The organism is Indolivaga capnocytophagoides DSM 22835, assembly GCF_000426485.1.
Lineage (GTDB): Bacteria > Bacteroidota > Bacteroidia > Bacteroidales > Dysgonomonadaceae > Dysgonomonas_A > Dysgonomonas_A capnocytophagoides.
This window is the reverse complement of sequence record NZ_KE384529.1, coordinates 230,686-288,356: the sequence shown is the minus strand read 5'-3', so window position 1 is coordinate 288,356 and position 57,671 is coordinate 230,686. Positions and strand designations below refer to the sequence as shown.

Annotated in this window: 32 protein-coding genes (2 of these 32 only partly in view); 27 read left to right on the top strand and 5 right to left on the bottom strand. The window is 37.8% G+C overall.

Annotation, left to right across the window (positions count from 1 at the left end; all coding sequences use genetic code 11):
* The 3 genes in view from K322_RS0114520 to cysK are tightly spaced (at most 20 nt apart) and all read right to left on the bottom strand, a layout consistent with a single transcriptional unit that may run on beyond the window.
* Positions 1–164: the 5' portion of a sulfurtransferase TusA family protein gene (locus K322_RS0114520; RefSeq protein WP_026627530.1), read on the bottom strand. 61 nt of this gene lie to the left of the window's left edge; the window shows 164 of its 225 coding nt (coding positions 1–164); the start codon lies at positions 162–164; its stop codon lies beyond the left edge, outside the window.
* 20 nt (positions 165–184) lie between these two features.
* Entirely contained in the window at positions 185–658 is a 474-nt protein-coding gene (locus tag K322_RS0114515; RefSeq protein ID WP_026627529.1) for a DsrE/DsrF/DrsH-like family protein, read from the bottom strand.
* 6 nt (positions 659–664) lie between these two features.
* On the bottom strand, positions 665–1,603 hold the full coding sequence (gene cysK, locus K322_RS0114510; RefSeq protein ID WP_026627528.1) for a cysteine synthase A: 939 nt from the start codon (positions 1,601–1,603) through the stop codon (positions 665–667).
* 717 nt (positions 1,604–2,320) lie between these two features.
* Between cysK and K322_RS0114505 the strand changes: the two genes are divergently transcribed.
* From K322_RS0114505 to K322_RS0114460, 10 genes are all read left to right on the top strand, one after another.
* Positions 2,321–5,455 carry a SusC/RagA family TonB-linked outer membrane protein gene (locus K322_RS0114505; RefSeq protein WP_026627527.1) on the top strand — a complete coding sequence of 1,045 codons (3,135 nt, stop codon included), beginning with the start codon at positions 2,321–2,323 and terminating at the stop codon, positions 5,453–5,455.
* An 18-nt stretch (positions 5,456–5,473) separates the two neighbouring features.
* Positions 5,474–7,159 carry a RagB/SusD family nutrient uptake outer membrane protein gene (locus tag K322_RS0114500; protein WP_026627526.1) on the top strand — a complete coding sequence of 562 codons (1,686 nt, stop codon included), beginning with the start codon at positions 5,474–5,476 and terminating at the stop codon, positions 7,157–7,159.
* 31 nt (positions 7,160–7,190) lie between these two features.
* Positions 7,191–8,573 (top strand): DUF4960 domain-containing protein, encoded by a 1,383-nt coding sequence (locus tag K322_RS19585; protein ID WP_157279473.1) that lies wholly within the window; start codon positions 7,191–7,193, stop codon positions 8,571–8,573.
* Positions 8,574–8,640: 67 nt separating this feature from the next.
* Positions 8,641–10,173, top strand: a complete 1,533-nt coding sequence (locus tag K322_RS19580) for a glycoside hydrolase family 32 protein (RefSeq protein WP_051290825.1) — start codon at positions 8,641–8,643, stop codon at positions 10,171–10,173.
* A 12-nt stretch (positions 10,174–10,185) separates the two neighbouring features.
* Positions 10,186–12,402 carry a GH32 C-terminal domain-containing protein gene (locus K322_RS0114485; protein WP_026627525.1) on the top strand — a complete coding sequence of 739 codons (2,217 nt, stop codon included), beginning with the start codon at positions 10,186–10,188 and terminating at the stop codon, positions 12,400–12,402.
* Between the two features lie 8 nt (positions 12,403–12,410).
* A complete protein-coding gene (locus K322_RS0114480) occupies positions 12,411–13,595 on the top strand; it encodes an MFS transporter (protein WP_035332195.1) in 1,185 nt (394 codons plus the stop codon).
* A 245-nt stretch (positions 13,596–13,840) separates the two neighbouring features.
* Positions 13,841–14,728, top strand: coding sequence for a carbohydrate kinase family protein (locus K322_RS0114475; protein ID WP_026627523.1), 888 nt, complete (start codon positions 13,841–13,843; stop codon positions 14,726–14,728).
* A gap of 78 nt (positions 14,729–14,806) precedes the next feature.
* On the top strand, positions 14,807–17,563 hold the full coding sequence (locus tag K322_RS0114470) for a substrate-binding domain-containing protein (RefSeq protein ID WP_026627522.1): 2,757 nt from the start codon (positions 14,807–14,809) through the stop codon (positions 17,561–17,563).
* Between the two features lie 402 nt (positions 17,564–17,965).
* On the top strand, positions 17,966–21,085 hold the full coding sequence (locus K322_RS0114465) for a SusC/RagA family TonB-linked outer membrane protein (protein ID WP_051290824.1): 3,120 nt from the start codon (positions 17,966–17,968) through the stop codon (positions 21,083–21,085).
* Positions 21,086–21,151: 66 nt separating this feature from the next.
* Positions 21,152–22,807 (top strand): RagB/SusD family nutrient uptake outer membrane protein, encoded by a 1,656-nt coding sequence (locus K322_RS0114460; protein ID WP_026627520.1) that lies wholly within the window; start codon positions 21,152–21,154, stop codon positions 22,805–22,807.
* A gap of 323 nt (positions 22,808–23,130) precedes the next feature.
* Here the strand turns inward: K322_RS0114460 and K322_RS0114455 are convergent, their stop codons facing one another.
* Positions 23,131–23,994: an AraC family transcriptional regulator gene (locus tag K322_RS0114455; protein ID WP_026627519.1), complete on the bottom strand. Its 864-nt coding sequence runs from the start codon at positions 23,992–23,994 to the stop codon at positions 23,131–23,133.
* A gap of 132 nt (positions 23,995–24,126) precedes the next feature.
* Between K322_RS0114455 and K322_RS0114450 the strand changes: the two genes are divergently transcribed.
* The 10 genes from K322_RS0114450 (at position 24,127) to K322_RS19570 (ending at position 38,958) form a co-directional block, all read left to right on the top strand.
* Positions 24,127–25,158 (top strand): aldo/keto reductase, encoded by a 1,032-nt coding sequence (locus K322_RS0114450; protein WP_026627518.1) that lies wholly within the window; start codon positions 24,127–24,129, stop codon positions 25,156–25,158.
* 14 nt (positions 25,159–25,172) lie between these two features.
* Positions 25,173–26,339, top strand: coding sequence for an L-dopachrome tautomerase-related protein (locus K322_RS0114445; RefSeq protein ID WP_035332194.1), 1,167 nt, complete (start codon positions 25,173–25,175; stop codon positions 26,337–26,339).
* A gap of 214 nt (positions 26,340–26,553) precedes the next feature.
* Complete coding sequence (locus K322_RS0114440; protein WP_026627516.1) at positions 26,554–28,158, top strand: DUF6377 domain-containing protein; 1,605 nt, start codon at positions 26,554–26,556, stop codon at positions 28,156–28,158.
* Between the two features lie 356 nt (positions 28,159–28,514).
* Positions 28,515–29,048 carry a DUF5004 domain-containing protein gene (locus tag K322_RS0114435; protein ID WP_026627515.1) on the top strand — a complete coding sequence of 178 codons (534 nt, stop codon included), beginning with the start codon at positions 28,515–28,517 and terminating at the stop codon, positions 29,046–29,048.
* A gap of 16 nt (positions 29,049–29,064) precedes the next feature.
* The gene (locus K322_RS19575) at positions 29,065–30,207 is read left to right on the top strand and encodes a DUF4961 domain-containing protein (RefSeq protein WP_051290823.1); all 1,143 of its coding nucleotides are present in this window, start codon (positions 29,065–29,067) and stop codon (positions 30,205–30,207) included.
* A gap of 18 nt (positions 30,208–30,225) precedes the next feature.
* Positions 30,226–33,162 (top strand): SusC/RagA family TonB-linked outer membrane protein, encoded by a 2,937-nt coding sequence (locus K322_RS0114425; RefSeq protein WP_051290822.1) that lies wholly within the window; start codon positions 30,226–30,228, stop codon positions 33,160–33,162.
* A 56-nt stretch (positions 33,163–33,218) separates the two neighbouring features.
* Positions 33,219–34,748 (top strand): RagB/SusD family nutrient uptake outer membrane protein, encoded by a 1,530-nt coding sequence (locus K322_RS0114420; RefSeq protein WP_026627513.1) that lies wholly within the window; start codon positions 33,219–33,221, stop codon positions 34,746–34,748.
* Positions 34,749–35,014: 266 nt separating this feature from the next.
* Positions 35,015–36,256 carry a glycoside hydrolase family 71/99-like protein gene (locus tag K322_RS0114415; protein WP_026627512.1) on the top strand — a complete coding sequence of 414 codons (1,242 nt, stop codon included), beginning with the start codon at positions 35,015–35,017 and terminating at the stop codon, positions 36,254–36,256.
* A gap of 10 nt (positions 36,257–36,266) precedes the next feature.
* A complete protein-coding gene (locus K322_RS0114410; protein ID WP_026627511.1) occupies positions 36,267–38,264 on the top strand; it encodes a glycoside hydrolase family 97 protein in 1,998 nt (665 codons plus the stop codon).
* Between the two features lie 193 nt (positions 38,265–38,457).
* Entirely contained in the window at positions 38,458–38,958 is a 501-nt protein-coding gene (locus tag K322_RS19570; RefSeq protein ID WP_035332193.1) for a hypothetical protein, read from the top strand.
* Positions 38,959–39,009: 51 nt separating this feature from the next.
* Here K322_RS19570 and K322_RS0114400 read toward each other — a convergent pair whose 3' ends face one another.
* Positions 39,010–42,987: a hybrid sensor histidine kinase/response regulator transcription factor gene (locus K322_RS0114400; RefSeq protein WP_026627510.1), complete on the bottom strand. Its 3,978-nt coding sequence runs from the start codon at positions 42,985–42,987 to the stop codon at positions 39,010–39,012.
* A gap of 348 nt (positions 42,988–43,335) precedes the next feature.
* On the opposite strand from K322_RS0114400, the gene K322_RS0114395 reads away from it, so the two are divergent.
* The 7 genes from K322_RS0114395 to K322_RS0114365 all read left to right on the top strand — a co-directional run.
* Positions 43,336–46,410, top strand: a complete 3,075-nt coding sequence (locus tag K322_RS0114395) for a SusC/RagA family TonB-linked outer membrane protein (RefSeq protein ID WP_084158586.1) — start codon at positions 43,336–43,338, stop codon at positions 46,408–46,410.
* Positions 46,411–46,450: 40 nt separating this feature from the next.
* The gene (locus K322_RS0114390; RefSeq protein ID WP_026627508.1) at positions 46,451–48,079 is read left to right on the top strand and encodes a RagB/SusD family nutrient uptake outer membrane protein; all 1,629 of its coding nucleotides are present in this window, start codon (positions 46,451–46,453) and stop codon (positions 48,077–48,079) included.
* A gap of 72 nt (positions 48,080–48,151) precedes the next feature.
* On the top strand, positions 48,152–50,527 hold the full coding sequence (locus K322_RS0114385) for a T9SS type A sorting domain-containing protein (RefSeq protein WP_026627507.1): 2,376 nt from the start codon (positions 48,152–48,154) through the stop codon (positions 50,525–50,527).
* A 75-nt stretch (positions 50,528–50,602) separates the two neighbouring features.
* The gene (locus K322_RS0114380) at positions 50,603–52,807 is read left to right on the top strand and encodes an alpha-galactosidase (RefSeq protein WP_035332192.1); all 2,205 of its coding nucleotides are present in this window, start codon (positions 50,603–50,605) and stop codon (positions 52,805–52,807) included.
* Between the two features lie 72 nt (positions 52,808–52,879).
* On the top strand, positions 52,880–55,186 hold the full coding sequence (locus K322_RS0114375; RefSeq protein WP_035332191.1) for a GH92 family glycosyl hydrolase: 2,307 nt from the start codon (positions 52,880–52,882) through the stop codon (positions 55,184–55,186).
* A 53-nt stretch (positions 55,187–55,239) separates the two neighbouring features.
* Complete coding sequence (locus K322_RS0114370) at positions 55,240–57,234, top strand: alpha-galactosidase (protein ID WP_026627504.1); 1,995 nt, start codon at positions 55,240–55,242, stop codon at positions 57,232–57,234.
* 29 nt (positions 57,235–57,263) lie between these two features.
* Positions 57,264–57,671 carry the 5' portion of a glycoside hydrolase family 95 protein gene (locus K322_RS0114365; protein WP_035332190.1) on the top strand. It continues 2,007 nt past the right edge of the window, so only the first 408 of its 2,415 coding nucleotides appear in the window; the start codon lies at positions 57,264–57,266; its stop codon lies beyond the right edge, outside the window.

The window sequence follows — 57,671 nt, the reverse complement described above, 5'->3', positions numbered from 1 at the left end:
TACCCTTGTTCGGTTGTAGTTCGGGGCACGTTTTCGAGAGGTTCTCCTTCAACTAAAAATACTTCGAGTAGATCACCTTGTTTTAGTTTTGCTAATTCTATTTTTGTTTTTACAAAAGTCATCGGACAATGTTCTTTTGTTATGTCTAATTGATATGTAGCCATTATGATAATGTTTATTGTATTTAAATAAATAAGGTTTGTCCGTCATCTGCCATTTTCAGAAATGTCGCAACACCTAATACATCTTTAACTTCGGGAATAAAATCTTCTTTGTTCAGACCTAGTATGTGCATAGCCATTTCGCAGGCATACAGATTCACTTCGAGTATTTTAGCCGAGTCAACCAATTCTTCGAGTGTGGCTACATTATTCTTTTTCATGAGAGAACGGAATATTTTAGGACTGATTCCTCCGAAGTTAAGACGGCTTACAGGAGCAGCTTTTAATCCACCCATAAAAAATCCGAAAAGTTTAGTCAGAGGAGACTTTCCCAGAAAACTGCGTCCCTGTTTTTTCTTGATAGCATTAAGCCCCCAAAATGTAAAAAAAATGTTGACCTCATATCCTACAGCCGCTGCCCCTGTTGCCAGAGTAAAAACAGCAGTTAATTTGTCGAAGTCGCCGCTAAAGCTGATGATTGATAATTTTTTTTGCATAGTAAATTATTCAGGTTGATGAAATAAAAGAGTCGACAGGTATCTCTCTCCTGTGTCTGGTAATACTACAACAATTTGTTTTCCTTTATTTTCGACTCGCTTAGCGATCTGAATAGCAGCGTATACTGCCGCTCCTGAAGAAATGCCGATTATCAGACCTTCATTGACAGCCAGTTGTCTACCTGTTTCAAAAGCATCTTCGTTTTTTACTTTAAATATCTCATCAACAACTGTCGGATCGTATATCTCCGGAACAAAACCTGCTCCTATCCCTTGTATCTTATGTGGTCCAGATTTGCCTCCGGATAATACAGGCGAGTCGAACGGTTCCACTGCTATGATCTTTATCCGTGGATTGAGCTTTTTCAGAGCCTGACCAACGCCCGAAACTGTACCTCCGGTTCCTACACCTCCTACGAATATATCCACTTTTCCATAAGTATCGTTCCATATTTCTTTGGCGGTTGTTTCGCGGTGCATCTTCGGATTGGAAGGGTTAAGAAATTGCTGTAAAACTACGGCTCCAGATGTAACAGATTTTAATTCTTCAGCTTTGCGTATAGCTCCCCCCATACCTTCATGTCCCGGTGTTAAAACGAGTTCAGCACCGAGGGCTTTTAATAAGCTGCGGCGTTCTACACTCATGGTATCCGGCATTGTAAGTATAATTTTATAACCTTTGGATGCTGCAACAAGAGCTAAAGCAATACCGGTATTTCCACTGGTCGGTTCTATTATTACGCTGTTTTTTTTGAGAATTCCTTTCTGTTCGGCATCTTCAATCAGAGCCAAACCGATGCGGTCTTTCACACTGCGCCCGGGATTGAGATATTCTAACTTTGCTATAATCTGTGCATTTAATTTAAATTTGTGTTCAATTGCGGTTAATTCCAATAGGGGAGTATTACCTATTAATTCTGTTATTGCTTTTGCGATCTTAGCCATAATGATGTAATATTTATATTGCAAATAAATAGAATTTTGTATGTTCGGAAAATACCATCTTTAAGGTATATTAAAAAGCTATAAGATCCCTTTTTGAGGTGCTTATAGCTTTTAATATAAGCTTATTACCTATCTTTGAAACAAAGCGATATCAAACTACAGATCAACTTTTCTTACATTCAATAATGCTTGTTATTTCAGTGCTTATAGGGATAAGCCGTCTGAAAGTTAATTAGGTCTTTGTCAGTGGTTCTTTTGTTTCATTCAGGGTTCTCTTTAATTCGGGCATCAGTACGCTATTGCTGCTTTCTTGCTATATTATCTCCCGATATTCAGATGAATATGATATATATTGATTTAATCTGAATTATGGCAAAAATTTATTTTGTATTAAATGGATTCTTAGAGGAATTACGCGCTTTTTATATATTAATATCTTTCTTACACTTTTGGAGTTGTTAGTAATTACAACGAAAGATGTACTTCATATGATTACGATTTGATTGTAAAGCATCAATTAAATATAGAAAGGCCAGTAGATATATCTATTGGCCTTTTTTATGTTAAAGTATTGTCATATAGTATTCAAAGAGCTGTATTACACATTCGTGTTACAAATCTACCTGCTTTTGATACGATTCGGCTAGAGAGCTTTGGTGTTCTCAGATACCTTTGTTCTCGTTAAAATATTAATAAACCTAAATCTTTGCCAAATTGATGGATCAGAAATTATTTTTGAGAAAAAGTAGACTGAAGTTTTTCACTTTACTTTTCCTTCTGTGCTTTATTCCACATTTATCAGCACAGAATAAGACTGTACAGGGTACTATTATCTCAGCAACGGATAAAGAACCTGTTATCGGAGTTTCGGTTGTGGAAACCGGTACAACGAATGGAACCATAACCGATATAGATGGAAAATATTCTTTGCAAGTAGGTTCAAATGCAACCATAACAATTTCTTATATCGGATTCAAAACTCAGAATATTTCAGTCAACAACCGGAGTACAATAGATGTGGTTCTGGAAGAAAATGCATTATTGCTTAATGAGGTGGTTGCAGTAGGCTATCGTACTGAAAGAAAGGCTGACTTAACAGGCGCTGTATCTGTCGTAGATGTAAAAGATATGATGTCTGCTTCGGAAAATAACCCGATGAAAGCCTTACAAGGACGTATACCTGGTATGCAGGTTACAGCCGATGGTAATCCGAGTGGGTCGGCAACAATAAAGATCAGAGGTGTTGGTACCTGGAATAATACCGATCCTCTTTATATAATAGACGGTGTTGCTTCTACTTCAGGAATGCACGAACTCAATTCAAATGACATTGAAAGTATACAGGTTCTTAGAGATGCTTCTTCTGCAAGTATTTACGGATCGAGGGCGGCCAATGGTGTCATCATTGTGACAACTAAAAAAGGAAAGAAAGGGGCCCTTAAAGTGAATTTTGATGCTTATGTTACTGCATCTATGTATAATAATAAAATAGATGTATTGAGCTCTAAAGAGTATGCTCAGGTATTAGGACAGGCATACATTAATAGTGGCGAAAATCCGAATTCTAATAATCTCGGTATAGTATATGACTTAGGAACCGCATCGGATGGCCGCTCAACTATTAAAAATGTTTATTTCCCCGAATATTTAGATAAAGCCAAAACAATGAAACCTGCTAATACCGACTGGTTTGACGAAATTACCAGAACCGGAGTTATGCAGTCTTATAATTTATCGATAAGTAATGGTAATGAAAAAGGCTCGTCTTATTTTTCTTTGGGGTACTTAGACAATAATGGTTTGGTTAAATATACAGACTTCTCGCGAATTTCGGCGAGAATGAATACAGACTATAAATTACTTGACGGACTTATTACCATAGGAGAAAATTTTACTTTAAACAGAACTACCGAAGTTACACAACCTTATCAGATTGTTGAAGCTGCTTTGATTGCAGTTCCGTTTATACCTGTGAAGACAGACGATGGATCAAATTGGGGTGGACCTATTACCGGATTACCAGACAGGCAAAACCCTGCTCGCTTGGTTTATGATAACAGAGATAATTCATACCGGTATTGGAGAGCTTTAGGTAATGCTTATATAAATGTAAATCCGTTGAAAGGATTAAATGTTCGTTCTAGTTTTGGTCTTGATTATGGTAATTACTATAAACGAACTTTAACTTATTCTTATCAGGACGGATATGTGACCAATACAACTAATAAGTCAACAATGGAACAGGCTCATTGGACAAAATGGTCTTGGACAAATACCGCGACATACGATTTTCAGATAGGGAAAAACCGGGTTGAAACTTTGTTAGGACACGAGATGTTCAGGCAGGAAGACATTAATATGTCAGCTTCGCGCGAAGATTATATAACTCAGAACCCTGATTATATGTGGCCTGATGCCGGAACCGGAACCAGTGAAGGGACTGGTAAGTCTGACGGATATTCGTTAATGTCATTTTTCGGAAAAGTAAACTATGCCTACGATGATAAATATCTGGCTTCGGTTACCTTACGTCGTGATGGTTCTTCTCGATTCGGAAAGAATAACAGATGGGGTACATTTCCGGCATTTAATCTAGGATGGAGGTTGTCTCAGGAGAAATTCATGGAGAATTACAAAGATATATTCACTGATCTCAAATTCCGTTTCGGATGGGGACAGAATGGTAATCAGGAAATGAATACAATGGCTATATATCGCTATTACGTAACAGATTATGGTAAAAGTGATCCGACTTGGAATGCGGTTTGGGGTACAGCATATGATTTTTCAGGTACGGGATCGGGGTTACTGGCTTCGGGCATAAAGAGAGTACAGATCGAAAATCCTGATTTGAAGTGGGAAACTACAACCCAGACAAACTGGGGATTTGATTTTGCTTTGCTTGATAATAGGTTGTACGGTACTTTAGAATATTATATCAAAAACACGAAAGATATATTATACAGTCCAGGATATTCGGCTATAAAAGGAGAAGGAGCCGCCAAATGGTATAATGGGGCCAACACCGAAAATAAAGGGGTAGAGTTTTCTCTGGGTTATAGAGGTAAAACATCTTTCGGTTTGGAATATGATATAGCAGGGAATATTTCGACAAATAAAAATAAAGTGACCAAAGTACCCGATGCAGTATTAAATGATTTCGGAGGAAACGGAACTTATGATAATATAATAGGCCGTCCGTATGGTTCGTATTATGGTTATGTTGCTGATGGTATTTTCAAAACACAGGAAGAGTTGAATCAGCATGCAAAGCAAGACGGAAAAAATATAGGACGTATCCGTTATCGTGATGTTAATAATGACGGAGTTATAAATGAAAAGGATCAGACATGGTTGGGCGACCCATATCCTGATTTCTCATATGGATTGAATATTAATCTGGCTTATAAAAACTTTGATTTGGTGATGTATTTTCAAGGAATACATAATGTTGATGTAGTGAATCAGTTGAAGTATGTGACCGATTTCTGGAGTGTTTCGGATACCCGCTCCAATAAAGGACGGCGTTTGTTGAATGCTTATGATCCCGTAACAAACCCCGACTCTAATATTCCGATGATAACAAACTCTGATTCAAACAACGAAGCCCGTTTTTCAACTTATTATCTTGAAAATGGCTCTTTCTTGAAATTAAGGAATGTTCAGCTTGGTTATAATATACCATCTCATATTTTGAGTAAAATAAAATTGAGCAGTTTGAGAACCTATGTAAGTGCTCAAAATCTATTTACTATAAAAAGTAGAAGCTTTAATGGTGTTGATCCTGAAAACCCTTCATGGGGGTATCCTATACCTATGACTTTTACTTTTGGGTTAAACCTTTCTTTCTAACCATATAAGATTCTGAAAATGAAAAAAATATATAGATATCTATTAGTTGGTACAGCATTTATGCTTACTTATACATCGTGTAATTTTCTCGATCATGATCCGCAGGGTACTCTCGATGGAGACTTAGCCGAAAATCAGGTTGAGGCATTAGTTACATCTGCCTATTCTGCTTTAGGTAATGATCATTACGATAAACCTTTCAGTTTATGGCCATATGGAAATGTACGCTCAGACGATGCTTATAAAGGAGGAAATGATATCAATGACATTGCTACATTTCATTATTATGAGACATCACAAAATATTCAGACTACGTTTTCTGAGCCTAATGATTTGTGGTATTATTGTTATGTAGCTATATCCAGAACTAATCAGGCTCTTGCTGCATTGGAGAACACAACAACAGAAAAATTTCCGAATAAAGATATTCGGATGGGAGAAATGTATTTTATCAGAGGTCATTTTTATTTTATGTTGAAAGAGTTGTTCGGACATATTCCGTTTGTGGATGAAACTGTACTTCTCGATAACTATGACAATATTGATAATAAACTATCGAACGATGATCAGTGGGCATGGATATGCAACGATTTTGAAAAAGCATACTCTTTACTGCCTGAGACGAAGAAAGAAGTAGGAAGAGCCGATAAATATGCTGCTGCTGCATATCTGGCTAAGGCCCGTTTGTACAAAGCATACCGTCAGGATGAAAAGAACAGTGTAACAGAAATCAATGCCGATGATTTAAAAGAGGTTGTAAAATATGCTGACATTGTGCTTAACTCGGGTATTTACGGATTAGAATATGATATTGCTTACAATTTCTTGCCGGGAAGTTATGAAAACGGTAAAGAATCTGTTTTTGCTATACAGTATTCAAAAGATGATGGGACAATGTTTGGCCGTCTCAATTGGGGTGATGTATTATCAGTGCCGATGGGGCTTGGATGCTGTGATTTTCATAAACCAAGTCAGAATTTGGTTAATGCCTTTAAAACGGATGCTTCGAGCGGACTTCCTCAATTCGATACATATAATGATAAAGATTATGATGTAAGTACAAGCGCCGCAGATCCCCGATTATTCCATACTGTTGCTATTCCGGGATTGCCGTATAAGTATAATCAGGAGCTGATTTATGAAGAAGGATGGAACCGCAATCCTACAGTATATGGATATTATGCATCTCTAAAAGAAAATGTAGATCCTACGTGTGATTGTTTTGTGAATGTTTCTCCATTTTATGGAAATACAAAGAATCGGATTGTATTGCGTTATGCTGATGTTATTTTAATGAAAGCCGAGGCTCTTATTGAACTGAATAGGGCAGGGGAAGCACTTCCTTTGATCAACCAGATCAGAGAACGAGCTAAAAGAAGTACAACCTTCACTAATTATGCTCCTAATATGAAAATCTCTGTTTATGAGCCTGGTAAGAATTGTACATGGACAACAGATTTTGCCCGTCAGGCTTTACGTTGGGAGCGTCGTTTAGAGTTTGCAATGGAGGGTAGCCGTTTCTTTGATCTTGTACGTTGGGGAATTGTTTCTGATGTCATAAATAATTATTATTCGACAGAAGCAAGTAAGCGTTCTTATTATTCTTCCGCACGGTTTACCAAGAATAAAAATGAGTATCTCCCTATACCTAACCAACAGATTGTATTTGTTAATGGAATATACAAGCAAAATTATGGTTGGTAATACATCCTTTCACATAACAAAATATAATACAATGAAAAAGTATATATCTTATATATTAACGATCTGCACATCAATATTTCTTCTTGCAATTTTCACATCTTGTGACGACGACAAAAGAGATGAACTGGACTTGTCGGGCAGTGTAAATATCACTTCATTCAAAGCTAATGGAGTAGAGGGTGTAATTGATGAAAGTTCGAAGCCCTCGACAATACAGATATACTTACCTTGGTCATATGATCTTACAAATCTGAAAATAGACGCTCAGGTTTCAGAGGGAGCTGTTGTGTCTCCGGGTATTACAAATAATACCGATTTGTCTGCATCAAAAACATATCGAGTGATCAACGGTAATCTCTACAACGATTATTCAGTTAGTGCATCATATAGTAAAATACTGACATTCACCATTGATACTTATTCTGGAACAATAGATAATGATGCTAAGACGATAGTTGTAAAATATCCTGTAGGAGAAGATCTTACTGCATTGAAACCTAAATATACAGCGACACCCGGAGCAACTGTTTCTCCGAGTTCAGGTAGTGCTGAGGATTTTACAAATCCCGTAAAATATAGTATATCTTATATGGGTGAATCTGTAGTATATACTGTTACAGTAGTACCGACAAATTTTAGTCCTGTCGGTTTTTTGGGAACAGCGGCATCTTCGTCCGATATCGAAAATGAAGACGAAAAAGCAGCTTATGACTGGTTCGTGAAGAATGTTCCTAATGCTGAGTATATATCTTTTTCAGATATTAAAAGTGGAACTGCATCATTATCCAAATACAGTGTGTTGTGGTGGCATTTAGATGGAACAACCAGAGATTTACCTGCGATAACAACATCATCGGATGTATTGACTCCGTTGAAAAGCTATTTAGAAAATGGAGGTTCATTTTTCCTTTCATCTTGGGCTGTCAAATATGCAGCATCGATAGGTGCTACTAAAGACGGAAAAGAAGCAAACAATCTGTGGGGAGAGACTAATGGAGCCGAAGCTGTTACATTGAGTGAAGATTGGGGTATTTGTTTTACCGGTCACGAATCGCATGCCGTATTTACAGGTTTGTCTAAACCTGCCGGTGTGAATAATAAAGTATATCTGTTAAGTTCCGGATTGAAGGTAAGAGCTCATAATGCGTTATGGAATTTTGCCGAAGATTGGGTTGATTATAAATCGAAATCAGCTTGGGAAGCAGGTAACGGTGGTGTTGGATTGGCTAGTTTCCAGTGGGATGATGCGAATAGCAGCAGGGCTGTTATGTTTGAATATCCGAAGTCAGAAAGTAAAGGCGGCGTCATTTGTTTCGGAGGAGAGGCTTATGATTGGGCTGTAGTTGGTACGAATAAATACCAAAGTAATCTTGAAAAAATAACCTCTAATATTATAGATTATTTACAACAATAAATCTAAGAATAACAGCGATTCCGGATTCCGGAATATTGGATTCGGGATCGCCTAATTTTATAATAATATGAAAATCAAGAATTCCCTATTATATATATCATTCAGCATCTTATCATTGAGTGCATGTAATGATGACCATAATTATGTAAGTAATGATCCGGATGCAGCTCCATCGGGAACATTGAGTTATTATGATGTGAATGATCTGTCACAGAATTATTCAATGTTCTATAAACCTTCTCACGGTTGGGTGGGAGATCCAATGCCTTTTTATGAAAATGGAACATTCCATGTTTTTTATCTTCAGGATACTCGTCCGGCTCCGGCTACGTTTCACCCTTGGTATAAAGCAACGACAGCCGATTTTCTGTCTTACACAGATGATGGTGAAATGATTCCTTGCGGAGCAGATAATTCGCAGGAAGATGCTTTAGGAACAGGAGCTGTATTCAAAAATGGTAATATTTATTATGCTTTTTATACAGCACATAATGGAGATTTAGATCCAAAAGAATTTATCTATCTGGCTACTTCTTCAGATCTTAAAACTTGGACAAAACAACCTTCTTTTTCATTCAGAGCCCCTGACGGGTATGATCGTAATGAATTTAGAGATCCTTTCATTCTAAAGGAAGGTAATGAGTTCAAAATGTTAGTTAGTACTAGAGCTGATGTTGGTGGCGCATGGAAGGGAGTGATAGCTCAATTCAAGTCGAATGATTTATTGAATTGGGAAATCGACACTGCAACCCCTTTCTTTTATATAGATGATAATGAGTTCATGGTCGAATGTGCAGATGTGTTTATTGAAAACGGTTATCAGTATATTGTATATTCGGGAATAGATTCACGCTTGGTACACTATAAATACAGAAAACAAGGAGCCCTGACTTGGACTACTCCTGCTAACAATGCTTTAGATGGAATTACATTTTATGCAGCAAAAACGGCAAGCGACGGTACATCCCGCTATCTTTTTGGTTGGGCACCTACCCGTACAGGAAACAATGATTCGTCGGATTTTAGCTGGGGAGGTTCTTTAGTTGTACATCAGCTGAATCAAAATTCGAATGGAACATTGTCTGTGATAATGAATAATTTGATTGATCAAAAGCTTGTAAATGGTGTAGAATTGAAAATAACAGGAAGCTATTCTTCTCAGGCTGTGTCCGATTCTTATACATTAAAGGGAACAGAAACGGCTCAGGACTATATTACATTCGATAGATTAACAGGTATCAACAAAATTAAAACAACGATAAAACCTTCAACGGCAACGAAATTTGGCTTTGAATTCGGAGCATCGGGTAATAGACGCGAAGTCTTTGCCTTGCAATTTGATACAGAAGCTAAGAAAATTGAATTAAATAAGGTATTAAGACTTGATGGTACGAGTGAAACCATTACATCTGTAGAGTTACCAATTAGCAGTAATGGCGAATATAATGTGACCTTACTGATAGAAAATTCGGTATGTGTGTTATATGTAAATGATAAGATTGCTTTTACAAACCGTATTTATGCGATGAACCAGAATGCTTGGGGAATTGTGTCTAATAACGGAGAGGTTACGTTCTCTAATGTAAAGATTTATAAATAAGAAATATTATATATGAAGATAAATAAATTAAATACCGGAATTGTCGTATCTGCTATGTTGTTGATGAGTTGCTCATCTCAAGATATTATGATAGATGATTTTGAATCGGGTACATTTGATAAATGGAAAGTTGAAGGAGATGCTTTTAGCAGTACCCCGGCAAAAGGAAGTTTTCCCGGCCAACAGGATGTAAAAGATTTCCAAGGAACTTATCTCGCTAATAGTTTCAATGGAGGAGATGATTCGAGAGGAACATTGTTGTCGAAGGATTTTACAATAGAGCGTAACTATATCAATTTTTTATTAGGAGGAGGTATGCACTCTGATACGTACATAGAATTGATAGTAGACGGAAAGAGTACATATATAACCCGCTCAATAGTAGAGAGCGAAAGTTTGTTGCAAATGACATGGGATGTGACAAAATATAAGGGTAAAACTGCAGCCATAAAAATAGTAGATAATCAGCGTGGTGGCTGGGGACATATATTGGTCGATAATATCGAAATGAGTAATACATCTAAAAGTAATATTATGCCTGATTATACTCTGTCTTTTGATGCTTCGATGAATTATTTGTTAGTGCCTGTTGAAGATCAGGGACCTGAATCATCTGTACAGTTGAGCGTTGACGGGCAGAAAGTTGGCGTTCCGATGAATATACGGGTTTCTCAAACTAAAGTTGATCATTGGGTACCGATTAATATTGAGGCATATAAAGGAAAACCAGTGTCTCTGACTTTTGGACATGTGAAGAAAACGGATATTGGCTTTGCGCAGATTAAACAATCTGAAACCTTTGATTATGACTATAATGAAAAATATCGTCCGGCTTACCATTTTTCACCGCAATATGGATGGATGAACGATCCGAACGGGATGGTTTATTATAATGGAGAATATCATTTGTTCTTTCAAAGTAATCCTTATGGTTCCAGATGGGCAAATATGCATTGGGGACATGCTATAAGTTCGAATCTTGTGAAATGGGAATATAAGCCTACTTCACTCGCACCTGACTCTATTGGTTCTATTTTTTCGGGTAGTGCTGTTGTAGATAAAAACAATACAGCAGGATTCGGCAAGGATGCCATTGTTGCAATATATACCTCAGCAGGAGCTTTACAGACTCAATCGTTAGCATATAGTCTCGATAAGGGACGTACATTTACCAAATACGAACATAATCCGGTATTATCGGATCCAAAGATTGCCGATTTCAGAGATCCTAAAGTATTCTGGCATCAAAAGACTAATCAATGGATAATGTCTTTGGCTACTTCTCAGACCATCACTTTTTATGGATCTAAGAATTTAAAACAGTGGAACAAGTTGAGCGAATTTGGCGAAGGTATAGGTAATCATGATGGAGTCTGGGAATGTCCTGATCTGTTTCCTTTGAAATATAATGGGCAGCTTAAATGGGTTTTATTGGTGAGTATCAATCCCGGAGGACCTAATGGCGGTAGCGCCACTCAGTATTTTATAGGAGATTTTGATGGAAAGTCTTTTAATCCGGACATGACTATTCCATATCCTGTTTGGCTTGACTATGGACGTGACAATTATGCTGGAGTAACATGGAATAATATTCCAGATGCTGATGGAAGAAGGTTATTTATTGGTTGGATGAATAACTGGGATTATGCAAACTTTGTACCGACACTCAACTTCAGAAGTGCAATGACATTGCCTCGAGAGTTGAAATTAGCAAATAACGGCAAACATGTGGTTCTGGCTAATTATCCGGTACATGAATTGGAATCATTGAGGAGTGAAACAGTTCTGTTGGAGAATATCAGTACAGACAAAGAGTTTGTGATAGAAAAACTCCTGAATGTAAACAATGGAGCCTATGAGTTGGAAATGGAAGTAGATGTTTTGGAATCAGAGGAATTTGTATTGGAGTTACAGAATAAATCGAAAGAACATCTTGATTTCATTTTCGATTTGAAGAATGAAACTCTCAATGTAGATCGTTCTAAAAGCGGGATAGTAGATATCAACGAAAAATTTGCATCGGTGGTAAGTAAAGCTCCTTTAACAAAGAAGGATAAATATAAAATCCGTTTGTTTATTGATAGTGCTTCATCCGAACTGTTTATAGATGAGGGAGCTGTAACACAAACCAATATAATGTTTCCCGGCGAACCTTATAATTCTTTATTGATAAAAAATAAAGGTAAAGTTTTGAAAATTAATAATATAAAAATTCATAAATTGAAATAACTGAAAGTATGAACACGATAAACAGTAAAGGATTTTACGGTAAGGTATTACCTATAATGCTGGCATTCTTCTGTATGGGCTTTGTTGATATGGTAGGAACAGCAACTAATTATGTTCAGAAAGATTTGTCGCTGGATGATGCTACAGCAAATATATTTCCATCCATGGTATTTTTCTGGTTTCTCATATTTTCAGTTCCTACAGGAATGCTGATGGGGCGTATCGGTCGGCGTAAGACTGTTGTACTCAGTCTTGTTATTACTGCTATATCGATGATTGTTCCTTTGGTATGGTATGATAAGACTTCCATGATTATAACATTTTCTCTTTTAGGTATTGGAAATACATTGATGCAGGTATCCATAAATCCGCTTTTATCTAATATTGTCCAAGGCGAAAAACTGGCAAGTTCTTTAACATTCGGTCAGTTTGTAAAGGCTATAGCATCATTTAGTGCCCCACTTATAGCAACACGGGCTGCACTGATGTTCGACGATTGGAAAATGATCTATCCTTTGTTTTTGGGTATTTCCGTTATTTCTACTATTTGGTTGTGGGCGACTCATATAGATGAAGAAAAAGAAAGTGTAAACGGAGCTGGATTTGTGCAGTGCTTCAAACTCTTGGGTAATGGTTTCATCTTTCTTTGTTTCTTGGGGATAATGTGTCATGTGGGAATTGATGTGGGTACTAATGTTACTGCACCCCGTATATTGATGGAGCGTTTAAATTTAACTGAACTGAACGATGCTAATTATGCTACCAGTGTTTATTTCGCTTTCCGCACAGCCGGATGTTTTATCGGAGCCTTTGTATTAGCTCGTTTCTCAGCAAAGAAATTTTTTGCGGTGAGTGTTGTTTTAATGGCACTAGGTATGGCCGGACTGTACTTTATGCAAAGTGAGTTTGTTTTGTGCTTATGTATCGGACTTATCGGTTTTGGAAATTCCAATGTGTTCTCAGTTATATTGTCTCAGGCTATGTTATACATGCCCGGTAAAAAGAACGAAATATCAGGTCTTATGATTATGGGATTATTTGGTGGAACTGTTTTTCCATTCTTTATGGGACAAGCTACTAAAGTTCTCGACAGTTCTCAGATCGGAGCATTGATAGTGATGAGTATCGGGGTTGTTTACTTACTTGCTATGACAATGAGGATAAAAGACAAAGTGGAGCCACTGAATAAGTAAAGAAATCTTTCAGATATTATTGTTTTAATTTTATCTATATGAAGGATGTATTCTAATTTATGAAATTGAAAATAGGTAACAGATGTAAAAGTGTAATTGCTGTGTAACCTTTGTTACCTTTTTTCAAAATCTCTCTTTATAGGATAACCGAGAAAGAAGGGTAACAATCGAAAACATACAATTTCCATGTAACTTTTGTCACCTTTTTAATAATCAGGATTAATTTACACGAAAATATTATATAAATGAATAATGCAGTTGTTGGGTTAGGTGAAATACTCTGGGATGTATTTCCTGACAGAAAAGTATTAGGAGGAGCTCCCGCTAATTTTGCCTACCATGTGTCGCAGTTCGGGTACAACGGTTATGCCGTAAGTGCTGTTGGTGATGATCTTTTAGGTAAAGAAATAATGTCGGCTTTGGTTGAAAAGAATTTAAATTATTCGATTGAGACAACGGCTTATCCTACCGGCACCGTTAATGTGAAACTGAATCAACGAGGTGTACCCGAATATGAAATATGTGAAGGTGTGGCTTGGGATAATATTCCATTTACATCTAAAATGGAGATACTGGCAAAAAATACTAAGGTAGTTTCGTTCGGATCGCTGGCTCAGAGAAGCGATGTCTCGAGACAATCAATCCGTTCGTTTCTATTGGCAATGCCGGATGATTCGCTGAAGATATTCGACATTAATCTACGTCAGCATTTCTATTCTAAAGATCTTATTCACGAATCTTTAGAACTATGCAATATGCTGAAGATAAATGATGAAGAAGTCGTAATTGTATCCAATTTATTCAATCTCGAAAAAGAAACCGAACAAGAAGTCTGCCTCTGGCTACTGGAAACATACCAATTGGATATACTTATTCTAACAAAGGGAACGGAAGGTAGTTATGTTTTCACACCGAAAGAAACATCATTTCAGCCAACACCAAAAGTACATGTTGCTGATACGGTAGGTGCCGGTGATTCTTTTACAGGAGCTTTTGTTGCTTCTTATATACAAGGAGAACGTATATCGGATGCCCATCAGCTTGCTGTTGAAGTATCTGCTTATGTTTGTACTCAGCACGGTGCTATGCCCAAATTGCCGGATGCTTATCTTGAATTGTTTAAGAATAAATAGTTTGTTTAATATACAAAAGCATCATATTTGCAGAAGTATGGTGCTTTTTGTGTATTTTTGAATATAAGCTCTTCTCTGATGAAGTATTGTCTATTGTTAACCGTTCTCTTATTAATGCTGTCTGCTTGTAATAATACAAAAAAAGAAGGCATTATTATTGGTGTATCTCAATGCAGCGACGATCTTTGGAGGAAAACAATGAATGAAGAGATGCTCAGAGAAGCATCATTTTATCAGGATCTGGACATTAAACTTGATATAAAAACCGTAAAAGACAACACCGAACAGCAGATAAAAGATATTGAAGAACTAATCCAAAGCGGAGTAGATTTATTGGTTATATCACCTAATGAGTCAAAAGCAATAACACCTATCGTTGAGAAAGCATATGAAAAGGGGATACCTGTAATATTGGTTGACAGGAAGATTGAGTCCAACAAATATACTGCATATGTAGGGGCGGATAATTATGAGATAGGAAGAGAAGCTGCGTTGTATTCTGCCGGAGTTCTTAATGGGAAGGGCAATATAGTGGAGATACGTGGATGGGCAGGTTCTACTTCTGATGAGGAGCGTCATAACGGTTTTCAGGATGGATTGAAGACATATCCCGGTATAAAGGTTGTGGCTGAAAGAAGGGGGAATTTTTTAATGCCGGAGGCACGTAAACAAATGTCTGAAATATTAAAGAAAGATCATAAAATAGACCTTGTTTTCGCATTAAATGATCCTATGGCATTGGGTGTATATGAAGCTTCTATTCAATACAGCGGTAAGTCTCCGTATATTGTAGGAATAGATGCATTGCCGGGAGAGAATGGCGGAATTCAGAATATACAGAAGGGATTACTTGATGCTTCTTTTATATATCCTACAGGAGGCGATAAAGTGATAGCTTTGGCTGTGAAGATATTGAAGCGTGGAGAGTATAAAAAGGAGAATACATTAAGAACAGCAGTTGTAGACAAAAATAATGTCAGAACGATTTTATTACAAACTGATCAGATAGCCGAACAACAGGCAAAACTCGAAGCTACTCACGGCTTATTGAATAAAAGCTTAATGAGATATTCCAACCAGCAGAATATCTTTTATGCTACTATAATTATATTGATTCTGATTACAACCCTTATGGTTTTTCTGATATTGGCGTATCGGTCTAAGAGTCGTATAAATGCTTTGTTGAAAAAACAAAATGAAGAAATAAAATTGCAGGCCGAAACATTGGCGGAGCAAAAAGAACAGCTGATCTCTTTATCGAAACAACTAGAGGAGGCTACTCATGCAAAATTGGTCTTTTTTACCAATATCTCTCATGAGTTTCGTACCCCCTTGTCTTTAATACTGGGGCCATTAGATACTTTAATGACTTCCGGATCATTAACAAAGGAGCAATCTGACTTATTGAACCTGATTCGGAGAAACAGTAACCGCCTGCAAAATCTAATTTCTCAGATAATAGAATTTCGTAAATTTGAGAATGGAAAAATGCAGCTCATTTTAAAGACTGCAGATATTATTGCTTTTTTTAGGGAATTGAATGTCGTTTTTGAAGATTATGCGAAACGATCAGAAGTGAACTTTTCTTTTGAAGCCGATAAAGATAGCCTGATAATACCATTTGATCAGGAGAAGATCGAGAAAATATATTATAATTTACTGTCTAATGCTTTTAAGCATACTTTTCGTAATGGATCAGTAAAGGTTACTTTGTCTCTGGATGAAAAAAGATCATTATTCATATTGTCTGTACTCAATACAGGAACAAGTATTCCAGTCGAAAAAATTCAGAATATATTTGACCGTTTCTATAAAATAAACCTGAATGATACCGGTACCGGTATCGGATTGGCTTTGACAAGTTCATTGGTTGAGGTGCATAAGGGTAAAATATTTGTAGAAAGTACAGATCAGAAAGGAACTGTTTTTACTGTTCAGATTCCTATTATAAAGGAGAATATAGATGATGAAATTCTTGATTTTAATTTTGAATTCACTAAAAGTAATTTATCTATAAAGGAGGCGGAGGGAATCGGAGATATTTCCATTCTGGAAACTCCGTATGACGATGAAAAACCGATTGTACTTGTTATTGAAGATAATGAGGATATGCAGCAATATTTGAAACTTGTTTTGGAAAATGATTATAATCTGGTGTGTGCTTATGATGGAAATATCGGTATCGAAAAAGCTGTTAAGTATATTCCTGATGCTATTATCAGTGATGTGATGATGCCCGAAAAAGATGGCTTTGAAGTATGCCGGATTTTAAAAGAAAATGTAGTGACATCTCATATTCCTATTGTGTTGCTAACTGCATGTACATTGGATGAACAGAAAGCTATAGGTTTCGAAAATGGAGCAGATGCATATGTACCCAAGCCTTTTAATGCCGAATTACTGAAAATAAGGCTCAGAAAATTAATTGAAAGCAGAAAGAAATTAAAAGACGCATTCGGACAGAGTTTTATTAACGATTCGTCTAAGGTATCTTTAGCTGATATAGAGCAGAAATTATTATCCGATTTTCAGTCTTATGTTGAAAATCACATGAGTGAGCAGGATCTTAATGTCGATAGTATTGCATCTCATTTAGGGCTTTCACGCATTCAGCTTTATCGAAAATTGAAATCAGTGACCAGTTATTCTCCCAATGATTTAGTGAATGTTATAAAACTAAGATATGCTGTACAATTGTTGACGGTAAGCCGAAAATCAATATCAGAAGCTGCCTATGAAACAGGTTTCTCGTCCCCGTCTTATTTTTCTAAAATATTTAAAAAATATTATAACGAAAATCCGACTGATTTTTTGAAAAGAACATTAGGCAATTAATCTGTTATTATTTAAAATACCGCATTTATGGTATTGGGCAGATTTTTAAAAATAAGTTAATTTGTATTCATCAATCACTATGATTAATAAGACGGCAAAATGAAACTACTTTCTAAACAATTTTTATCTTCTCTTTATGAGAATGTCTGTTTTGAGATATTCCAGAGGTTTAACACTCCTTACATCACAACCTTTTCGAATCTGCGAATGCGAATGTGTTACTAACATGATGTAACAAAATTATCCGATTTCTATAGTTCTTAAAAAATAGTTAGTTTTTATATGGTAGCTCTTTGAGTGTGCTATGTAAAAGTAAAAAGTTTGTACTTTATAAAAAAGGCGAACACTTCCTCCTCCGACGGCAATTGGTATTGGAAGTGCTCTTGATAAAATCATTTATCCATGGTAAAGATAATTAATTTCTCGAAAGGAAACTATTCTTCTTTTTATTCTATTCAAAAAAGTCTCCTTATTCTTGTTTTTCTTGCTGTATATTCTACGGTTGTTCATGCACAGGTTGTTATTTCTGGTCATATTCTGGATGAGAAAACGAAAGAACCCATAACAGGGGCGACAGTACAGGAGAGGTCTACTTCGAATGGCATAAGTACAGGCATTAACGGAGAGTTTAAACTTACAGTATCAAAAAGACTTCCGGTTTTGCTAAATGTTAGTTTTCTCGGCTATAAGTCTAAGGAGCTACTAATCGAATCAGCATCTGAGAATAATATATATTTGTCGGAAGATGCTAGTGTATTGAGTGAAGTCGTCATTGTCGGATATGGAACACAGCGGCGAAAAGAGCTTACGGGAGCTGTTAGTTCTGTTTCTAAAACGACATTAGACCAACCTGTGACTTCTATAAATGAGCTTTTGGGGGGAAGTGTGGCCGGATTGAATGTTTCTCAAAATTCAGGTCAGCCGGGTGGAGGTTCTGCTGTTCGTATAAGAGGAGGTAATTCTATCTATGCCAGCAATGAGCCACTGTATGTGATTGACGGATTTATCTTTTTCAGTGAAAAAAATGCTACACAGGCAGGAGTCGGAAACATTGACGGGAGCATCAATCCTTTGGCATCTATCAATCCTGCAGATATAGAATCTATTGAAGTCTTAAAAGACGTTTCGGCAAAAGCAATTTATGGATCACGGGGAGCGAATGGTGTTATTTTGGTTACAACCAAAAAAGGTAAGCGGGGAGGTAATACTGTTCGTTATCAATATACCATCGGAGCCGATAAATCGGCGAAGAAACTTGACCTTCTCACTGCAAAACAATGGCTTGCCGTTCAAAAAGAATATTTCAATGACAAGCCCAGCTTGTATTATAGTAAGGATGAATTAGCCCAATTCGATAAAGGTACCGATTGGCAGGATGCGGTTTTACAGACCGGAACATCACAAACTCATGAGCTTTCGGTAAGTGGAGGTGATGATAAAACCCGTTATTTAGTATCAGCGAATTATACAGATCAGAAGGGGATTATTTTAAATTCGGGATTTGAACGGTTTAGCGGACGCTTGAATCTGGATCGGGAGTTGACCCAAAAATTGAAGATAGGAGTTACTGCTACTTTTAATAGAAGTTCTCAAGATGCTCTTACCACTTTTGAAGGGACTAATTACAATGATTCTCCTTACTCCCATGGTATTGCCAATTCTTTGACTTATGCATTGTATATGCCCCCCGTTATATCCATTTACAATACAGACGGAGGATATAACTATACAAACCCTTTCGAATATAGTTATTTGAGTTATTACGGACAGGCGGCTAATCCTGTTTCAGACCTGAAGAACAGTATCGGGCAAACAAAGAGTTCATCTATATTGGGTAACTTTTATGCTCAATATTCTATAATTGAAGGTTTGACTGCAAAAATAAATGTAGGCGGAAATGTTGATTATATAACACAGAATTATTTTGCACCGCCTTATACAGCATTAGGTCTCAATCAGGATATTCGAGGTATGGGAGCGATAGGAAACAGACGGACTGATATAATCCAAACCGAATACTTACTGACATATGCAAAACAGATTAATTCAGTTCATTTCGTAGATATTATGGGAGGATACACAACTCAAAACACCAAAACTGACTTTAATGTAAGTAAGGCTAAAAACCTAGAATCATTTGATAATCTGGCCTCAGGAAAGGAGTTGCCTCCTATTTCCCGAAAGCAGGATGCTTCTTTTAAATCATTTTTAGGGCGTGTGAATTATACTCTGCTGGATCGGTACAACTTTACAGCAACCTACCGGGCTGATAAATCTTCGCGGTTTGCAAAAGGCCACGAATGGGGATACTTTCCATCGGTTGGGGTGTCTTGGAATATAAATGAAGAGTCTTTTGTGAAACCTCTTAACCCTATGTTAAGTACTTTAAAATTACGGTTGACTTATGGTAAGGCCGGAAATCAGGAGATTGATTTTGATGAATATGAGCAATATTTCAGTGTAGGCAGATATAATGGAGGTGCGGCTTATGATATGACGAATCTTGGAAATTCAGATTTGAAATGGGAAACAACTACTGAATACAATGCTGGAATTGATGCCGGACTCCTGAATGACAGGTTAACTCTAACTGCGGATGTTTATTATAAGAAAACCAGCGATTTATTATTGAAAGTACCAACACCCTTAGGTTCAGGTACCAGTGAAAAACAGATTGTGAATCTGGGAAATGTAACTAATAAAGGTATTGAACTGACTCTTGATGCAAAGCTTATTGATAGTAAATTATTTACATGGTCTGCTTCTGCAAATATTGCACATAATAAAAACCGCATAACGAGTTTAGGCGAGTACAATGAATTGACCGAAGGCAGCGATCAGGAGCAGATATTACGTGTAGGCGAATCGGTAGGTTCTTTTTACGGATATCGTTTTCTGGGTGTTGTACAAACGGGAGAAGATGTGTCGTCTTTACCTAAAGTCGGAGGAAAAACACCTCAACCGGGAGATGCAAAACTAGCTAATGTAAGCGGTACGGATGGAACTCCCGATGGAAAAGTAACTCCCGAATCCGACAGGGTGATTTTAGGTAGTATTCAGCCGGACTTTACATATGGAATTTCATCTTCGTTTACTTATCGCAATCTGGATTTTTATATTCTATTTCAAGGATCTCAAGGTAATGAAGTATATAACTTGTTGAGACGGTATCTTGAACGTCCGAATGATTCTTATAATATGTCGGCTGCGTTATTGGATAGCTGGACGGAAACCAATCCGTCGAACAGTATTCCTCATCTCAATAGTACTCGTCCAACCGAGCTGGATAGCCGTTATGTGGAAGATGCTTCATTCCTTAAACTAAGGAATATTACCCTAGGATATACATTACCTTTAAAAATTAATAATTCTTCTACTAAGATTCGTTTTTTTGCATCGGCTCGAAATCTCTTTACAATAACGAACTATAAGGGATACGATCCCGAAATTGCCGGAGGGGTCGACTTGGGTATATACCCTTCTTCCCGAAGTTTTATGGCAGGAGCTAGTATAACCTTCTGAAAAAGAGTTGTTAATCTAAGTTGATTATTTACACAATATTATTATAAACCTAAATTGATCTGGAAAATGAAAAAGAAACTATTTTTCCCGGTAGTGCTTCTTGCACTCTTTTCTGCCGCACAATACTCGTGCAGTGACAGTAATAATAATTCCGAGGGTGGAGAAGAGCCAACTTCTTCGATCAAAACACGGGCTGAGGCCGAAGCTTTAGCTAATGCAGTGTATGGCCCGTTGCAAACCCTTTCGTCTTCTTATACATTTCTATTAGAATCGGCTACCGAAACGACTATTTCTTTCGAAGAAGTAGATGATTCTAAAGATGGCCCGCAGGTTAGTGTATTCGAAACAACTCCCAGTAACTGGTATCCGATCAAGGTTTTTAACCGTCTTTATAAAAGTATAGGTGCGGCAAATCTTACCATAGAACAGGTTGGAACGGCTGCTGCAAATTCAAATCTTTCTGAGGCTGATAAAGCCCTTTTTGTTGCAAGGGCTAAGTTTGTACGTGGCTATGATTATTTTCAATTAGTACAGCTTTTTGGAGAAGTTCCCTTGGTTTTAAGTTCCGAGAGTACTGAACGGACACGAGCCTCTATTGATAATGTATATACCCAGATTGTTAAAGACCTGACCGAATCTTATGATGGTTTACCCGAATATGATAGCAATAAATCGAATCCATCTCAAGGTGCTGTCAATACTATTCTGGCAAAAGTATATTTGACTTGGGGGCAAAAACCAATCACATCTGATGAAATATCTGCGATTTCGGGTACAACTGATCCTGCGAAACCTGCGATTGATTCTGAGAAGCTCCAAAAAGCTGTCGATTATGCAAACAAAGTGATAGATAGTGGTAAATATCGTTTATTGGATGATTTTAATTCGATATGGGGAGTTGCTAATGAAAATAATGATGAAGTTATATTTTCGATCCATCATGATGGAGACGGTATAGATGCACAGGGAAATCATCAGACACACTGTGGTTTTACATGGCCTAAGAGTGCAAGGACTGATCCTCATATCAGTTATGCAGATATTACGTTGGAGAATCGTATTCCGGGAGACTACGATACTCGTAAGTTGTTTTCTTATGCTAAACGTATAGAATATACCGATGGGGTAGTGGATACTTTGACATGGCCAGTAAGTATTGTCCGTCCGGGGAAATGGATACATCGAACCGGTGATGGAACATTCAAGGCTCTTGATGAACAACCTAATAATATAGACCATATCGATTTTCGTTATGCCGAGGTATTACTGATTAAGGCTGAAGCTTTGTTCTTTCAGGGTAAAACAGCAGATGCTTTGTCAGCTGTAAATAAAGTAAGGGAAAGAGCTTATGGCGGACATTATGAGCATGGAGGAAAACTTTCGACACTGACTAAAGAGAATTTATACAACGAATGGGATTATGAGTTTGCTTTCGAACAAAAACATTGGCTTAATCTGGTACGTTGGAGAACTTTGTTGTCTCAAGTGAAAAATACTGTTCCTAATTATGAGTATTATAAGGCTGAATATGAATCGGCAACAACTATAAAGGCTGCATTTCCGGATATTGCAAATAAGATTAACGCTGCATTTTATGCCCGTGTTCATAAACATTTGCATGCTAAAATAGATAATCTGAACGGTAAGTTTTATCGTTTCCCTATACCTCTTAGCGAAGATTATACAAGTTTGGGAGTTACTCCTCAGAATCCGGGGTATTGATTATATAACAAATCAAATTCAAAAGCAGGTCTCTATATTTAGTATGACCTGTTTTTATGTTTTACGGAGATTCTAGAGACGCTTTTTGTATAAGTATTTACTACCTATAATTTGACCCAACACCGCGATTCCTATAAAAATGGGGATAGTTATTCGGGGCGTATTCAAGTATATTCGTAAAGGTATTATCACCGGAATGGAAGCATGAATCATGATCCACCACATGGCTGTCATTTTTTTGAATCTTGCCCGGTATATACCTAAGACTATATTCAGAATTAAAGTGACGATTGCTACAATAAGTATATTCACATCTATCGTTGTTAAATAATGGAGTGTATTTTATATTCGGAAGGAGTCTTCATTGTTATATCTTTGAATTGCTGATTAAAGAAAGATAAATTGCCATATCCACACTCATAAGCAATTTGGGATATCGTTAGGCTCGAATTGATAAGTAGCTTACATGCATGTTTTATACGGATTTCGGCCAGACATCTGAAGATACTCTTATCTGTTCCCTTTTTAAATGAACGGCACAATGCTGATGGATCCTTATTGACGTATTCTGCAATTTGTTTAAGAGTAACTTTTTCTTTGAAATGGAGATATAAGTATTTAAAAACTTTATCTACAGGTTTATCTCCACTATCCAATGGATTATCCTGATAATACATTGTTTCCGATACTAATTTATAATCAGATGATTTACTGAGTTTGTTCAGTATATTGTATAATTGAACAACACGTTCTGTTCCAAGCATCTCATCCAGAGCCATAACCATAGTATATATATCCAGCCATAAACCTTTGTCAAAAAAACGAATTCCGTATTGACTCTTTTTTAAAAGGGCGTCGATCTCTGTAAAATCAGGGAGTTTTTCCATTTGACAGGGAAACATATCTATCGTAAATTGTACGGCTTCCCCTGAACTTGTACTTTGCTTTTTCCCATTTGCAATATCATTACATAAATGCAAGTGAGGTATATCGCTTCCTATCAGAGTAATATCTCCTTTTTGGTAATCCATGATCCCGTCACCTATAAATTGTTTACCTTTTCCTCCGGTGAAAATCATGATCTCAAATTCTTCGTGTTTATGCCAAGGCAGAAGAAACTGAGAATACTCTATGTGGCTGAATGAAGAAACTGAGCCATGTATTATTTTTCGTTCGAGTACGCTCATATAAACGATGTTAAAAAGAGTTTATGCAAATATAGCACATTATACTGCAAATATAGCATTGTGATAAGTCTTAAGAGTATTTTATATTTGTAAAACAATAAGTTAAGATATTAATCTTTAAAAGTTTTAGGTATGGAATATAGGAATTTAGGTAACTCAGGTTTGAAAGTATCGGCATTGTGTTTCGGTACTGCAACTTTTGGAGGAACAAACGGCTTTGAAGGTTGGGGCAGTACTCAGGTAAAAGAAGCCAACGGATTAATAAATCTATGTTTAGATGCAGGTGTTAATCTATTTGATACAGCAGATATATATTCTCAAGGTGATTCAGAATTGGTATTGGGTAAGGCTGTTGAAGGTATTCGAAATCAACTGCTGATTTCGACAAAAGCTACTTTTCCTATGGGAAAAGACGTTAATGGATACGGCTCGTCTCGTTATCATTTGATAGAAGCTTGTGAAGCCAGCTTGAAAAGACTGAACACCGATCATATAGATATTTATCATATGCATGGTTTTGATGGTAATACGCCCGTTGAAGAAACTCTTAGAGCATTGGATGATCTAGTAACAAGCGGAAAAGTTAGATACATAGCCTGTTCTAATTTTTCGGGATGGCATTTAATGAAATCATTATCAGTATCGGAACGTTACGGATGGAGTAAATATGTTGCTCATCAGGTATATTATTCGTTACTTAACCGTGATTATGAATGGGAACTTATGCCTTTGGGAATCGATCAGCATATTGGAGCTTTAGTTTGGAGCCCTTTGGCTTCAGGGCGTTTAAGTGGAAAATTTCGCCGTAATACACCTATACCAAAAGACAGCCGTATTGCTGCCGGAACCAGTACAGTTCCTGCTGTAGCTGCAGAGGAAGAAAGATTATACAGAATTGTAGATGAACTAGAGATTATAGCCGGCGAAACAGGTAAATCTGTAGCTCAGGTTGCGTTGAATTGGTTATTGCAGCGTCCGACTATAACAAGTATAATCGTGGGAGCCAGAAATGAAGAGCAATTGAAACAGAATTTACAGGCTGTCGGTTGGAATTTGACTCAAGATCAGGTAAAGAGACTTGATGACGCTAGTGTAAGTGTTAAGGCTTATCCGTATTGGCATCAGGATGAGCGTCCCGAGTTGAATTCTCAATTACATTTTTAATTAATATGTGAGAAATGAAAAAATGTATAGTTAGGCAATTCTTGAATTTCATAGTTGTATTACTTTTCATCTTAAATGTTTCATGCAATAAAACGGCTTCAGATAAAACGATATCAGTGGCGGTACAAGCTGATTCATTAGCTAAAGTAGAGATTGTCGCAGAAATTAATGCACCTGATCCCGATATGTCTGGCATTGTGGTAACCGATGACGGGAGAATATTTCTTACTTTTCCTCGCCATGCTGATAATCATAAGGAATTTTCTTTGGCGGAGTATAAAGAGGGTAAATTGATACCTTTTCCAAATAAAGAAATGACTTACCCCTCCGATAAACATTTTGATCAGTGGCTTGTATCTCCTCATGGAATGACATTGGATGATAAAGGTAATATCTGGGTTATTGATGATGGAAAAAGAGCCGGTGTAAGCGGAATTCCCGAAGGTGCAGCAAAAGTTGTAGGTTTTGATCCTAAGAACGGGCATGTTATCAAAACGATAGTTATTAATGCGCCGGCTTTACGTCAGGATAGTCATCTGAATGATTTAAGAGTTGATTTGGCTGAGGGGAAAGAAGGTATTGTTTATGTTACTAATTCGTCATTCGGGCATATTGGTTCGTTGGTTGTTATCGATATTTCAACCGGAAAATCCCGTGAGGTTTTGGCTGATCATATATCCACACAGCCTCAGAAGGGATATGTGGCATTTCTTGAAGGGGAGGCTTGTGCCTATGATCCCGAAAATATATCATTACCTTCGGGTGGTGCTGATGGAATAGCTCTGTCTGGAGGACGGGTATTTTGGACATCAATTACGGGACGAGGATTATATAGCATTCAATCAGGGATATTATCAGACTTCTCGAAATCGGAGTCGGACATAGAAAATGCCGTTAAGTATGAAGGAGAAAGACCTGCTTGTGATGGATTGGCTGAGGACAAAGACGGTAATATTTATTTCGGAGCTTATGAGCAAATGGCTTTGGTAAAAAGGAATTCGAAAGGTCATTATACAACTTTGGCAAGAGACCAACGGTTTGGCTGGCCTGATGGATTGTTTTATGCGAAGAATGGTTATCTGTATGTTACGTTAGGTCAATGGAATAGATTACCCGGATTTAATGGCGGAAAAGATTTGCGTGAGCGGCCATATCTGGTTGCAAGAATAAAGATCGTATAATCCGATTAATAAATTTGACAAGACAGAGGCTGCCTTATTTTAAGGTGGCCTCTGTTGTTTTATTTCATAAATTATCGACTTAATTTGCAATAAATATTAATTTGTACTTTCTTTAAGTCTCTGATTAAAGTTTCTGACCTATTTATTGAAACGAACCAGGCTTGTAATCAATTAAAAAGTATATCATTATATACCTTCTTTTACTTAAAATACTATGAAAAGATTGTTTCTGATATTCTTTTCCTTATTTACACTTGCTAATTTAGAAATCTCTGCTCAAATAAATTCTGTATTGAAAGAATTGGATGAGTATATTGATAAGAAGGATTACTATATAGAATTAAAGGAAAAGAAAATTAGTGTATTAAAACAGGGGTTATTAACCAAAACTGGTAACTTGGAAAAGCTAAGTTATTACAACTCATTGTTCAATGAATATAAATCATACAAATATGATTCGGCATACGTTTATGCCCATAAATGTCTGGAGATAGCTACTGCAATGAATAGTCCGTCACGAATAATAGAAGCTAATGAACATATCGCTTTCTGTTATTTGTCATCCGGTTTATTTAAGGAAGCATTCGATATTATGTCATCTGTAAATTTGGATAAGGGTTCTGAATCGGTTCATAAAGATTATTATACTCTTTTATCGAGATTATATTACGATATGGCAGATTACAATAATGCTGAACCATTCAGATCGGAATATGTGCAAAAGGGAAATATGTATAGCGATTCAACTATAAAATACCTCTCAAATGATTCTCTCGCTTTATGGTCGGTATTGGCTTTAAAAAAAATGAAGCAAAACCAAATGGATGAAGCTATCAGTATATTCAAGACATTATCTGAATCTACTATCGATGATCATACTTATGCGATAGCTGCATCAAGTTTAGCTTTCATATACGAAGGACAGGGTAATCAGGATGAGGCGATCCACTATATGGCATTGGCCTCAATAGGAGATATTAAAGCAGCAACTAAAGAGACGGTTGCATTACGCAATTTAGCGACCTTGCTGTATAAGAAAGGAGATATACACCGTGCATATAAATACATCCGGCTGGCAATGGAGGATGCTAATTTTTATAATGCCCGTCATCGCAAAATCGGAATTAGTTCTATTCTTCCGATTATAGAAAAAGACAGGTTCGAACAAGTCGAAAAACAAAGAAATATCCTGATCGGGTCGGTTGTTATTATATCTATGCTATTTCTTCTTCTGCTTTCTGCCACATTGGTTATATATAAACAGATGAAGAAGCTGAAAGAAGCCCGTCATACTATTCAGGAGCAGAATAAGAGTTTATTATCGACTAATGCTCAGCTGCTCGAAGCTATTGAGATAAAAGACGAATATATAGTACAGTCCCTCTATGGTAATTCGGAGTATATAGACAGGCTCGAAAAATTGTATAAACTGGTTAACCGAAAGATTATCGCACGGCAGTATGATGATTTGAAAGATTCTCTGAAAGAATCTGATCTGCGTAAAGAGAGGGAGAATATGTATTCGTCGTTCGATAATACCTTTTTGAAATTATTTCCTCATTTCGTCGATGAATATAATATGCTGTTCAATCCTCAGGATAGAATAGAAATAGATGTAAACAAGGGGCTTACTCCCGAGATTCGGATATTTGCTCTTATACGCTTAGGGATACATGAAAATGAACGCATTGCAAAATTCCTGAACTACTCGGTACATACGATCAATACTTATAAAACAAAAGTCAAGAATAAATCGACAGTTCCCAATGAGTTATTCGAGCAGCGTATAATGGAGATTAAAACAATCCGGTCTAATTAAGATTGTAGACCCATTTGCCTCGCTTTAGTTTCGGTGATTCTCAATTATTACTTTGGAAGTATAGCAACCTTGGCTTATTATAACTTTAAAAACTTTCATTTACTTACTTATCTATAATAAGTAAAGAAGAAAATATACCCTGAAAATGAATATATAGTTCATTCTCAGGGTATATTTTTATTATATTTTCTGTATTTATGATGTTTTTTAATTGTTTGTTTTATAGCGTTTTATTGGCTTGTGTCTACAGTATTCTGTTATATATTTCAGATAGAGTTATTATTTGATTTTTTTCGAATTTACATTTGCAATGTTAGCTATCTAAAAAAGTATTTTATTAAAATCCTCAAAAAACCATGAAAACAATCAAGTATTTCTATGTCTTTATTTGGGCGATTGTATTACTGCCTTTATGTGTTGCGTGTAACGATACGGACGATGGTTCGTATGTTGCACCGATTACAACGTATGAGAAAATTAAAGGTAATTGGACAATTGTTTCTGTAAAACAGATCGATGAGATTGCAAAAGCCAATTCTCAGTCGCCTAGTGAAATGAATCTGACTAATCAAATTGATTTTTCTACATTTTCGATCACCTTAAATGTAGATGATAAAAATGAGCCGACTTCTTATAAAGTGGGAGGAACATCTCCTCAGTTTTTTCCGGCGGAAGGGTATTGGAAATTAGAGTATCCTTTTCAGAACACAGACGGATCTGCCAGTATCCTGAATTTGTATTCGGATGCAGCAAAAACAGTCAAAGCAGGCCAATTGAGCATTACAGCCGTACCAGGTACAACTCAGGTATTGGAGCTTAAATTTTCAAGAAAAGCCAAAGGAGTCACATTTGTCTCTTATGTATATCAATTATCACCAGCTAATCAGTAACCTCTAAAATCGTGATATGAATACCATTAAATATTTTTCGGGCATTTTGTTTGCCCTTGTATTAATGATGTTGCCTCAGGTTAGTTTTGCGACCGAGGATGCCGGAGTTCCGGCAAAGATATGGACATACCCTGTTGTATATGCACTTGATCAAGAAGTTACCTGGTATTTTGATATGACCGGAACTAATTTTAGTGAAGGACAGGATTTGTATCTGTGGGCATGGTCTCCATCAGAACCTGATGCCGGAAATTTCGATAATTCGTCAGAGTTTGCCAAATTGGAATATGTAGGAGATATGGTTTGGAAGAAAACATTGACCCCTACCAAATATTTCAATACTACCGTTGCCAATATTGAATCATCCGCCGGTTTTTGGATGCGTCTAAAAGGAAAAGGTAATGAGAAACAAAGTGATGTGATACAGGCTCCATGGTCTGTAGGAGATATAAAAACATTTAAAGAGTCGGGTAATGCTGTACAGATATATCCTGAAAAATTTTATATCGATCAGCCTTTATCTTTGCTGGTTAATGCAAATCTGGTGTGGACAGGAGCTGTACAAGGAGGCTTAGCAGGAGAAGAAATCCATCTGCACTGTGGTTTGAATAATTTTGCTGAAGGTGCTATAGTCGAGTATCAGGCTTGGATTCCGGAAGTTTCGGCTAAAACAAAGTTGACACCTATCGGCGATAATATTTATAAAATAGATTTTATTCCACGTGAGTATTTCGGAGTAGATGAGGATTTTGTTATGGAAAATATTGAGTTCTTGTTTCCGGCCAAAGATTGGGCTAAAGTAGGCACTGCCGAAGGTGGAAAGAACTTTGTAGTTCTGGCTCCCGGAGTTGTGGCTCCGCCTGATCCTGTCTTTTACTTTTTCCCGCAGAAATTTACTCAATATGATATTCTCACTTTGGTTCGTAAAAATAACGAGAAAAAAAGTCAGGGGCTTATATATACTATTGTAGCAGGTGGAAAAACTATTACAGGAGAGTTTACCGGGAAAGCGGAAGAAATGCGTGCCTATGTAAATCTATTGCAAGGACTGGCAGGAGCAACCAATCTGGATAAGATTAATCTGGAAGTAAAAGATAAAAATGGAAGTGAAATCCTGAAAACAGATATACCTCTGGTTCCTCTATCTGATTTAGAATAACCTTATAAAATAAATATTATGAATTCGAAAAGTGTTAAATATAAGATGTTTACACGCTTGTTTCTGCTTCTTTTCTTTATATCGGGAGTTGGTTTTCAAGCTGTATCTCAAAATATTTCGGTATCGGGATTAGTAACCGATAAAACCGAAGAACCATTACTCGGGGTAAGTATTAAAGTCGAAGGGGCAGCAACAGGTACAGTAACTGATCTGGATGGAAAATTCACGTTGAATTGTCCCTCCGGAAGTATGCTGGACATCTCATATATAGGCTTTGTAAGCCAAAAAGTGAAGGCTCAGAATAATCTCAAAATAGTTTTGATCGAAGATGCTGTTGCTCTTGACGAAGCTGTTGTTGTCGGCATCGGCTATGGCACTATGAGAAAGTCTGATTTGACCGGTGCAATAGCCTCTGTCAGCCAGAAAGATTTTAAACAAGGAGTAGTGACTTCTGCCGAGCAATTGCTGCAAGGTAAGATCGCAGGTCTTTCGGTCTCTCAAAGTTCGGGTGATCCTTCGGTAGGAGCATCTGTGCGTTTACGGGGAGGAACGTCTCTTTCGGCGGGTAATGCTCCTTTGGTTGTGATTGACGGTATTCCTGGAGTAGATATGAATACGGTACAGCCATCGGAAATAGTTTCTATTGATGTATTGAAAGATGCATCGGCATCGGCTATTTACGGATCGAGAGGTGCAAATGGTGTTATTATCGTGACAACCAGCCGTTCGGCTGCCGACAGAGAAAAAAGCAGTGTAGAGTATAACGGATATGTGGCAGTTGGTTCGGTAGCAAAAAATATGGATTTGCTGTCGGCAAATCAATGGAGAGCTTATGTTCGTGAAAATAATGTTCTGAATGCAACAGATTATGGAGCGAATACCGATTGGCAGAAAGAATTGCAACGGACAGCTATAACACATTCACATAATATATTCTTTACCAATGTGAATCCGAATGGCGGATATAGTGCCTCAGTATCTTATCTGAACAGCGAAGGGGTAATCAAAAACAGCGATATGGAACGCTTATCGGGAAGTATAGCTGCACATCAGTATGCTTTGGATAAGCGGGTTAAACTCGAAGCCGGTGTAACAGGAAGTTTCGATAACTGGAATCCGATAGATACACGTATATTCGAGCGTACGGCAAATTTGAATCCAACTGTTCCGGTAAAAGATCAGAATGGAAAATACACATCTATAGGCGGAACTAATACCGAAAATCCGGTTGAGCTTAATAATAACAGGTTTGCCGATGATTCGCGCCATCGTTTTCTGGGATATGGAAAACTTGAAATTAGTATTATTGACGGCTTAAAAGCTGCGGGAAACGTATCATATGAATATAATTCGTACCAAAGACGTTTTTATCTGCCTACTTATGCTGTAATGGAAGGACAAGCCGAAAAGGGCAGGGGAGAACGTTCACTAGCCGATTACAAAACAATGCAGATAGAAACTTATCTGAATTACGATAAAGAAATAAATAAAATACACAAACTGAACCTGATGGGTGGTTACTCATATATGAAGAACGTTTATGAAGGTTTTGGTGCTACCCGCAGAGGTTTTGATACAGATGAATTTTTATACAATAATCTTGCTGCCGGAGCAGATTACCGAGCCGGAGATGTGTATTCTTATAAGGGTGAATCGGCATTAGTATCGTTCTTCGGACGTGCCAATTATAATTTCTTGGGCAGGTACATGATTACAGCCACATTACGTAACGATGGATCGTCTCGATTCGGAAAGAATCACAAGTGGGGATTGTTTCCTTCGACTTCTCTTGCATGGCGTGTTTCCGATGAATCCTTTATGGCGAATACATCATCGTGGCTGGATAATCTGAAACTTCGTTTAGGCTATGGTGTTACAGGTAATCAGGATGGAATAGGCGAGTATAAATCTCTCTCGCTGCTGGGAGCAAACGGGGCATCATATTATGATGCATCAACTGGCACATGGAAAAAGTCTTATGCTCCTATTCAAAATGTAAATTCTGATCTGAAGTGGGAGTCGACCGCCCAATATAACATTGGTGTAGATTTCGGAATTTTCAACAGAATTAATGGTACTCTGGAACTGTACTACAAGAAGACTAAGGACTTACTTTGGACTTATCCTGTGCCACAGCCGCCAAATTTGGTGGGAACGATGCTGGCAAATGTGGGAACATTATCGAATAAAGGGGTGGAGTTATCTCTTAACGGTAATATTATCCGTCAAAAAGACCTGACCTGGGATGCCAATGTAACTGTATCGTACAATAAACAGAATATTGATAAGCTTTCTAATGAAACATTTCAGGAGTCGGGACTTAAATCAGGTTCACTTCATGGTCTGAGAGGTTTATCGGGTGTTTATACCCAGATGATAAAAGAAGGTTTTCCTGCAGGAGCATTCTTTGGTCCTAAATGCTTAGGATTGGATGAAAACGGCAAGTATATACTGAACACTGATAAAGATGGAAATCCTATAAATGAATACCTCGGCAGTGCCCAGCCAAAAGTTAACCTTGGTTTTGCTATGAATGCAACCTATAAAGATTTTGATCTTAGTGTTTCTACATATGGAATGTTCGGACAGAAAGTATTAAATGCAACGTACATGAGTATGTATGATCCTACCCGTTTACCTGCTCAGAATGTTCCGGATGATTTTCTGACAAGCGGAATCAAGTCCGATCCTGTATTTTCGGATTACTGGGTGGAGAGCGGTTCTTTCTTCCGTTTGCAGTCGGCTACATTGGGATATACGATCAGATATTTTAAAAAGCTGGGTCTAAGTAAAGTGAGAGTGTACGTTACAGGCGAAAACCTGTTTACGATTACCGGATACAGCGGTGTCGATCCCGAAGTTAATTACAGTGGACTTGAATCGCCGGGTATCGATAGGTACAATACTTATCCACGTCCGCGTACAGTTTCTTTCGGACTGAATGTCGCTTTTTAAGGTCGCAGACCTATTACACACATAATATCACATAAGTGAAAGAAAAATAATATGTTATGAAAACAAAAATATTATCGGCGGCCTTATTGTCTGTACTTCTGACGATGCCTGCCTGCACCGACCTCGATGAAAAATTATACGATAAGGTTACTACTGATGATTATGGCAAAACTGCTGCCGAGATACAGACTATTGTAGGTGGGGCATATGCCACCTTGCGAGGATTTAACGATACGGACAAAGGGGGTACAATCTGTTATCCTACATGCGAGTATGTATTCTTTCTGAGCGAATGTGCTTCTGATGATGCGACTATTCCTACAAGGGGAACAGACTGGTATGATGGCGGACGCTATGAGCAGATACAGCGTCATACGTGGGATGCAAAGAATGTAATGATACTTAGTGCCTGGAAGTACAGTTTTCAGGGTATAGCTAATATCAATTCTATAATTTATCAGGTCGATCAATCTAAATTGACAGAGGAAGATAAGGATAAGGTGAAAGCTGAGTTAAGAGGACTTCGGGCATATTATTATTACCAGCTTCTGGATCAGTTTGGCAGTGTGCCTATTGTTACGAGTTTTGAACAATCGGAATTGCCAGCCAAATCGACAAGAGCCGAAGTGTTCAAATTTGTAGAAGACGAGTTGACAAGTATAATGGATAAGCTGCCTTCGGGTGTTCGCTACGGAGGTTTTACTCAGAATGTAGCAAACAGCCTTTTGGCCAGATTATATCTTAATGCTGAAGTATATACCGGAACTCCCCGTTGGCAGGATTGTATGAATGCAGCTGAGAAGGTGAGCGGTTATGTGTTGGAACCTGACTATTTTACAAGTTTCAAGACGGAGAATCAAGTATCGAGGGAGATAATTTTTGCTATTCCATACGATCATAAAGAAGGGACTGTAGGGAATTATCTGGCTTCAATGACATTTCATTACAATCAGAAATACGCATTTTCGGCAACAGGTACTTATCCGTGGTGCGGCAACGGTATTTCCGCACAACCGGGATTGTATTCGTCATTTGATGAAAATGATGTACGCCGTAAATCTTTATTAATTGGTGAGCAAATCAATATGGCTACAGGATCGGTGGTAATGATGGATAATGGTAATCCGTTGATTTATACCGAAGAAATTTCGAAATTTTCCAATGCCTTGCAGAATGAGGGAGCTCGTTTATATAAATATGAAGTACAGGCCAATGATCAATGGGAACGTAACAATGACTGGGTACTGATCAGATATGCTGAGATATTGATGATGAAAGCGGAAGCTTCTTTTCGTATGGGCTTTACGGGTAATGCCCTCACTTTTATAAATGAAGTAAGAAACAGAGCCGGTTTGGAAAGTTTGACATCCTTAACCGAAGAGGCATTGGACAATGAATGGAGACACGAGTTTGTTTTCGAAGGATTGAGACGGACTACCAATATTCGTTTCGGTACATTCTTCAAATCGTGGTGGGAGAAAGGTGTGGATGCCGGAGCCGATAAAAAGCGGACAGGAGTATTTCCTATCCCTCAGGATGTGCTGGATTTGAATCCTAAGTTGGAGCAAAACCCAGATTATAAGTAAGGTCTTTTATCTATACAGAAAGGTTAATGTACCAATAATAAAGGTGAAAAATGAGCATAAAACGTGTAACCATTGTAACCTTTTGGGGTTTCTGCAGGGGCGACTTTCAATTCGCCCCTACAAGACCGGCTATCTGGCTTAAAGGTAAAAGTATTAACCTAAAAGTGTACCTGAGATATGTAACTTTTAGTAACCTTTTTGGATAAATCCGATTGAAAATATTTATCAAAATAAGAATAGGTCTGAGACCTTAAGATGAAATTTGTATGAAAAAAATTATCTTTTTACTATTATCCGGAATACCTCTTTTCTTAAGCGGATGTGATGGAAGAGACGATCTGCCCATAATAAAAAATGATAAGGTAGAGGAGTTCAGTCCGGTTACTGTTTCGAAGACCAATCCGATGAAATTGTATGTTCATTATATGCCTTGGTTCGAATCGAAAGAGACAAATAACGGAACTTGGGGACAGCATTGGACGATGGCTAATAAAAATCCCGATGAGATTTCATCTGATGGAAAACGGCAGATCGCTTCATTTTATTATCCGTTGATAGGACCTTATGCCTCGAGCGATCAGGATGTAATTGAATATCATTTGCTGTTGATGAAGTATTCAGGCATTGACGGTATACTTATCGATTGGTACGGCACACGGGATTTATGGGACTATGCTTCCAACCGAAAGAATACCGAAGCGGTAGTAAAAGCATTGGACAAAGTGGGGCTTGATTTTGCAATAGTATATGAAGACCAAACTCTGCGTGAAAATTTGCAGGATGCCGAAAAAATAACTCAGGCAAAAGCCGATATGAAGTATCTCGAAACAAATTTCTTTTCGAAAGAGAACTATATCAAGGTAGGTCAGAAACCGTTACTGATGATCTTTGGACCACAGGAAATTAAGAAACCCCAAGATTGGACTTCCATATTTGCGGATTTAAAGACTAACCCCGAGTTTATAACCCTGTATGGTCATTCGGCAGGTGCTGTTAATGACGATACTCATAAAAACTCATCCGGTGAATATATCTGGGTTGATGCAACTTCTATGGAAACCAAATATGCCGATAAGGGTAAGTACGACTTATTTATTGGAGGTGCATATCCCGGATTTGATGCCTTTTACAAAGATGGAGGATGGGGTGAAAATCCATTGGGTAAAATAGAATATACCAATGGCGATACATTCCGTAACTTTCTAAATATGGCAAAAGATAATAAAGTAGATTATCTGCAGCTTATCACATGGAATGACTTTGGTGAGGGAACTATGATAGAACCTACTGTAGAGTTTAAATATACATTTCTGAATGCGTTGCAATCCTTTGCCGGATTGAAGTATAATACAGCAATCCTTGAAAATATATATAAATTATATACTCTCAGAAAGGCATATCCGAATGATGCGAAGATTCAGAATAAGCTGACTCAGGCTTTTTATTATTTAGTGTCTTTGCAGGAAGATAAAGCCCGATCATTGTTGAACGAAATAGAAATCAAATAAATAATAGATTATGAAATACTTATTGATGTATATTCTTCCTGTTTTTCTTTGCCTTGCTTCATGTGCAGAAAGTAAAGATTTGACGGTAAACTCGCCCGATGGGAGTATTCACCTTCAGGTAGGTGAAGAAAACGGAAGAATATACTATACTGTAAACAAACAAAAACAACAAGTTCTTGATAAATCTTTCTTGGGTTTTGAACTGCAATCGGGGAGATTGGATCAGAATCTCAAGATAAAAGATATAAAGCACAGTAAATTTCACGAAACATGGGATCAGGTATGGGGTGAAGAAATCACTGTGGATAATACTTATAACCAATTGTCGGTGGATGTTGAGGAATCGGATGGATTGAAAAGACAATTTTCTATTGTATTCCGTATTTTCAATGACGGCATAGGATTCAGATATGTTTTTCCCGAACAGGAAAATCTCAAGGATTTTGTTATAATGGATGAACTGACGGAGTTTGCTTTGAAAGAAGAAGCGACTGCATGGTCTATCCCGACAAATCATACTCAATATTTCGAAAATCTGTATAAACCGTCGGCTTTGTCTGAAATAGATACGGTATGTACTCCGTTGACAATGAAAACGAAAAGCGGTTTGTACCTTGCTATACACGAAGCTAATCTGACAGATTACGCAGGTTTGAATCTTACTTCGGTAAATCATACAACACGGCTTAAAGCAGATCTTACGCCTTGGTCGACAGGAGAGAAGGCGTTTATGAAAACTCCCTGTGCGACCCCCTGGCGGACAATGATTATTGCCGATAAACCGGGAGACCTGATTTTGTCGAGATTGATGCTGAATCTGAATGAACCTTGTAAGATAGAAGATGTGTCGTGGATAAAGCCCGGCAGATATATCGGTATCTGGTGGGGAATGCACATGGAAAAATATACATGGGGGCAGGGTGCTAAGCATGGAGCAACTACTCAGAATACAATGCGCTATATTGATTTTGCAGCCGAGCATCATTTTTCCGGAGTATTGGTTGAGGGGTGGAATTACGGTTGGGATGGAGATTGGGTGAAAAACGGCTATAACTTTTCATTTACAAAGCCTTTTCCTGATTTTGATATTAAGAAGATAACCGAATATGCAAAGCAAAAGGGTGTAAATTTGATCGGCCATCACGAAACAGGCGGTTGGACAAAAAACTATGAGAGCCAGCTAGATAGTGCATTTGCTTTGTATCAAAGGTATGGGGTAAATACTGTAAAGACGGGATATGTAAATCCTCTATTGGATGGAAAAGAACGTCATAGCAGTCAATACGGAGTCCGCCATTACCGTAAAGTAATAGAAACGGCAGCTAAGTATAATATAATGATAGACAATCATGAGCCGGCCATGCCTACGGGAATACAGCGTACATGGCCTAATCTGATGACTCAGGAAGGACTAAGAGGACAGGAATATGATGCTTGGTCAAGGGATGGAGGAAATCCTCCGGAACATACTACTATTATACCATTTACCAGAGGATTAGCGGGTCCGATGGATTTTACACCGGGAACATTTAATTTCGATAATCCGGTTTATCCTGAAACTCATGTCCAAACAACGCTTGCGAAACAATTGGCTTTGTTTGTGGTAATATACAGCCCGCTTCAGATGGCATCGGATATGATTGAAAACTATGAGAATAATCCCGCTTTCGGTTTTATTACTTCTTGCCCTGTCAATTGGTCTAAAACAGTGGTTCCTGATGCGGAGATAGGGGAGTATGTGACTATTGCCAGAAAAGACAGAGACAGCGAAAATTGGTTTGTTGGCAGTATTACGAATGCTCAAAGCCGAAATATTAACCTGTCTTTAAATTTTCTTAATAAAGGTTTTAAATACAAGGCTGTTATATTCAGAGATGGAGACAACGCCGATTATAAAAAGAATCCCTATGAAGTTGAGATTGAAGAGAAGCAAGTTACTTCAGAAACTATTCTTGATTTGAGATTAGCATCGGGTGGAGGAACAGCTATACGCATCGAAAAGTTATAAATACATATTGTCTGATCGGGTATTTTTTAGATTGCCTGTGGTTATATGCCGCAGGTAATCTTGTTTCATATAAAGCGGCTAATGTCTAAAACAGATATATTTTGTAGTTATAAGGTCTGGTGTTTTAGATTGTTTTCTTATATTTGGTGTTCTACTTATAAACTAACAAACACTAACTAAAACTTTCAGAAAAATGAGACGTACACACCTTGTTCTGATTTGTCTTGTCCTGCTGTTTACGAATAACTCATGCAGTAGCGATGGTCCTGATCCAGATGTAATCTGGGACTTTTACAATTATAGTATCGAGTTTAATGTGGGTAATAGCAATCTTCTAAATGACGAAACGTTCTTATCTAAGGTAAAGATTGCTTATAACGGTAAAGAATATAAATACTCGAAAGAAGACAGTGAATATTATCTTAGAGCTACCTACTGTTATCCTTTGGCTGTAAGATGTTATAATGCGTCTAGGGACAAAAATAAGCCCAATAATATCTTGGGATTTGGAGAGTTCAGACCCGATGATAATTACAAAAATCAAAAACTAACAATAGATTGGGGGAATGGTCGAGTCGATGAAGTTGAATTTGATATATACCTTACTTGGAAAAAGGGTGATCCTACAGTTCATAAGAGATTAAAAATTAATGGCGTAGAAACAGAATTCGCACCTTTGTCGGTAAATCTGTGATCCTATTAATAAGTCAAAGCCGATAATCAGGCTTTGGCTTGTCCTCTTTTTTTATTTACCTTTCTGTTGTCGTTCAAATTCTTTAGGAGTCATTCCGTATTGAGAACTGAACAATTTGGTAAAATAAGACGGGGAATTGATTCCTACAAGGAAGCATACTTCATTGATACGGTGTTCGCCATCCTGAATTATCTGTGCTGCTTTTTGCATTCGTACAAGACGTATGAAGTCAACAGGACTTGAATCTGTGACTGCTTTTAGCTTGCGGTGAAGGCTCGAGCGACTGAGTTTCATCAGATCGGCAAGTTTTTCGACATTGAGGTCTGTATCCGTTATGTTTTTATCTATAATATCGATTATACTATTTAAGAATATTTCATCACCCTTGCTCATTCCCGAATGTATCATAGTCAGGAATGGTTTTTTGAGAAATATTTCCATGTCCCGTTTTTTATTGTTGACGAGTGAGATAATCAAAGTTTCCAGATATGAAAATGAAAATGGTTTTTCGACGTATGCATCAGCACCGAGTTCGAGACCTTTGATTTTACTGCTCAAGTCGTTTTTGGCTGTTAGTAATATGACGATAATATGATTGTATTCGCTGCTCTTTTTGATGTATTTGCAGAGTTCAAAGCCATCCATTTCGGGCATCATTATATCGCTGATTATAATATTGATACTTTTCTTTTTAAGTATAAACTGAGCCTCTTTTCCGTTATCAGCAATTTCTACATTGTAGTTATTCCGGAGTTTATTATACATAAAAAGCTGCATTTCTTTATGATCTTCGACTAATAGTATAGTTTCGGCTGAACTGCTTTTGCGGATTTCATCTTCGGTATGGTTCTCTTCATTTACAATGTGAGATTCAGCAGGAGTATCAATTTCTTCTATTAAGTTTAAGGGAATGTTTAAAGTGAATTTATTCAGATCGTTATCATACTCGTATGTAAGTGTTCCATCGTGCATTTTCACTAAGGACATTGCTAAAGATAAGCCTATGCCTGATCCGAATGTATTTATACCCGGATTATTGACCTGAAAAAACGGGTCAAATATTTTATCCTTAAACTCCTCGGGAACAGGAGTTCCGTCATTTAAGATTGTGAGTTGTACATTAGCTTCATTTTGATACAAGTTAATTGCGATTATTTGGGACGAATATTTAATCGCATTTGATAAAAGGTTGCTGATTATTTTAGATATAGCATCCTTGTCTATCTTTGCTATTATAGGGTTGTTGTTATCTTTATTGATGGTCAGCTTCTTCTGTTTCAGATTTATTTCTTTTTCGAATTGAATTATAATATTGTCAAGCAGTTGGTTTATATTGATATTCTGAAAATAGGTGTAAAACTTATTGTCGTCAATTTTTCGGAAGTCTAATATTTGGTTGATCAGTTCCAGAAGCTGTTTAGTATTCCGTTCTATAATAGACAAATTGTATCTGACGTCTTCATCTTTTAGATTTAATTCGATAAGAGACTCCAGAGGTCCGTTTATCAGAGTAATGGGAGTACGTATTTCGTGAGCTATATTCGTGAAAAAATTGACTTTAGCTTTATATAGTTCTTTGTCTTTTTCTGCTTCGGACAAAATTCGGGCTTCAGTTGCATCTTTTTCTATACGTTTGCTGTACCATCTCCACCATGTATAGAATATTAGAAATGTGGATAATATGTAAAGGATTCTTGCGATATTGCTAAGCCACCAAGGCGGAGATATTACTATTTCAATGGATGCTCCAGTTTCATTCCATACTCCGTCATTGTTACTTCCTTTTACTTTAAAGGTATAAGTTCCCGGACTGAGGTTAGCATAAGATGCACTGTGGCTGTCTTTTGTATAGATCCATTCTTTGTCAACATTCTCCATTTTGTAAGCGTACATATTTGATTGGGGAGATGTATAACTTAGGGATACGAAGTCGAAGCTGATATTAGACTGGTTGTATTTTAGCTCTAATTTTTGTGCATGTATTATACTTGTACCTGTCGACTCGGAGCTTGAAGGTATGTGATTAACTTCCTTGTTAAATATCGAAAATCTGGTTATATATACTGGTGGAACAAAATTATTGTCTTTGAATTCTTCAGGACGAAAAGCTACTAATCCTTCCATACTGCCGAGGTATAATTTTCCTGAGCGGCTTACAATGCCCGAGTTATAGTTAAATTCTTCGGATAATAGTCCATCGCTTTGAGTATATACTCTGATGTTATGGGTTATAGAATTAAATTTTACCAATCCTTTATTAGTTCCGAACCATAAGTTGTAGTTCTTATCTTCCAGTATTTTGTATGCAATATCATCTGGTAATCCTTCTTTTATAGAATAGGAGGTGAATTGTTTTTGTTTCTTGTTAAATTTACAAATTCCACCTCTGTCTGTTGAAAACCAGATTTGTCCTGAGTGGTCTTCTGTAATACTACTTACGGCATTAGAACTGATGCTGTTTATTTCGCCGTTATTTGTATAATGATGGATCTCGTTTGTCAGAGGATTGTACTGGAAAACTCCCGAACCTAAGCAGGCGACCCATATGAAGCCTTCCGAATCTTCTATTATATTATAGGTGTAGCATAATCCGAATATATCCATGCGCTTGAATTGCATGCTGCCTTTTTCGGCAACAAATACACCCCAAGCATTACCCAGCCAAACCTTTCCATATCGGTCTTCACAAAGAGCGTATATGCTTTCTTCGTTTATACCGAGCATCTCGGCCGAATAATGCTTTATAGCTCCTGTTTTTTTGTTGATAACATCAAGGCCATCTTTGAAATATCCAACCCATAAGTCGTTATCTTTCATCAGCATGGCTAATGTCTTTTTTCGGCTGCTGTGGGTAATCTGTTTAAACTCTTGTTTTTCTGTATCAAAAGCTATTACCCCGGCATCTTCCGTTCCCAGCCATATCCGGCCGTCGGCATCTTCAGCTATTTCTCGTATGCGCTTAGAGATACTGTTCAGGTTGCTACTGCTGTTTGGAAGATATTTCTCGAAATTATTATGGCTGTTTGGTAGATAGTTTACTCCCCCAAAATTGGTTCCCACCCATATTCCTCCTTCTTTGTCTTTATATATTTTTTCTATAATATTGTCAGACAACGAATACTGATTGATCAGATCTTCTTGAGTTTGCTTTATCTTGTTTGTTTTCAGGTTGATTTCAGTAATTCCGTTTTGAGTACCTATCCACAGTACATCATCAAAAAGTATAATATCTCGGATGATTTTATAATCTACTTGAGGTATATGCATATTGCTAGCATGGTTTTTTCTGGTATCTAATTTCATCAGGCATCCCTCGTGTACACCAATGATTAGATCTTCATTGATATGGCACATTGTATAAATATTTTTGTTCAGCAGAGATTCTCCTCCCTGATTACTTCCATTGTATTGAGTGAAAGAGTCTTTATTCTCATTATATAGGAATACACCCTGTCCGTTGGTACCAATCCAAACACGTCCGTTTTTTTCGATTGATATACATTGTGGATTGGTTTTGCTGGGAGCTAGTTTATTTACTACACTGTATAATTTCAGTATCTTTGAGTCAAGATTAAACTTAAATACTCCTTGATTAGGTACAACTATCCAAATATTATTATTATCGTCTTTTTGTATATCTGCTATCCATTGTGCTATAGCTTGATTATCTGAGGTTTTACTGTCAAAAGAATGAAAACTTTCGCAGATAGGATCGAATATGAAAACTCCATTATCGGTGCCCACCCATAATTTATGATCTGAATTCTCGAAAAGAGCACTTATATTATTATTGCGCTTATGAGTGGATGAGTCAAAACAATCAAAAATCTTGATAGATGTACCATCGTACCTATTCAGCTTATTTCGTGTGCCGAACCACATAAAACCATAACTATCCTGAATAATGGACTTGACATTATTATGAGATAGCCCGTCTTTGCCATTTATATGTACAAAGTAATTGCCAAACGGACTGGCTGTTGTGATGATTAGAAAAAAGGATAGACAAAAACAATAAAAATGTTTCATGGCTGAATTTGATAATCGGTATACAGGCAAATTTAAATATTATAATTTGTACAAATGTCCCGCAAAATATCAAAAATGTAGCATCTTCTTTTGGTGTGGATGCTGATAGAACATCTTTGTTATATTTTGATAAGTTCTTGATAGAACATTCCTGAATCACAAGATACATTTGCTTTTGCCTTATGGTCATTAAAACGACCCAATCTAATATAAATAAAAAATAGGAGGAAAAGCCATGTGAATTTTATTTAAACTAATAACCATGAAAAAGTATCGGAATACCACATTCTTCAGAGTTCCGATTTTTATGAAACATGTTTTTTTAATCTAAAAAAAGCTTTAAAATTTATGTATCAAAGCAAAAACATTAACTACAAACAAAGGATAGTTTCTTTGTTGATTCTATTCTTTATGGCGGGAGGAATATTGCTTGCCCAAAACAGCTCTATAAAAGGAGTGGTCATAGATAAGCAGAATAATGAAACCTTGCCTGGAGTATCTGTTACAGTGAAAGGTACAACCAACGGCACATTATCCGATTTAGACGGTAAATTTGCGATCACTGCAGGCAAAGGAACTACTCTGGTTATAACTTATCTGGGATATGAAACTCAGGAAGTTGCTGTGAGTAATACTTCATCGACAATAAAAATTCAGTTGCTGCCTCAGTCTTTCGATATAGGTGAGGTTACGGTTGTGGGTACCCGAATGAAAAAAAGTGACCTGACAGGCGCTATCGGTGGTATTTCGCAGGAGCAGCTAAAAGAGATTCCGACAACAGATCTGACTACCGCAATGCAGGGTAAAGTTCCCGGGTTAAATATTTCGCGGACAAGTGCTGCGCCGGGGAGTGATATCTCGATGAAAGTACGTGGAACTAATTCAATCAGCTATGGAACTAATCCGGTATTTGTAATAGATGGTATTGTTGCCGAAGAGGGGCTTCGTCTGATTGATCCGAATGAAATAGCCTCGATTGAGGTTTTAAAAGATGCATCTTCTACAGCTCTATACGGATCAAAAGCATCAAATGGTGTAATCGTCATCACTACAAAAAAAGGACGTAAGGGAGAAGGCAAAGTAAATTATAGCGGATTTGTGACATTCAGCAGTTATCAGAACCGCTTGAAAACTCTCGGATCTAAAGATATGATGAATCTTCGTATAGATGCTTATGCAAACGGATATATGGATACTCATCCCGATGCTGATAGGAATGCTTATATTAAAGACTATGTATTAGGTACAAATAAGGTATTTTCGGCCGAAGAGCTGGAAAACGGAATGGCAGACCGTACATCTAACTGGATAGACGAAATAACCCGTACCGGAATTGAGCAGAACCATTCGGTGAATTTTTCGGGGGGATCTGACAAATCGACTTACTTCGTGGGGTTTTCTTATTCAAACAATCAAGGCGTTCTTGATAAATCATCCTATGAAAGATTTAACGGAAGAATCAACTTCGAAACACAGGTTAAACCTTGGTTGAAGATAGGTACTAATACCAGTATCTCTCGCGGGATAAAGAATCATCTCGATGATAATGCTTATGAAACAGCGTTGCTGGGTAATAAAATGCAAAATATAGATACTGATCGTTTGTATATGTATTTTCAGGGGGTTGCCCAGATGGGTAGATACAATCCTATACTGACGAAAGATATTGACAGTAAAGAGATACATGATCGGGTGCTTACAAATAACTTTATCGAAATCAATCCGATAAAAGACCTTTATGTGCGTACTTCTTTATCAGCTGATATTTATAATAAACAAGACAGTAAGTATATACCTAGTTATGTAGGGCAGTCGGTAAGAGATAATAAAGATGGAGAAGGATGGCAATGGCGTGGACAAACTAAGTATTATCAATGGGACAATTCTGTGAGTTACGAAAAAATATTTAATAAAAAACACCGTTTATTTGGTTTTGTGAGTACCAGTATTTCTAAAACCCGAAGCAATAATATTAGTATGTCGGGATATAAATTCGCTTCGGATGATTTGGGCTCTAATAATATGGGAATGGCCGGCGATAAAGAGAAGAACAGCATGAGTTCTGACTATAAAACCAATACACTGATTTCTTATATTGCACGTGCCAATTATTCGTATGAATACAAATATCAGTTGACTGCAACAGTACGTCGGGACGGTAGTTCTAAATTTGCCGATGGACAACGTTGGGGAACATTCCCTTCTGTTTCTGCCGCATGGACGATCTCAGAGGAGGAGTTTCTGAAAAATGCAAATTTGGGCTGGCTGGATATCCTAAAGCTTAGAATCGGATACGGCGTGTTAGGTAACCAGAATATACCCGAATACGGATACACAACCATTTACAGTCCGGGGTTTGTGAATAATGATATCAAATTGGATCCCGAAGACGGACGATATGGTAATAAAGGCATCACTTGGGAGAAACAAAAACAATCGAACTTCGGGTTAGATGCTACACTGTGGAACGACCGTATTACGCTCGGACTTGATTACTTCTCGATGGTAAACAGCGACTTGCTGATGAAAATGAGCTATTGGCCGTCATTCGGATATAGTTACCAGATAGCTAACGTTGCAGAATTGCAAAATAAAGGAATAGAATTTAGTGTTTCTGCTCAAATGGTTAAATCTAAAGATTGGAATTGGTCGGTGAGCGGTAATATTGCACATGACAAAAACAAAATCAAAAAACTGTTTGGCGGTGTAGATGTCTTATGGAATGGCGGTAATGTTAAATCCCGAGATGGTAATCTCTTTGTTGGTCAGTCTCTTAATACATTATGGGGATATAAAGTCAACCGTTTAGCTCAGGAATCGGATATGTCAATGGTCAATGGCTGGACAAGTATTGTTGATGGTAAAGTAATTCGTCCCGGGGATTTATTACCGGAAGATATCAACAAGGATGGAAAAATAACGGCAGAAGACGATATGACCATTCTGGGGAAAACAGACCCTAAATTTTATGGAGGGTTCTCTACGAACCTTAATTATAGAGACTTCTACTTCGATGCTGTATTTACTTATTCTTATGGTATTAAGAAATTTGACTGGATCTATGAGTATCTAATGAGTGATGCAACAATCTCTCCTGCTCATGAAGACATGTTGAAACGTTGGACACCCGAAAATACCAATACTTCAATACCTCGTGCTTATCATGGTGATGGACAAAACCGCTTCTCTTATGGTGAAACAAGTTATGGTTTGATGAATGCTTCATTCTTGCGTTGTGCAACTATGTCTTTGACATATAAAGTCCCAAAATCTTTGATTGGTAAATACTTTGACAATATAAGTGTTACAGCTTCCGGTAATAATTTATTTACAATCACACCTTACAAAGGATATGATCCCGAATCGGGACAGGGCTATCCATTATCCCGCAGTTTTACCTTCGGGCTGAATGTTGGTTTTTAATGACGAAGCACAACCAGAGTAAAATAAAAAAGATTTCAATATGAAAATAAATAAAATAGTCTTTTCCTTATTAATAGGGACAGCATTACTAACATCATCTTGTTCCGATTTTCTGGATCAGGATCCTGAATCGAAATTACCTAATACAACTGTTTTTTCGAATCCTAAATTAACCAATGCACACTTGTTAGGTATTTACGGTATATGGCGTGACGGACACAAAGGACGTGCCGATTTATTCTATGGTACCGATGAAGGTATTGTCGGAGGCATCCAACGTGAGAACTCCGAAAGGCGTGGACTTGATGAATATTCCGATGGTATGAACAGTACTAACGGGCAGATCAGAGGTATCTGGACAAATCGTTATCAGATAATCTCCCGTTCGGCAGAAGCGATTTCCATTCTCAAGAAGAACGTAAGTCTGGGAGATCCTGATCTTATACGTTATTTAGGCGAATATTGTTTTTTGCGCGCTCAGAGCTTATGGGAACTTACCATGCTTTTCGGTGCCGTTCCGGTATATGATGACGATAAACCCGAGTACGGTGGATTTCGTCAGCCGGTTGATGTTGTTTATGCAAATATTGTAGAAGATCTGCTTCTTGCGGAACAATATCTGCCCGACCCAAAAGACGTTACCGATTTGGGGCGGGTTAGTAAATCATTGGCTCAGGCATATCTGGGTAAAGTGTATCTGTATGCTCCCGAAACTTCAGGTTACAGAGATTATCTAAAAGCAGCCGAATGCTTTAAAAAAGTGTATGAGAATCCTTATTTCGGAGGAACCGGTTCACCTAATTTCAAAACAATATTTGATGCCTATTCCGAGAATACAGCTGATTACCGCAAAGAAATGGTATATGCATTTCAATACAATGTAGGATGGCCTAACAATTGTGGTACAGAGTGGGAAGTGGGTTCACGAGCTGTAGCTAATATGACACCTGATATTGGAGAGGCAATGGCTCCGTGGAGTGGTTTTGACGCATGGCTTCCTTCCGAATATGCTTATAAAATGCAAAAAGACGGAGGTGTTTGGGAAGAAGGAGACGTACGAAGAGACGAAAGTGTCCGTATCGATTTCAGATGGAAAAATTACGAACCTAATTTACTTGGTTATGGATGGGGAGATGAACTCGAACCTCATATCAAAAAATACGAAGATCCTCGTACTGTGGATAAAGGGCAGAATACATGGCACTCGGGAAAGAGTATTCCTTTTATCCGCTTCAGTGATGTTGTGCTTAATTATGCAGAGTGTCTTTATATGACAGGTAAGCAAGGCGAAGCTATCAATATGATAAATAATGTAGTGCGTACACGGGCTTTCGGCGGAGCTTTGCCGGCTGACAAAAAATGGTCGACTGGTATGGGTAAGGAAGATTTTATTAAGAACCTGATGGATGAACGTATCCGTGAACTTTGTTTTGAAGGATGGCGTAAGTACGACTTACTCAGAACCGGTTTATTGATAGAATATGCTGAAAAGAGAAATAGATGGCTCATTGGAGGTACATGGGTTAATAGTTTCGGCGATAAGAAGGATGCCGGAGCTCCCAATAAAAAGATACAGCCTTATAAATTATTGTGGCCTATTCCGTTAGATGAATTGAGACAAAATCCGGATCTGACATTAGAAGATCAAAACCCTGGGTATAATAGCTAATTAAATAAATTGTGACTCAGCCTGATATCGGATATTGTTCGATATCAGGCTACTAATATTTCTAAGAAAGATATGTCAAGATTATTTATAACCTCTAAGATAATGTCATTGTGCGCAATTGGATTATGTCTGGTATCTCAGAATATGGTTGCTGCCGATGCCAAAGAAATCAATTCCGGGAAATGGAAAATAGCCTATAACGAGAAAACGAGGGCTTTGGATTATTCATACAATGGGCAAATTATATTATCGAATGTCTCTGTGAGAGCAAAAATTGTAAATGATACAATTAAGAGTTCCGATTATGTTGCTGTCGTATTGAAAAAAGAAGCTGTTTCTGATCAGTTCGGTAATGGAGAAAAATATACTTTTACTTATTCGGGAGAGGGTAACAAGCCCTCGATAGATCAGGCATTTTATTTTTATCCCGGTTATCAGTATTTGCTGACCGAAGCATCTATTCTAGCGCAGACTGAAATATCGAGCAATTATATTGCACCTGTCTATACTACCGCAGATAATGAATTCCTCCCATCGGATGCCGCTAACAGAATATTGAGAGTTCCTTTCGATAATGATGGATTCGTACGGTATTTGTCATCTCCTTTCAATGTTTCCGATGTATCGTTTGAGGTTACATCTATATTCAATGGAGGTAACCGCAAAGGATTGGTAATAGGATCTGTAGAACATGACACATGGAAAACCGGTATTGATTATACTGTGAAAAATCATAATAATCTCTCTAAACTTGAATGTTACGGAGGAGTGGTGCACGAATTAACTAGGGATATCCCGACAAACGGAACTCCTTCTGCCATACATGGGAGCATAAAAGGTAAAAGTCTGAAATCGCCTAAAATAATGTTAGGATTATTTGACGATTGGCGTGAAGGTTTGGAAGAATACGGTGCAGCCAATGCTTTGATAGCTCCTCCCAGAAAATGGAAGGCTGGTACACCGTTCGGTTGGAATAGTTGGGCTGCAATGGCCGAAAAGGTAAATTACGAAGGGGCGGTTGATGTCGCCGATTTTATAAAGAAAGATCTTCAGCCGAATAATTTTCAGAATAACAATACCGTATTTATAGGTTTGGATTCGTTCTGGGATAATTTTTCGGATGACCAGTTGAGGAAGTTTGTTGAAAATTGTACGAAGAACGGACAGCAAGCTGGTATCTATTGGTGTCCGTTTTCTGATTGGTGGGGCGATGGAGAGCGCAATGTTGAGGGTACAGCGGGAGAATGGAAATACAAAGACCTGTATCTGTATCGTAACGGTCAACCCCGAAAAATAGCATCGCTGGCTTTAGATCCGACTCACCCCGGAACTAAAAAGCTGCAGGAACATTATATCAACCGATTCAAAGCTCTGGGCTTTAAATATATTAAACTCGACTTTGTCAATAATGCGACTCTGGAAGCTGATTCGTTTTATAATTCCAAGGTAACGACCGGAGTACAGGCTTATAACGAAGGAATGTCATATTTGATGAGTCTTTGCGGCGAAGACATGTTCACAGCGTTGTCCATTGCACCGATGTTTCCGTCTCAATACGGCAATTCGAGGCGTATAAGCTGTGATACATGGGGTGCTATGCATGAAAATGATTGGGGATCAACCGGATATATGCTCAATAGCTTGTCGTTTGGGTGGTGGCTCGACAGAGTGTATACATTTAATGATGCCGATCACATATTACTTTATAAACCTTCGGAGGCGAATAATTATAAAGAGGGGGCTAACCGGGCACGTGTAACATCAGCAGTCATTACCGGAATATACATGCTGGGGGATAATTTCAGTATGAAAGGTTCTTTTCAGGGAGAATATGAAGCCCGTGTAAAAGCTAAGCAATTTGTGACTAATAAAGACATAAATGATATAGCCCGTATCGGAAAATCGTTTGCTCCGGTCGAAGGATATAAAGCGGTTTCGGCTGACCGTTCGGAAAACTTTTTCGTATATGAGACTGATATCTATTTGTATTTTGTCGCATTTAATTTTGATGCAGATAAAGAACTGAAAGGTACTGTTCCTTTATCTCGACTGACTGCTCAGGTTGATAAATATACCGCACTGAAAGAGTTGTGGAGTGGTAAAACGTCGTCTGTAAGTAATAAATCGATAACCTACTCTGTTGCACCGAAAGATGTTCAGGTATTCCGTGCAGAGAAAAGTGAAATTGCAGGAATCGGAGATGATGTCATTTGCAAGCAGGGTGATCTGTTGTCGTTTGTTGATGTTGATTCCAACCTGATTATAGAAAGTACGGAAATGTTGAAATCTTTAAATATTTATTCGCTCCATGGATCTTTGATTCTTAACCGGACTTTGACCAGCACAGACAATTATTCTGTAAGTGTAAAGGATTTTCCGAAAGGGGCTTACATCCTAAATGTTTTTACTGATAGCGGTAAAAACATTCAGTCGAAGTTTGTGAGATAGGCTCAAAGAGAGTAGATTCTATTAATAAACCGACAGAATTTTGTAAAAAGATTCCGTTAGTAAACTTATTGTTTTATGAAATATATATTATTTAGTTTTATTTGTTTGCTGTTTGTTTGTCCGGAAGTATCTGCACAATCAAAACAGATTATTCAGGTCGAGACCGATAATCACAGTATGATATTCAGTGCAGTGCCCAACGAGAAAGTCGTGTTTTTATATTGGGGAGATAAACTGGCAGATGTGAAACCTTTTATGAATAAAGGATTTAAAGGTCAACCTGATACGAGTGATGAGTTGGTGACCCAGCTATATCCTTCTTATGGAGGACGATTTTATCTGAATCCGGCACTTAAATTAACTCACGAAGATGGAGTATTGACGACTGAATTGATATATGTTTCGTCCGAATCCAAAAATATAGACAGCAACCGTACCGAAATGGTTATTCACTTGAAAGACAAATTATATCCCGTTTTTGTTGATATGCGCTTCATTGCATACAAAAAGGAAAATATTATAGCACAATCGGTTGTAATTTCTCATAATGAAAATAAAGCTATAAAGGTCGAAAATCTGGCTTCGTCATATATTCCTATTCATCGCGAATCTTATTATCTTACCCATTTTCATGGAACATGGGCAGCCGAAATGCAGGTTGAAGAAGAAAAACTGACTCATGGTACTAAAGTAATTGAAACTAAAAAAGGTGTACGTGCCACACAGTCAGAAAGTCCTTCTTTCCTGTTGTCGTCAAATGCTCCGGGCTCTGAGAATACTGGCGAAGTATTCGCCGGATCTTTGGCTTGGTCTGGCAATTATAGACTTTCGTTCGAAGTGGATGAAACCGGAACTTTGAATATCATAAGCGGCATGAATCCGTTTGCTGCCACTTATAATCTGGAAGCAGGCAGAAAATTGGAATCTCCTCAAATGATACTTACTTACAGTTCATCCGGTAAAGGGCCGATTTCTCGTAATTATCACGATTGGACTCGTAAATATGCAATGACACACGGTGATCAGCTTCATCCGATTATACTCAACAGCTGGGAAGGGGCGTACTTTGATTTCAATGAGAAAACAATCACTACCATGATTGATAATGCGGCCAAATTTGGTGTTGAAATGTTTGTGCTTGATGATGGCTGGTTCGGAAACAAATATCCGCGTAACGGAGACAATGCCGGACTTGGAGACTGGCAGACTAACGTGAAAAAATTACCTAAAGGTATACGATATCTGGCTGATTATGCAGTTAATAAAGGATTGAAATTCGGAATCTGGATCGAACCCGAAATGGTAAATCCTAAAAGCGAACTTGCCGAAAAACATCCCGAATGGATAGTTCAAAGCGGTAAACGGGATATACTCCCGATGCGCAACCAATGGCTGTTGGATTTAAGTAATCCTCAGGTTCAGGATTTCGTATTAAAAACATTTGATGATGTGGTTGCTTTGTCTTCTAATATCAGCTATATAAAATGGGATGCAAACAGGCATGCCGATAATGTAGGCTCCACTTATTTATCGGCTGACGATCAGACTCATTTCTGGTACGAGTATGTCAAAGGTCTGTATAATGTATATGAACGTATAAGGGCGAAGTATCCAGATATCCAAATTCAGTTATGCTCTTCGGGCGGCGGTCGTGTCGACTTCGGTGCATTGAGATATCACGATGAATTCTGGGCGAGTGATAATACGAATGCTTTAGACCGGATTTTTATTCAATACGGAACAAATTTGTTTTTTCCGGCTATAGCTACCGGGTCCCATGTATCTACAAGTCCGAATCATCAGACGGGCATGATAACACCGCTTAAATTCAGATTCGATGTTGCCATGTCGGGACGTTTGGGGATGGAGCTTCAACCATCTGATATCACAGGAGATGAATATGCATTTGCAAAAGCGGCTATCAATGATTATAAATTGATACGCCCTATAGTTCAGTTCGGCGATTTATATCGCTTGGCATCTCCTTACGGCGATAGCGGATGGGCGTCTCATATGTATGTTTCGAAGGATAAAAAGCAATCAGTGTTATTTGCTTATAGCCTTAAATACCATGGACGTACTACTTATTTCGAAACTAAACTGAGTGGTCTGGATGCTGCTAAGATGTATAAAATAACAGAATTGAATAAAGAAAATAATCATTCGTCTTTTGGTAATGATGGTCAAGTGTTCAGTGGTGATTTTCTGATAAAATCGGGTATCACTCTCAATATAGGCGAACCTTTTAAAAGTTCGGTCTTATTAATTACGGAACAATAAGGTCTCAGACCTATTTGCTGACTATCTAAGTGTAACGTAAATAATTACTTATCAATAATGATTTACTGAAATATGATACTGAAAAGAGTGAGAAATATCTTGTGTTTGGCTGTTGTCTTATTTCAGACAATTGCAATGAATAGTCAAAGTTCTGTCGGGAAGTTGACCTCGTATGTCAATCCGTTTATAGGTACAGGCGCTGTTGACAAGAGTCTTTCGGGGAATAATTTCCCAGGGGCTGTAGTACCTTTCGGGATGATTCAGCTGAGTCCCGATACCCGCCATGCACCTGATTGGGCACAGGCTTCGGGCTATGATTATAACGATAAAGTAATAGTCGGATTCAGCCATACTCATCTGAGTGGAACGGGTGTTGCCGAATTTTTTGATGTGCTGCTGATGCCTACAACCCAGAATTTGGGTACAGGCGATAAAAATTATCTGTCGACAGATCACCTGTATGAATCGGAATTTTCTCATAAGCAAGAATCGGCTTCCCCCGGATATTATCAGGTCGATTTGTTGAAAGATAATATCAAAGCGGAACTGACAGCTACCGAAAGAGCAGGATTTCATCGTTATGCTTTTCCTCTGGGAGCTCAAGCTAATGTGATCATAGATCTGGATCATTCATTAAATAAAGGCAGTTGGTCTACTCGTATAATCAATTCCCAGATCAGGCAGATCGATGAGTATACACTGTCGGGTTATCGTCTGATTACAGGATGGGCGAAATTGCGGAAGGTATATTTTTATATTCGTTTTTCCAAGCCTATAAAAGGAAATGACACATTTGATGGCAACAGATTATATACTGATAACAAAATTGTGAATGGCAGCGGACTGCGTTCGGTATTTAACTTCGGTCAGCAGGATTCGGTTCCGCTTTTGGCGAAGGTCGGTTTATCGGGTGTGAGTATCGAAAATGCCCGTCAGAATCTGGATGCTGAAATTAAAGACTGGGATTTTGATTACGTTGTACAACAGGCAGGAGAAAAATGGGAGAAAGAACTGCAAAAAATACAGGTTGAAGCGACAGAGCTTCAAAAAGAGATTTTTTACACAGCCTTATATCATACACACATTCAACCCAATATCGTGTCAGACGTAAATGGTGATTATACGGCGATAGACTATACCAAGGCTCATGTTTCTGACGGTCAGAGAGCTCAGTATTCAACCTTTTCATTGTGGGATACTTATCGGGCGGCTCATCCTTTGTATACTATTTTACAGCCCGAGGGTACAGCTGATTTTGTGAACAGTATGCTCGGTCAGTACAAAGTATACGGCTATTTGCCTATATGGCAGCTATGGGGGCAGGAAAACTATTGCATGATCGGTAATCATGCCATTCCGGTGATTGTTGATGCAGTCTTAAAAGGAGTACCGGGTATAAATGCCGAAGCTGCATATAAGGCTGTCAAAGAATCGTCTTTGATCTCACATCCCAATTCGCTATTCGATGTATGGGAAAAATACGGATATATGCCCGAAAATATACAAACTCAGTCGGTATCTATATCTCTTGAAATTGCCTATGATGACTGGTGTGTGGCTCAGCTGGCTAAAAGGCTAGGAAAGAATGATGATTATAAGCATTTTATGAAACGTGCTCTATTTTACAAGAATTTGTATAATCAAGAGACTTCGTTCTTCCAATCGAAAGACGATAAAGGTAATTGGCTGACTCCGTTCGATCCCTTCAAATACGGTTCTAATGGTGGTTATCCGTTTACCGAAGGCAACGCTTGGCAATATTTCTGGTATGTTCCGCATGATATGAGTACATTGGTTGAAATGGTTGGCGGAGATAAAGCCTTTGTGAAAAAACTGGACGATTTCTTTACTCTTGGACATGATGAAAATAGCGGCGAATTGAATGATAATGCATCCGGATTTATCGGGCAGTATGCACACGGCAACGAACCCAGCCATCATGTATCCTATTTATATAACTATGCGGGAGAACCTGCTAAAACCCAATTTTATGTAAATAAGATACTCACCGAATTGTATGATACTACATCGGCCGGATATGCAGGTAATGACGATTGTGGCGAGATGTCTGCTTGGTATATATTCAGTGCATTAGGCTTTTATCCCGTTAATCCGGCGAATGGTGTTTATGTTATCGGATCGCCTTTGGTTACGAAAGCTGTTATTGATGTAGGGAGAGATAAGACCTTTATTATATATGCTCCACGTAAATCGGAAGATCAGATATATATTCAGTCTGTAAAGTTAAATGGAAAACCTTATCAGAATACGTTTATCCGTCATTCGGACATTGTAAACGGTGGTACTCTCGACTTTGTTATGGGTAATAAGCCTTCGAAATGGGGAGCAGAGTCGAAAAATAGACCGGTTGATTTTTGATAATAAAATAAAAACAGATAAATGTAAAGTTCTCATTTATAAATAAAATACATATGAAAAAAACTTATTTATTATTTACTCTGTTAGCTATTCTGTTTTTGTCTTCCTGCGGGCAGTCATCCTCAGTAAAAACAGATAAATGGTTAGTGAAATATAACGAGGAAGACAAATCTATAAGAATAGAGAAAAATTCGAAACATCTTGTTGAAGGTTTATATGCTTCGTTCAAATTAGGAGATAAACTCATTACCTCAAAAGATTATGCAAAAAGTGCATATAAAACAAATGCAGTCAGTGATGGTTTCGGGCAAGGATCGGTATTCGAGATAACTTATACATCGGATAGCTTGCCGAGACTGGTGCAAACTTTTTATGTATATAATGATAAAGATTATATCCTTACTGATATTCAATTAGAGGATGCAGTTAAAGATGTTTCGTCTAATTATATGGCTCCGGTGAATATCGACCGTGTAGGACATTTGCTGCCTGAAGGAGATAACAGAGCATTATTCGTACCTTTCGATAATGACGCTTGGGTGAGATTTCAGGCTCATTCTTTTACATTCGATAAACTGAGAAGTTACGAAGTAACAACTATTTATAATAATCAGACCCGTAACGGATTGGTTATAGGATCGGTAGAACACGATAATTGGAAAACAGCAGTGGATATGACTAAAGGCGATTTGAATAATATAGGTTCGCTAGTTTGTTACGGAGGGGTTGCCGATTCCTTGACCCGTGATACCAATGTACATGGATCTTTAACCGGAAAAAAAATAAAATCGCCCAAAGTAATGATCGGCTTTTTCGACGACTGGCGTACGGGAATGGATGAATACGGAAAAGCAAATGCAATAATTGCTCCTTGTAAAGAATGGAACAAGGCGGTTCCTTTCGGTTGGAACAGTTGGGGTGCATTGCAGTTCAACATGCGTCCGAATCATGTAATGGAAGTATCGGATTACTTCAAGGATAAATTGCAGAACAATCATTTTGTCAGCCCTGATAATCTGGTTTATATAGGGTTGGATTCGGGCTGGAATATTTTTTCGGAAGACGAGTTAAAAGCCTTTGTGCAAAAATGTAAGGCTAACGGACAGATTGCGGGTATTTACTGGACTCCATTTACGGATTGGGGTAAAAATCCCGAAAAGGATGTGGAAGATGCTCCCGGATATAAATTCAAGGATATTTATATATATGCACAAGGAAAACCTCAGGAGTTTGACGGAGCATACGCCATTGATCCTACTCATCCGGCAATAGCACAACGGATGAAAGTGACATCGGATCTATTCCGCCGTTGTGGCTTTGAATATGTGAAGATGGACTTCATGGGGCACGGTGCAATGGAAGGAGACAAATGGTACAGACCCGAAATCAGAACAGGAATTCAGGCATACAATTATGGTATGGTGCTATTGAATAAATATTTTGGAGATATGTTTCTTAATCTATCTATTTCACCTGTTTTTCCGGCTCAATATGCCCAATCTCGTCGTATTGCCTGCGATGCGTGGAATAAAATAAAAGATACTGAATATACCATGAATGCCGTATCATACGGTTGGTGGATCGATAATGTGTATCAGTTCAATGATGCAGATCACGTGGTATTGCGTGATGCAACCGAAGGAGAAAACAGAGCCCGTATTACATCCGCTGTTATTACCGGATTGTTTATTGCTGGAGACGATTTCAGTAAAACCGGAGATAAAGGAGTTAAAGCGAGAGCCGAAAAATACCTAACTAATGCAGCTGTCAATGCTGTGGCTGTAGGTAAGTCGTTCCGTCCGGTGGAAGGTGTTGGCGAGAAATCTGAAAATCAGTTTGTATATACAGATAAAAAAGGAATAACTTATCTGGCTGTTTTCAATTATACTGATAATGACAATAATTCTGCAATTCCTTATGAAAGGATAGGGCTTGATGTAAATCAGGTGTTGAAAGTGACAGAGCTCTGGAGTGGTTTACAACTGGACAAAAAGGCTCGATTGGCTATTCCCTCCAAAGATGTGAAACTATTGAAAATAGAGAAATAAGGAAGGGATTGAATATGAGAAGTTTTAAGATGAAAAGAAAAGCTTTGCTGGTTTTGTTGATCAGTGCTTTTTTGAGCATACAGGTGGCTGATTCGCAAGAAAACAGCCACTTACATAAACTTTGGTACGAGCAGCCTGCTAAAGAATGGATGGAATCCATGCCATTGGGTAACGGTCGGATCGGAGCAAATGTTTTTGGTGATGTATATAATGAAACTGTTGCTCTGAATGAGATTACAATGTGGTCAGGCGATTATGATGCCAGACAGCAACGTACACTCGAAAAAGGAAAACTTGCAGAAATAAGAAAAGCCTTTTTTGATGGGAATCTGGCGGAAGGAAATCGGTTAGGTACGGAATATCTGGCCGGAACACCCCATTCGTTCGGGTCGCATGTTCCATTGGGAGATCTGAAAATGAAGTTTATATATGCCGAT

What these genes read in the sequence shown, in the direction of transcription:
- K322_RS0114400 (WP_026627510.1), bottom strand. Translation starts at nt 42,987, where the DNA reads ATGAAACATTTTTATTGTTTTTGTCTATCCTTTTTTCTAATCATCACA.
- K322_RS0114375 (WP_035332191.1), top strand. Translation starts at nt 52,880, where the DNA reads ATGATACTGAAAAGAGTGAGAAATATCTTGTGTTTGGCTGTTGTCTTA.
- K322_RS19575 (WP_051290823.1), top strand. Translation starts at nt 29,065, where the DNA reads ATGAATACCATTAAATATTTTTCGGGCATTTTGTTTGCCCTTGTATTA.
- K322_RS0114395 (WP_084158586.1), top strand. Translation starts at nt 43,336, where the DNA reads ATGTATCAAAGCAAAAACATTAACTACAAACAAAGGATAGTTTCTTTG.
- K322_RS0114515 (WP_026627529.1), bottom strand. Translation starts at nt 658, where the DNA reads ATGCAAAAAAAATTATCAATCATCAGCTTTAGCGGCGACTTCGACAAA.
- K322_RS0114475 (WP_026627523.1), top strand. Translation starts at nt 13,841, where the DNA reads ATGAATAATGCAGTTGTTGGGTTAGGTGAAATACTCTGGGATGTATTT.
- K322_RS0114485 (WP_026627525.1), top strand. Translation starts at nt 10,186, where the DNA reads ATGAAGATAAATAAATTAAATACCGGAATTGTCGTATCTGCTATGTTG.
- K322_RS19570 (WP_035332193.1), top strand. Translation starts at nt 38,458, where the DNA reads ATGAGACGTACACACCTTGTTCTGATTTGTCTTGTCCTGCTGTTTACG.
- K322_RS0114410 (WP_026627511.1), top strand. Translation starts at nt 36,267, where the DNA reads ATGAAATACTTATTGATGTATATTCTTCCTGTTTTTCTTTGCCTTGCT.
- K322_RS0114380 (WP_035332192.1), top strand. Translation starts at nt 50,603, where the DNA reads ATGAAATATATATTATTTAGTTTTATTTGTTTGCTGTTTGTTTGTCCG.
- K322_RS0114435 (WP_026627515.1), top strand. Translation starts at nt 28,515, where the DNA reads ATGAAAACAATCAAGTATTTCTATGTCTTTATTTGGGCGATTGTATTA.
- K322_RS19580 (WP_051290825.1), top strand. Translation starts at nt 8,641, where the DNA reads ATGAAAATCAAGAATTCCCTATTATATATATCATTCAGCATCTTATCA.
- K322_RS0114470 (WP_026627522.1), top strand. Translation starts at nt 14,807, where the DNA reads ATGAAGTATTGTCTATTGTTAACCGTTCTCTTATTAATGCTGTCTGCT.
- K322_RS0114460 (WP_026627520.1), top strand. Translation starts at nt 21,152, where the DNA reads ATGAAAAAGAAACTATTTTTCCCGGTAGTGCTTCTTGCACTCTTTTCT.
- K322_RS0114390 (WP_026627508.1), top strand. Translation starts at nt 46,451, where the DNA reads ATGAAAATAAATAAAATAGTCTTTTCCTTATTAATAGGGACAGCATTA.
- cysK (WP_026627528.1), bottom strand. Translation starts at nt 1,603, where the DNA reads ATGGCTAAGATCGCAAAAGCAATAACAGAATTAATAGGTAATACTCCC.
- K322_RS0114505 (WP_026627527.1), top strand. Translation starts at nt 2,321, where the DNA reads ATGGATCAGAAATTATTTTTGAGAAAAAGTAGACTGAAGTTTTTCACT.
- K322_RS0114465 (WP_051290824.1), top strand. Translation starts at nt 17,966, where the DNA reads ATGGTAAAGATAATTAATTTCTCGAAAGGAAACTATTCTTCTTTTTAT.
- K322_RS0114500 (WP_026627526.1), top strand. Translation starts at nt 5,474, where the DNA reads ATGAAAAAAATATATAGATATCTATTAGTTGGTACAGCATTTATGCTT.
- K322_RS0114420 (WP_026627513.1), top strand. Translation starts at nt 33,219, where the DNA reads ATGAAAACAAAAATATTATCGGCGGCCTTATTGTCTGTACTTCTGACG.
- K322_RS0114455 (WP_026627519.1), bottom strand. Translation starts at nt 23,994, where the DNA reads ATGAGCGTACTCGAACGAAAAATAATACATGGCTCAGTTTCTTCATTC.
- K322_RS0114450 (WP_026627518.1), top strand. Translation starts at nt 24,127, where the DNA reads ATGGAATATAGGAATTTAGGTAACTCAGGTTTGAAAGTATCGGCATTG.
- K322_RS0114425 (WP_051290822.1), top strand. Translation starts at nt 30,226, where the DNA reads ATGAATTCGAAAAGTGTTAAATATAAGATGTTTACACGCTTGTTTCTG.
- K322_RS0114480 (WP_035332195.1), top strand. Translation starts at nt 12,411, where the DNA reads ATGAACACGATAAACAGTAAAGGATTTTACGGTAAGGTATTACCTATA.
- K322_RS19585 (WP_157279473.1), top strand. Translation starts at nt 7,191, where the DNA reads ATGAAAAAGTATATATCTTATATATTAACGATCTGCACATCAATATTT.
- K322_RS0114370 (WP_026627504.1), top strand. Translation starts at nt 55,240, where the DNA reads ATGAAAAAAACTTATTTATTATTTACTCTGTTAGCTATTCTGTTTTTG.
- K322_RS0114385 (WP_026627507.1), top strand. Translation starts at nt 48,152, where the DNA reads ATGTCAAGATTATTTATAACCTCTAAGATAATGTCATTGTGCGCAATT.
- K322_RS0114415 (WP_026627512.1), top strand. Translation starts at nt 35,015, where the DNA reads ATGAAAAAAATTATCTTTTTACTATTATCCGGAATACCTCTTTTCTTA.
- K322_RS0114445 (WP_035332194.1), top strand. Translation starts at nt 25,173, where the DNA reads ATGAAAAAATGTATAGTTAGGCAATTCTTGAATTTCATAGTTGTATTA.
- K322_RS0114440 (WP_026627516.1), top strand. Translation starts at nt 26,554, where the DNA reads ATGAAAAGATTGTTTCTGATATTCTTTTCCTTATTTACACTTGCTAAT.